The following is a 57,671-nucleotide window of genomic DNA, read 5'->3' as shown; positions in this document are numbered from 1 at the left end:
GGTTTCACCGCCTCATCAAAGCTCAGCTTGATTTCGGGATTCAGCGCCACCCCGGTTGCCGCCGCAGCAGGAATGGTGGCCTGCACAGTGGGTGGCGTGGTATCGGGCAGTGCCAGGGCGATGGAGACATCGTCAACGGCTAGGCCGTGATCGTTGCCCACATCATTGAGCTCGATCCAACGCAGCCACAACGTGGCGCCTGGCGCCCAGCCCAGACCGCGCAGATCGCCGCCCACATCATTCACCCGTCCGGCCACATTGCCATCCACCGGGGCGGCAGTACCGGTAGCGATCGGCGATTTCCAATTGAAATTCGCACCGGCAGGCAGCCATTCAGGCACATCGGCAAAGGTCGCGCCCATGCCGTACTCCAGCTCCATGGGCTGCTCGGAGGTGTTGCCGCCATTGCGCCATTGCTCGCCACTGAATCGCAGGCTGATGCCATCCACCGCGCCGCCCGTGTCATTGCGCATCGCCAGCGCAATCCAGCCAGCCACGGCACCCTGGGAGGGGCTGCCAAAGTAAGCTCCACCCGATGCCACGCCACCCAATGCACGGTCCGCATCCAGCCCCAGGCTGTAGAAGCTGCCGGCATTGGACGCGCCATTGCCTGCCGCATATGCAGTGATGCCCGCCAGGTTCCTGTTGAAGAGAAACCAGCCCGGCAGGGTGCTGTCATTGGCCCAGGCCAGCCCCGTCCCGGACGCGGCCAGGGTGTCGAAATTCTGCGCATAGGTGCCGGTGAAAGGAACCTGCGCCCATACGCCGGCGGAGGCCGAAAGAAGCAGGCCTGCACCATACAGACGCCAACGATGGCGCTGCAGCGGCGGACTCATCGGATTGGCCGGGTTGAATACAAACGGAATCAGCGTGCGGGCAATGGACATGGATGTGCAATAAAAAAATAATGCGCATCCCCCCGTGGTTGCGCAACTTTCGGTTTATCGCGCATGGACATGACCAGCCTGTGACTCGGCGGATGCTCCCGCGTCCTACGCGCAGACTGGCCGCTCACCCATCTACCACTCCCCACACGGCATGCATCATTGCACCCAGTTTCTGAATCGTTTCATTGCCGGCCCTGGGGCATTTCCTCCTCCCTCCCTCTCATTCCCCCAGGAAGCCTTCAAAAAGGCACCGGCTCTTTCTTCCCAGGCCAGCGCAAGCCGCTGGCCTTTTTCTTGGGCGCGCCTCGTCGCCACAACCATCCTCGTCACCCGTCTTGAACGCGCCACGTCGCTGGTGGCTTTTCGTGCGTCCGCACACTCCCACACTCTTTTTCTTACTCATAACTTACAAAAAATTCATTCCCGTGATATACACGCGCATCTCCCACTGAAAATCATCATCGCCATGACATCCGACTACAGGGCCCTGCTGCAACAAAAAGCCGATCTTGAGAAAAAGATCGACGCTCTGATCAAGCACGCAAGAACGGATGCGATCACTGAAGCAAAGGCCATGGTGCAGCAATATGGCCTGACGAAAGAGGATGTCTTCCCCTCCGCCAGGATCAAACCTCGCCAGACCGGACAGCGCAGCGTGGGCGAACCCAAATTCCGCAACCCCGAAACCGGCGCAACCTGGACAGGCCGCGGAAAGCCGCCCAAGTGGATAGAAGGCAAGGACCGCGCAAGCCTCGCCATCTGATCGCCAGCCATATTCAGGCGCGATGCCATACCATGTGCTTCCATCACCAGGAGGAAGCACACATGAGCAAACAGAACTCGGACACGCTGTTGGCTGCAGAACTGGCCGACCACTTCATAGAAGTCATTTTGTCGACCAAGCCCGAACTGCTGGTGTCGGGCATCGGCGGAGTGGCAGACCTGAACCATATACAGCATGGAGCCAAGGCCCTGGCACATTTCCGCCTGACGCTGATCCAGGAACTGTCCCAGCAGCCCATGCCCGACATGAACAGCCACTGAGGAGGGCGCGAGGCAACGAACAGGCAAGAAAAAACCGCCACACACTGAGGTCTTCAGTGTGTGGCGGTGTCTTGGATGGTGGAGCTGGCGGGAATTGAACCCGCGTCCGCAAGCCTTCGCCGGGCAGATCTACATGTTTAGCGTTCTGTTTTGAGTCTCGCCTCCCGAGTCGCGCAGGCGCACGCTACCCGGGATGCCAGCTTCCTTGGATCTTGCCACGTACTAAGAAGCCCAGCACGCAGCCAGCTGATGTGAATTCCCTTGCAGCCGGGAGGTATTGCTACCCCCTTGCCCAGCCCATCAGCGTGCTGTTGCAAGGCTCACCGGATTTAAGCGGCGAGTGCGAAACGTTCGTCGTTTGCAGTTAGTTTTTTGAATGGAGATTTACGAGCGTCAATCAAGCTCGACATGCACCACACCGGTCCCGAACCCACGTCGAAACCAGGACAGCCCCAAGGCTCCTATCTTAGCCTCTTTCCAGCAGTTTCAAGAGCTCCAGCGGAGAATTGATTTGGGCATCCGCCTGCCAGTGCAGCGTATCGCCGGCTGCGCCAAGGTAGCCGTAGCAAGCCGCCACGGTCTTCATGCCTGCGGCCTTGCCTGCAACGATGTCGCGCTCGTCGTCACCGACATAGACAAAACTCTCGGGAGGAAGGCCGATACGCGCGGCAGCCTCCAGCAAGGGTGCAGGATGGGGCTTTGCGTGGGGCGTGGTGTCGCCGCTGACGACGGCTGACGCAGTTGCGAACAGCGGCATCTGTTGCGTCAGCGGATCGGTAAAGCGCATGGACTTGTTCGTGACCACGCCCCAGGGCATGGACACAGCCTGGAGTCGTGCAATCAGTTCCTCGACACCCTCGAACGCATAGGTGCGCTCTGTCATGCATTGCTCGTAGTTGCGGAAGAACTCCTCGCGCATCTGCGCAAACTCGGGCGAGTCGGGCGTGAGCCCGAACCCCACCCCCAGCATGCCCCGCGCCCCCGCGCCCGCCATGGGTCGATATCGCTCATAGGGAATTGAAGGCATACCCCGATCCGTACGCATCCTGTCTGCGGCTGCGCCCAGGTCTGGTGCACTGTCGATCAAGGTGCCGTCCAGATCGAACAGCACGGCTCGGACTTCTTTCCACATGCGGCTTACCCTTCGGCCCGGCGCGTGGCCAGCATGTAGTTCACAGATGTGTCTGCACTGAGCCAGTAGCGCCCTGTGATGGGGTTGTGCTGCAGGCCCTTGCTGGCCTGCAGATCAAGGCCAGCCTGACGGGCGAACATGGCGAGTTCGCTGGGCTGGATCAGTTTCGCGTACTCATGCGTTCCCTTGGGAATCATCTTGAGCAGGTACTCTGCCGCGACGATGGCCAGACCGAAGGCCTTTGCACTGCGGTTGATCGTGGAGAAGAACACCCAGCCGCCAGGCTTGACCAGCTCAGCACAGGCCGACACCACGGAGGCGGGATCGGGCACATGCTCCAGCATCTCCATGCAGGTCACCACATCAAAGGAACCAGGCTGCTCCTGTGCCAGACGCTCCACACTGACTTCGTGGTAGTGGATGTTGGGCGTACCCGTCTCCAGTGCATGCAGCTGGGCCACGCGCAATGCCTTGGTGGCCAGATCGATGCCAACCACTTCGCGCGCACCCTTGCGCGCCATGGAGTCGGCAAGGATGCCGCCGCCACACCCGACATCCAGAATTCTGCGCCCCTTCAAGGGAACTTGCGCATCGATCCAGTCCAGCCGCAGCGGATTGATCTGATGCAGGGGTTTGAACTCACTTTCCGGGTCCCACCAGCGATGGGCCAGGCTGGAGAATTTCTCCAGCTCCGCCGGGTCGGCGTTGAGGTTGATTGCGTTGCTCATGGCGTCGATTGTCGGCGATTGCGGCGACCGTTCAGCCATAAAAAAAGCCCCGTTGCCGGGGCTTTTGCGAGAAGCAATCGAAAGATTACTGGGCGGCGCGGGTGCCGACCACTTCGATTTCCACGCGACGGTTCTTCGCGCGGCCTTCCTTGGTCTTGTTGTCGGCGATAGGCTGCTTTTCGCCCTTGCCTTCGGTGTAGACGCGGTTCTTTTCGATGCCCTTGGACACCAGGTAAGCCTTCACGGCTTCAGCGCGGCGAACCGACAGCTTCTGGTTGTAGGCGTCAGAGCCAACGGAGTCGGTGTGACCCACGGCGATGACCACTTCCAGGTTGATGCCCTTGACCTTGGAGGCCAGGTCGTCCAGCTTGGCCTTGCCTTCGGGCTTCAGAACCGACTTGTCGAAGTCGAAGAAAGCGTCGGCAGAGAAGGTCACCTTGGAGGCCACGGCCGGAGCGGGTGCCGGAGCGGGTGCGGGAGTTGCCGGAGCGGGCGTTGCGGCGGGAGCCACAGCGGCGGCCACAGGCTTCAGAGCGCCGTCGCAGTCAGCAGCTGCAGTGGCGGGCGTCCAGTTGGCATCGCGCCAGCACAGTTCGTTCGTGCCGTTCTTCCACACCAGTTCGCTGGTGCCGTTTTGCCAGTTGTCGATGGTCTTGCCACCGTCAGCAGCCTTCACTTGTGCGCCAGCGGCCGTTGCGAGGGCGGCAGAGGCAAACAACATCGCCACTTTGTTCAGTTTCTTCATGGTTCTCCTCTTGGGGAAAAAGCCGCAGCAGGGCTGCGAATCTGTGGACGTCATCAGTGACCATCACCAAAAACGTTGAATTGATTGTGCCATACGTCACATGCAGACGGACCGCCAAGCGGGGGCCAACAAGTAGGACAGCGGCGGAATTCCAGGGTTATGTTGCTCGGCTGCTACACGTCATTCGACCTAAAATGGGCCTTTTCCCGCCGTCAGAGTATCGCCACACATGACCCAGTTTGCTAAAGAAACCCTGCCCATCAGCCTCGAAGAGGAGATGCGTCGCAGCTATCTCGATTACGCAATGAGCGTGATCGTGGGCCGGGCGCTGCCCGATGCGCGAGATGGTCTCAAGCCTGTGCATCGGCGCGTGCTTTTTGCCATGCACGAGCTCAACAACGACTGGAACCGGCCGTACAAGAAGTCGGCGCGTATCGTCGGCGATGTGATAGGTAAATACCACCCGCACGGCGACAGTGCGGTGTACGACACCATCGTGCGCATGGCGCAGGATTTCTCGCTGCGCCACATGCTGGTGGACGGTCAGGGCAACTTCGGTTCGGTGGACGGGGACAGCGCGGCGGCGATGCGTTACACCGAAATCCGCCTGTCCAAGATTGCCCATGAAATGCTGGGCGATATCGACAAGGAAACGGTCGATTACGGCCCGAACTACGACGGCAGCGAGCGCGAGCCGCTGGTGCTGCCTGCGCGGCTGCCCAATCTGCTGGTCAACGGTTCCTCGGGCATTGCCGTGGGCATGGCCACCAATATTCCACCGCACAACCTCAACGAGGTGGTGGACGCCTGCCTGCACCTGCTGCAGACGCCCCAGGCCACCATCGACGAGCTGATGGAGATCATCCCCGCGCCCGACTTCCCGACGGCCGGCATCATCTATGGCATCAACGGTGTCAAGGAGGGCTATCGCACGGGTCGCGGACGCGTGGTGATGCGTGCCAAGTGCCACTTCGAGGACATCGACCGCGGCCAGCGCCAGGCCATCATCGTCGATGAGCTGCCCTACCAGGTCAACAAGAAGACGCTGCAGGAGCGCATGGCCGAGCTGGTGCACGAAAAGAAGATCGAGGGCATCAGCCACATCCAGGACGAGTCCGACAAGTCGGGCATGCGCCTGGTGATCGAGCTCAAGCGCGGCGAAGTGCCCGAGGTCGTGCTCAACAACCTGTACAAGCTGACCCAGCTGCAAGACACCTTCGGCATGAACATGGTGGCGCTGGTCGATGGCCAGCCCAAGCTGTGCAATCTGAAGGATCTGGTCGAGGTCTTCCTGCAGCACCGCCGCGAAGTGGTCACGCGCCGCACGGTCTATGAACTGCGCAAGGCGCGCGAGCGCGGCCATGTGCTGGAAGGCCTGGCGGTCGCGCTGGCCAACATCGACGACTTCATCGCCATCATCCGCAACGCGCCCACGCCACCTGTGGCCAAGGCCGAGCTGATGACGCGCAACTGGGACAGCAAGCTGGTGCGCGAGATGCTGACGCGCACCCGTACCGATGGCGGCGTGGTCAATGCCGACGACTACCGCCCCGATGGCCTGGAGCGCGAATTCGGCATGCAGGCCGATGGCCTGTACCGCCTGTCCGAGACCCAGGCCCAGGAAATCCTGCAGATGCGCCTGCAGCGCCTGACCGGCCTGGAGCAGGACAAGATCGTCGCCGAGTACAAGGACGTGATGTCCGTCATCGAGGACCTGCTGGACATCCTGTCCAAGCCCGAGCGCGTGTCGGCCATCATTGGCGACGAGCTCAAGCAGATCAAGGCCGAGTTCGGACAGAGCAAGGTCGGCGCCCGCCGCAGCACGGTCGAGTACAGCGCGCAGGACCTGTCCACCGAGGACCTGATCACGCCCACCGACATGGTGGTCACGCTCAGCCACACGGGCTACATCAAGAGCCAGCCGCTGTCCGAGTACCGCTCGCAAAAGCGCGGCGGGCGCGGCAAGCAGGCCACGGCCACCAAGGAAGACGACTGGATCGACCAGCTGTTCATCGCCAACACGCACGACTACCTGCTGTGCTTTTCCAACCGCGGCCGCCTGTACTGGCTCAAGGTCTGGGAAGTGCCGGCGGGCTCGCGCGGTTCGCGTGGCCGCCCCATCGTCAACATGTTCCCTCTGCAGGATGGCGAGAAGATCAACGTGGTGCTGCCGCTGACGGGCGAGTACCGCAGCTTCCCGGCCGACCACTATGTGTTCATGTCCACCAGCATGGGCACCGTGAAGAAGACGGCGCTGGACGAGTTCTCCAACCCGCGCAAGGCCGGCATCATCGCCGTGGGCCTGGACGAGGGCGATTTCCTGATCGGCGCAGCCCTCACCGACGGCAAGCATGACGTGATGCTGTTCAGCGACGGCGGCAAGGCCGTTCGATTCGACGAAAACGACGTGCGCCCCATGGGCCGCAATGCGCGTGGCGTCAAGGGCATGACCCTGGAAGAGGGCCAGAGCGTGATCGCGATGCTGGTGGCCGAGGACGAATCGCAAAGCGTGCTCACGGCCACGGAAAACGGCTACGGCAAGCGCACGTCCATCGTCGAGTACACGCGCCATGGCCGAGGCACCAAGGGCATGATTGCCATCCAGCAGTCCGAGCGCAACGGCAAGGTGGTCGCCGCCACCCTGGTCCACGCCGATGACGAAATCATGCTGATCACCGACACTGGCGTGCTGGTGCGTACCCGGGTCTCGGAAATCCGCGAGCTGGGCCGAGCCACCCAGGGCGTGACGCTGATCTCGCTGGACGAAGGCGCCAAGCTGGGCGGCCTGCAGCGCATCGTCGAAAACGATGCCAACGAAGTCGAGGGCGAGGAAGCCCCGGGCGGCGACGAAGCCGCTGCCGAAGGCACGGGCGAGCCCGCCTGATGACCCGGCCGCCGCTGGGGCTGCCTCCCACACCGGGAGTGCAGCCGTAGCGGCGGCCCAGATTTTTGACAGTTGCAGGCCCCGCCCGAACTGGCGCCTGCGCGTGACTTGACAGTGAACTCCATGAACCGCCCTTACAACTTCTCCGCCGGCCCTGCCGCCATTCCCGCCGAAGTGCTGCAGCAGGCAGCCGCCGAAATGCTCGACTGGCACGGGTCCGGCATGAGCGTGATGGAGATGAGCCACCGCGGCAAGGAGTTCATCTCCATCTACGAACAGGCCGAGGCCGATCTGCGCGAGCTGCTGGCCGTGCCGCCCGAATTCAAGATTCTGTTCATGCAGGGCGGCGGCCTGGCCGAGAACGCCATCGTTCCGCTGAACCTGTCGCGCGCCGGCACGGTGGACTTCGTGCTCAGCGGCAGCTGGAGCCAGAAGTCGGCCAAGGAAGCACGCAAGTACGTAGCCGATGCACACATCGCAGCCAGCGGCGAGGACAGCCAATTCACCACCCTGCCCGCCTCTGAAAGCTGGCAACTGAGCCGTGGCGCCAGCTACGTGCACATCTGCAGCAACGAAACCATCCATGGCGTGGAGTTCCAGGAACTGCCCGACCTGAAGGCGCTGGGCTGCGATGCTCCGCTGGTGGTGGATTTCTCCTCGCACGTGGCCTCGCGCCCCGTCGATTGGAGCCGCGTGGGCCTGGCGTTCGGCGGTGCGCAAAAGAACCTGGGCCCGGCCGGCCTGACCCTGGTCATCGTGCGTGAGGACCTGCTGGGCCACGCCCTGCCCGCCTGCCCTTCGGCCTTCGACTACAAGACCGTGGCCGACAACCAGTCGATGTACAACACGCCGCCCACCTGGGGCATCTACATCGCGGGCCTGACCTTCCAGTGGATCAAGCGCCAGACCGAAGGCGGCCTGACCGGCGTGGCGGCCCTGCAGGCGCGCAATATCGCCAAGGCCGACCTGTTCTACCAGTACGTGGACCAGTCCTCGTTCTACGTGAACAAGGTCGCTGCCAATTGCCGCTCGCGCATGAACATCCCTTTCTTCCTGCGCGACGAGTCGCGCAATGACGCCTTCCTGGCCGGAGCCCGGGAACGCGGCCTGCTGCAGCTCAAGGGCCACAAGTCCGTCGGCGGCATGCGTGCCAGCATCTACAACGCCATGCCCATCGCTGGCGTGCAGGCGCTGGTGGAGTACATGCGCGAATTCGAACAGCGCAACGCCTGACCGACCACACCCCTTCCATGAGCACCCCACCCCAAGCCTCTCCCGATCTGGCGCATCTGCGCGTGCAGATCGACGATATCGACCAGCAACTGCTGGATCTGCTGAACCGACGCGCCCGCGTGGCCGAGCAGGTCGGCGAGGTCAAGAAGCGTGAAGGCACGCCCTTCTTCCGCCCTGACCGCGTGGCCCAGGTCATCCAGAAGATCGAGTCCGCCAACCCCGGCCCGCTCAAGAACGCCCATGTCTCGGCCATCTGGCGCGAGATCATGTCGGCCTGCCTGGCGCTGGAGTCACCCCAGCGCGTGGCCGTGCTGGGCCCGGCGGGCACGTTCTGCGAGGAAGCGGCCATCCAGTATTTCGGCGGCGCGGCCGACCTGATGTACTGCAACAGCTTCGACGAGGTGTTCCACGCCACGGCCGCGGGCAGCGCGCAGTACGGAGTGGTGGGCGTGGAGAACTCCAACGAAGGCGTGGTCACGCGCTCGCTGGACATGTTCCTGCATACGCCCTGCCACGTGGTGGGAGAGGTCAGCCTGCTGGTGCGCCACAACCTGCTGCGCAGCACCAACACGACCGAAGGCATCAAGGTGGTTGCGGCTCACCCCCAGGCCCTGGCCCAATGTCAGGGCTGGCTGTCCAAGCATCTGCCGCATGCCGAACGCCGCCCGGTGTCCAGCAACGCCGAAGGCGCCCGCCTGGCGGCGCTGCACCCCGATATCGCCGGCCTGGCCAGCGAACGCGCGGCCCAGCAATTCGGCCTGCACGTGGTGGCGCATGCCATTCAGGACGATGCCTACAACCGCACGCGCTTCGCCGTCATCTGCCTGCCGCACACGCTGGCGACGCCCGCACCCAGCGGGCAGGATTGCACCAGCATCATCATCTCCGTGCCCAACCGTCCCGGCGCCGTGCATGACCTGCTGGTACCGCTCAAGCGGCACGGCGTCTCCATGACGCGCTTCGAATCGCGCCCCGCACGCACGGGCCAGTGGGAGTACTACTTCTACATCGACCTCGAAGGTCACCCGGCCCAGCCCAACGTGGCCAGCGCGCTGCAGGAGCTGCGTGAGCTGTGCGCCTTCTACAAGGTGCTGGGCACCTATCCGGTCTCCAAGTGATGCAGCCGTTCGAACAACTGGGGTTGATCGGCTGCGGCCTCATGGGCGGCTCGTTCGCGCTGGCGCTCAAGCAGGCCGGGCTGGTCAAGCGTGTCGTGGGCTACAGCAAATCCCCGTCCACCACCGAGCGCGCACGCCAGATGGGCGTCATCGATGTGGAGGCACCCTCGGCCCTGCTGGCCGCCGCCGGCGCAGACCTGGTGCTGCTGGCGGTGCCCGTGGCGGCTACCGAGGCCACGCTCAAGTCCATCAAGCACCTGGTCACGCCCGGGATGATGATCATGGACGTGGGCTCCACCAAGGTCGATGTGGTGCATGCCGCCCGCTCGGCATTGCGCGACCAGCTCGGCTCCTTCGTGCCGGCCCATCCCATTGCGGGCAAGGAAGTCTCGGGCGTCGAGCATTCCGACCCCCAGCTGTACAAGGGCGCACAGGTCATCCTGACGCCCACGGAACGCACACTGACCGAGCACCTGCAAAAGGCCCAGTCCCTGTGGGAGCTGCTGGGCTGCCGCGTGCGCGCCATGTCGCCAGAAGCCCACGACAGCGCCTTTGCCACGGTCAGCCACCTGCCGCATCTGCTGGCCTTCGCCATGATGCAAAGCGTGATCACCCAGCCCGATTCCGATGAGGTGCTGTCCCTGGCCGGCCCCGGCTTCCGTGACTTCACGCGCATTGCAGCAGGCGACCCCAAGATGTGGCGCGATGTGCTGCTGGCCAACAGCGAACAGGTGCTGGCGCAGTCGCGCCAGTTCCAGCAGGCGCTGCAGCAACTCGAATGCCTGATCCAGGCCGGCGACGGCCAAGGCCTGGAAGACCACCTGACCCTGGCCAGCGCGGCGCGTGCCCACTGGCGCATGGGCGTACCGCGCCGCTGACGCGCAACGCCGGCCGCGCTCCAAGCGCCCCCAAGCGCATCTGTGGATTGCGGCCAGCGCGGCCGCAATGCCTTCCGACAGCCTGTTTGCCTCCGAATTGCCATGTTCAGTACCGCCTTCCTCGATATCCCCCCTCTTTCCCGCGCTCAGGGCACGGTGAGCCTGCCAGGCTCCAAGAGCATCTCGAACCGCGTGCTGCTGCTGGCAGCGCTGAGCCAGGGCACGACCGTGGTCCACGACCTGCTTGACTCGGACGACACGCGCGTCATGCTCCGGGCCCTGCAGCAACTGGGCTGCACGGTGGAGCCCGCGACCATCACCCTCGGCCAGCCTGTGCGCATCACCGGCCTGGGCGGCGTCCTGCCCTCCGGCGCCAGTGCCGAGCTGTTCATGGGCAACGCCGGCACGGCCATGCGGCCGCTGACGGCAGCCCTGTCCGTGCTGGGCGGCGACTTCCAACTCAGCGGCGTGCCGCGCATGCATGAGCGCCCCATCGGCGATCTGGTCGATGCACTGCGACAGCTCGGCTGCCGCATCGACTACCTGGGCAACGAGGGCTTTCCTCCGCTGCACATCCGCCAGCCCGATTTCTCGCAGCTGCCGCACAGCCCCATCCAGGTGCGTGGCGATGTCTCCAGCCAGTTCCTGACCTCGCTGCTGATGGCGCTGCCGCTGCTGGCAACCACGCGCGACATCACCATCGAAGTCGTGGGCGAGCTGATCTCCAAGCCCTACATCCATATCACGCTGGAGTTGCTGGCCCGCTTCGGCATCGCCGTGCACAACGAGAACTGGCAGCGCTTCACCATCCCGGCCGGCAGTCGCTACCGCTCGCCGGGCGAGATCCATGTCGAGGCAGACGCCTCGTCGGCCAGCTACTTCATCGCACTGGGCGCCATCGCCTCGGACAGCGCCGAAGGCATCCGCATCCTCGGCGTGGGACTGGACTCCATCCAGGGCGATATCCGCTTTGTCGAAGCCGCGCGCGCCATGGGCGCCGAGGTGGAGGGAGGCCCGAACTGGCTGCGCATACGCCGTGGCGCCTGGCCGCTCAAGGCCATCGACCTGGACTGCAACCACATCCCCGATGCCGCCATGACGCTGGCCGTCATGGCCCTGTATGCCGATGGCACGACCACGCTGCGCAACATCGCAAGCTGGCGCGTCAAGGAGACCGACCGCATCGCGGCCATGACCAAGGAGCTGCGCAAGCTGGGCGCCGAAGTCGAGGAAGGCGCGGACTTCATCCGCGTCACACCGCCCGCGTCCACCGCCGCATGGCGCGCGGCCAGCATCCACACCTACGACGATCACCGCGTGGCCATGTGCTTCTCGCTGGCGGCCTTCAACCCGGCCGCCCTGCCGGTGCGCATCGAAGACCCCAAGTGCGTCGCCAAGACCTTCCCCGACTACTTCGAGGCCCTGTTCTCGGTCTGCGAGACGGCCCGTGCGTGCATCCCCGTGATCTGCATCGATGGCCCCACCGCCTCCGGCAAAGGAACCATCGCCGCCGAGGTGGCCGAGGCCCTGGGATACCACCTGCTGGACTCGGGCGCGCTGTACCGCCTCACAGGACTGGCCGCGTCGCGGGCCGGCATGGTGCTGGACGAATCCCACGCCCCGCAGATTGCCGCGCTGGCGCGCGCGCTGCCCGTGCGCTTTGATGCCGAGCAGCGCATCTGGCTGGGCGACGAGGATGTCACCCTGATCCTGCGCAGCGAGGAGTCGGGCATGAACGCCTCGCGCGTCTCGGCCCTGCCGGCCGTGCGCGATGCACTGGTGGACCTGCAGCTGTCCTTCCAGCAGCTGCCGGGGCTGGTCGCCGACGGCCGCGACATGGGCACGGTGATCTTTCCCCATGCTCCCCTCAAGGTCTATTTGTCGGCCTCCGCCGCCTGTCGCGCCGAGCGCCGGCATAAGCAGTTGATTTCCAAAGGAATTGCCGCTAACATAAGCGCCCTTCGGGCAGACCTTGAAGCACGCGATGCGCGGGACATGAACCGCAGCGTTGCACCCCTCAAGCCCGCCCAGGATTCCATGCTGCTTGACAGCTCCGAGCTTTCCATCGAAGAGGTGGCAGAGCAGGTGCTTTCATGGTGGCAGGAACGCCAGCCGTTCGGCCGCGACTGATTGCCAGTTGCGCCGCACGGTCGGCAACCCGCCCTCAGGGCCCAGACATGGCGGCACCGCCCCGTGTACGGCCCGAGGTTCATAGACTCCAACCCCGTGGTTGAACCCACAACACCTCCGCAAACAGTCCTAGAAACGCTTGGCAATGGTGCCAACGGAAACCTGTTTGCGGGCAAGGAAATACATGTCTGAATCTTTTGCCTCCCTGTTTGAAGAATCGCTGCAACGCACGGAAATGCGTCCTGGCGAGGTCATCACCGCTGAAGTGGTGCGCGTCGAGCACAACTTCGTCGTCGTGAACGCTGGCCTGAAGTCGGAAGCCTATGTGCCGATCGACGAATTCAAGAACGACCAGGGAGAAATCGAAGTCCAGGTGGGCGACTTTGTGTCGGTCGCCATCGGCTCGATCGAAAACGGCTACGGCGACACCATCCTGTCGCGCGACACCGCCAAGCGCCTGGCCTCGTGGCTGGCTCTGGAAAAGGCCCTGGAATCGGGCGAATTCGTGACCGGCACGACCTCCGGCAAGGTCAAGGGCGGCCTGACGGTGCTGGTCAACGGCATCCGCGCCTTCCTGCCCGGTTCGCTGATCGACACCCGTCCGATCAAGGACCTGACTCCGTACGAAAACAAGACGATGGAGTTCAAGGTCATCAAGCTGGACCGCAAGCGCAACAACGTGGTGCTGAGCCGCCGCGCCGTGGTCGAAGCCTCGATGGGCGAAGAGCGCGCCAAGCTGATGGAAACGCTGAAGGAAGGCGCCATCGTTCAAGGCGTGGTCAAGAACATCACCGAATACGGTGCGTTCGTGGACCTGGGCGGCATCGACGGCCTGCTGCACATCACCGACATGGCATGGCGCCGCGTGCGTCATCCTTCGGAAGTCGTGCAGGCTGGCCAGGAAATCACCGCCAAGATCCTCAAGTTCGACACCGAGAAGAACCGTGTCTCGCTGGGTCTGAAGCAAATGGGCGACGACCCGTGGATGGGCGTTTCGCGCCGCTACCCCTCGAGCACCCGCCTGTTCGGCAAGGTCACGAACATTGCCGACTACGGCGCGTTCGTCGAGCTGGAACCCGGCATCGAAGGCCTGGTGCACGTCTCCGAAATGGACTGGACCAACAAGAACATTGCTCCGACCAAGCTCGTGACCCTGGGTGACGAAGTCGAAGTCATGGTGCTGGAGATCGACGAAGACAAGCGTCGCATCTCGCTGGGCATGAAGCAGTGCAAGGCCAACCCCTGGCAAGAGTTCGCACAGAACACCAAGCGCGGCGACCGCGTCAAGGGCCCGATCAAGTCGATCACCGACTTCGGCGTGTTCGTGGGTCTGGCTGCCGGCATTGACGGCCTGGTGCACCTGTCCGACCTGTCCTGGAACGAGCCCGGCGAAGCTGCCGTGCGCAACTACAAGAAGGGCCAGGAAGTCGAAGCCATCGTGCTGGCCGTGGACGTCGAGCGCGAGCGCATCTCCCTGGGCATCAAGCAGCTGGACAGCGATCCCTTCACGACCTTCGTGACCGTGAACGACAAGGGCCAGATCGTGTCGGGCAAGGTCAAGACGGTGGACGCACGCGGTGCTGAAATCGACCTGGGCGAAGACATCGTCGGCTACCTGCGCGCTTCGGAAATCGCCGTTGACCGCGTGGAAGATGCCCGCTCGGTGCTGAAGGAAGGCGACGAGATCACCGCCGTGGTGGTCAATGTGGATCGCAAGACCCGCAACATCCAGCTGTCGATCAAGGCCAAGGACCAGGTTGACCAGCAAGAAGCCATGGCTTCCCTGTCCGCCCAGTCGGCCAAGGAAAACGCCGGCACGACCAGCCTGGGCGCCCTGCTGCGCGCCAAGCTGGACAACTCCGACAAGTAATCAGCAGCCAGTCTGCTGACCGCTGAAGGTCGGATGCGACGGGCGCCTCCGGGCGCCCGTCGCCATTTCAACCCCTGATTCCTATCCTTGATGACCCGATCCGATCTCGTCGAAGAACTCGCAGCACGCTTTGGCCAACTGAGCCAACGCGACGCCGAGCAGGCCGTCAAGACGATTCTTGACGCCGTCAGCGATGCCCTGGTGCGCGGCCATCGCATCGAAATCCGCGGCTTTGGAAGTTTCTCGGTCAACCACCGCCCGCCCCGCATGGGCCGCAATCCCCGCAGCGGTGAGGCCGTCCACATTCCGTCCAAGCGCGTGCCGCACTTCAAGCCCGGCAAGGCCCTGCGCGAAGCCGTGGACCTGCGCCCCGGCGCGGCGCCCGACACGGTTGCCGCCAGCTCCGCAGGCACCGGCCCTGCCGCCTGAAAGCCGGCTTGCCGGCTGCGCGCACTGCAGCCGTCGTCACCGCCAGGCTCTAGAATCGTTCCCGTCACACAAGGGAACACATGAAGTACTTCCTGTGGCTGCTCAAGGCGGCCATTTTTTTTACGCTGTTCGCCTTCGCACTGAACAATCAGCAGGACGCGACCGTGCACTTCTTCTTCGGCACCTCCTGGACTGCGCCGCTGGTACTGGTGGTGCTGGCGGCCTTCGCCCTGGGCCTGATCGTGGGCGTGCTGGGCATGGTGCCGCGCTGGCTCAAGCACCGCAATGCCGCGCGCTTGACCCAGGTCACCGCGCCTGCAGCCGAAGGAGCGGCGCCAGTCACGGCGCCCAAGGCGCCCCCCTCCCCCATCCTGCCGGGCGACGTGCATGGAATTTGATCTGAGCTGGATACTGCTGGGCCTGCCCGTGGCCTTCGTGCTGGGCTGGCTGGCCTCGCGCTGGGACTTGCGGCAGATCCGCGCCGAAAACCGCCAGGCACCCAAGGCCTACTTCAAGGGATTGAACTTCCTGCTCAACGAGCAGCAGGACAAGGCCATCGACGCCTTCATCGAAGCCGTGCAGAACGACCCCGACACCTCGGAGTTGCACTTCGCCCTGGGCAATCTCTTTCGCCGCCGCGGCGAATACAACCGCGCCGTGCGCGTGCATGAGCACCTGCTGTCGCGCGGCGACCTCAGCCGCGTGGACCGCGACCGCGCCCAGCACGCGCTGGCCCAGGACTTTCTGAAGGCAGGCCTGCTCGATCGCGCCGAGGACGCGCTGCGCCGCCTGGAAGGCACGGCCTTCGAGGCCGAGGCCCGCCTGGCCCTGCTGGCCATCTACGAGCGCTCGCGCGACTGGACACAGGCCGCCGCCATTGCTCGCCGCATGCAGGATGCCAACCAGGGGGACTTCAGTGGCCGGCTGGCGCACTACCTGTGCGAAGACGCCCAGTCCTTGCTCACGCAGGGCCAGCAGGCCGAGGCGCTGCAGCGGCTGCAGCAAGCCATCACCACAGCACCCCAGGCTGCGCGACCGCGCCTGGAGCATGCCCAGTTGCAGCATCGCATGGGGCAATCGGCCCAGGCCTTGCAATCGCTGGAAAGCCTGGCCGAGCAGTCCCCCGCCGCGCTGCCGCTGGCAGCCCAGTTGCTGGTGGACATCGCAGCCGCCACAGGCCAACGCCAGCATGTCCACCAGCTGCTCAGCCAGCAATACGCCCAGGCACCTTCGCTGGACCTGCTGCAGGCGTTGGTTGCGCTGGACGCTCAAATTGAAGAACAGAGCACCGATGGCGAAACCAAGGCACCGGGACGCGCCCGCCTGGTCCAGCATCTGGACCGGGAACCTTCCCTGGTGGCTGCTGCGCAGTGGCTGGCTGGCGAGAAACTGTCCGAGGAGCAATACCACCCAGCCGTGCAACGCGCGCTGGACCACGCCGCCAAACCGCTGACCCGCTACCGCTGCGCGGCCTGCGGCTTCGAGGCGCGCCAGCATTTCTGGCACTGCCCCGGCTGCCAGAGCTGGGACAGCTACCCGGCCCGGCGCGTCGAGGAGCTGTGATGGGCCGGGGTGGCGAAAGGCGGCCCTATCCCCGGCATCGCGTCACCCCCATTGGCAAACCCGGCATGGCCAGTGTATTTTCAGAGTATTCCTAGAAACCGCCCTGGAGGGCGCGTGGCCATTGGCTTTGGGTGCGTGCGGCCGTGCCTGCGCCGGCCTCCTGGAGCCCGCGACTGCCTGGCGGCACGCCAGAGGCCTGCATAAGATGCTTCTGGGTCGCAATGTTGCGGCCCTCAACATTGAGGGATCAGGAGGTTTGTATGTTCAGAAAATTGATGGCTGGCTTCATTGCGCTGCTGTGGTCCGTGATGGCTTTGGCCGCTGTGGAAGCCAACAAGGCGAATGAAGCCGAACTGACATCCATCAAGGGCATAGGCCCGGCCATGTCGGCACGCATTCTCGAGGAACGCAAATCCGCCCCCTTCAAGGACTGGCCCGACTTCATCGCACGGGTCAAGGGTGTGGCCGAACCGACCGCCACCAAGTTTTCGGGCGAAGGCCTGACTGTCAACGGCAGCAGCTACAAAGGCCACAGCGCCAAGCCTGATGCCAAGGACACTGCGGCCAAGGGGGGCAAGGACACGGCGGCCCAGGGCACCAAGCCGACCAAGGAGCAGGCGGCAAAGCCGGCCACTCCAGCCAAGGCCGGCTCGGCCTCCTGAAGACGCGAACTGTCTCTATCCAACCCGCTTCGGCGGGTTTTTCATGCGTACGACCCTCGGGGTATGCGCGGCCATAGCCTGAAACATGCTCAGGTTTTCATAGCGAAGCAAAAAACCTTGCCCGTAAAATGGACCGCCCATGCCCCTGATCACCCTCATACTCCTACCCTTCATCGGCAGCCTGATTGCCGCAATGCTGCCCGCCAATGCGCGCAATACGGAGTCGACTCTGGCCGGCGTGATCGCATTGGGCTGTGCCATACAGACCGCATTGCTGTTTCCACAGATCGCCGATGGGGAAGTGCTGCGCCAGGAGATCGAGTGGCTGCCGGCACTGGGACTGAACCTGGTGATCCGCATGGACGGCTTTGCCTGGATGTTCTGCATGCTGGTGCTGGGCATAGGCTCGCTGGTCGTGCTGTATGCGCGCTACTACATGTCGCCGGCCGATCCAGTGCCGCGCTTTTTCTCGTTCTTTCTGGCCTTCATGGGCGCGATGGCTGGCGTGGTGCTGTCGGGCAACATCATCCAGATTGCCTTCTTCTGGGAGCTGACCAGCCTCTTCTCCTTTCTTCTGATCGGATACTGGCACCATCGCAAGGATGCACGCCGCGGCGCGCGCATGGCGCTGACGGTGACGGGCACAGGCGGCCTGGCCATGCTGGCCGGCATGCTGGTGCTGGGCCACATCGTGGGCAGCTATGACCTGGACAACGTGCTCATCGCCGGCCAGCAGGTGCGTGACCACCAGCTGTACCTGGTCGCCCTGGTGCTGATCCTGCTGGGCGCGCTGACCAAGAGTGCGCAGTTCCCCTTCCACTTCTGGCTGCCGCACGCCATGGCCGCGCCCACGCCGGTGTCGGCCTATCTGCACTCCGCCACCATGGTCAAGGCCGGCGTGTTCCTGCTGGCGCGCATGTGGCCCGTGCTGGGTGACACCGATGCCTGGTTCTGGCTGGTGGGCGGAGCGGGCGCGGCAACCCTGCTCATCGGCGGCTATCTGGCCATGTTCCAGCACGATCTCAAGGGATTGCTGGCCTATTCGACGATTTCCCACCTGGGCCTGATCACGCTACTGCTGGGCCTGAACAGCAAGCTGGCCGCCGTGGCTGCGGTGTTCCACATCATGAACCACGCGACCTTCAAGGCCTCGCTGTTCATGGCCGCGGGCATCGTCGACCATGAAAGCGGCACGCGTGACATCCGCCGGCTTTCGGGCCTGCGGCACATGATGCCCATCACGGCCACGCTGGCCTGCGTGGCCAGTGCGGCCATGGCGGGCGTGCCGCTGCTCAACGGCTTCCTGTCCAAGGAAATGTTCTTCGCCGAGACCGTCTACCTGGATGCCGCTCCCTGGGTGCGCACGGCCTTGCCGGTGGCAGCCACGGTGGCGGGCATGTTCAGCGTGGCCTATTCGCTGCGCTTCACCATCGACGTCTTCTTCGGCCCCAAGGCCACCGACCTGCCGCACGACCCGCACGAGCCTCCGCACTGGATGCGCGTGCCCGTCGAGCTGCTGGTGCTGGCCTGCCTGGTGGTGGGCATGCTGCCGGCGTGGGCGGTGGGCAGCTTTCTCGCAGCGGCCGCCACGCCCGTAGTCGGCGGCGACCTGCCCGAGTACAGCCTGGCCATCTGGCACGGCTGGAACATGCCCTTGATCATGAGCCTTGTGGCGTTGATTGGCGGCATCCTGCTGTACATGCTGCTGCGCTGGCAGCGCCAGGCCGGCCATATGGATACCGCGCCGCTGGTAGGCACGCTCAGCGGCCAGCGTGTTTTCGAGAATCTGCTGGCCCGCCTGTCCCTGCTGGGCCGCTGGTCGCGCCGGCGCCTGTCCACCATGCGCCTGCAGTGGCAGATGCTGTGGCTGGTCTGCACCGCCGTGCTGGCTGGCGTTCTGCCCCTGTGGCTGCAAGGCATCAAGCTGGGCGACCGGAGCATGCTGCCGCTGTCGCCCGCCTTCGTGATGCTGTGGGCCGTGGGCATTCTCTGCGCCCTGGGTACGGCCTGGAAGGCCAAGTACCACCGGCTGACGGCGCTGATCATGCTGGGCGGCGCCGGCCTGTGCACCTGCCTGACCTTCCTGTGGTTCTCGGCGCCTGACCTGGCGCTGACGCAGCTGGTCGTCGAGGTCGCCACCACGGTGCTGATGCTGCTGGGCCTGCGCTGGATGCCCAAGCGCGACAAAAGCCTGCACATTCCCGTGCTGTCCGCCGAGCTGCGCGCCCGCTCGCGCCGCATGCGTGACCTGCTGCTGTCGCTGGTTGCAGGTGGCGGCATGGCCTGGCTGGCCTTCGCCATGATGAGCCGCCCCTTCTATGACGGGGCCTCCACCTTCTTCCTGGAACATGCGCTCAGCGATGGCGGCGGCACCAATGTGGTCAACGTCATGCTGGTGGACTTCCGGGGCTTCGACACCTTCGGCGAGATCGTGGTGCTGGGCATCGTGGCCCTGGTCGTCTATGCGCTGCTCAGGCGCTTTCGCCCGGCCCGCGAGACGCTGGACCTGCCCGAGCAGCAGCGCTACATGCCTGGCGACCTGCAGACCGATCTGTTCAATCCGCGCAACGCAGGCGATACGGCCGTGGGCTACCTGATGGTGCCCGCCGTGCTGGTGCGGCTGCTGCTGCCGTTTGCCGCCCTGGTTTCCGTCTACATCTTCATGCGCGGCCACAACGAGCCCGGCGGCGGCTTCGTGGCCGGCCTGGTGTTCTCGGTCGCCTTGCTAATGCAGTACATCATCTCCGGCACGCAGTGGGTCGAGGCCCACCTGCCGATCTTCCCGCGCCGATGGATCGGTGTCGGCCTGCTGTTCGCACTGGGTACCGGCATGGGCTCCATCGTGGCCGGCTATCCCTTTCTCACCAGCCACACCTTCCATATGACCCTGCCAGTCGTCGGCGACGTGCATCTCGCCAGCGCCCTGTTCTTCGACATCGGTGTGTTCTCGCTGGTGGTCGGCGCGACCATGCTCATTCTGACGGCCATCGCCCACCAATCGGTGCGCAGCCACCGCTACCACGCCCGCCTGCTGGAGGAGCAGCAGCAACAGGCCGAAGAGGCCGAAGCCGCCGTGCAGCAGGCCACCGCTGCAGCGCTTGCACGAGGAGGTTTCTGATGGAAGTCGTGCTTGCCATTGCCATCGGCGTACTGACGGGCTCGGGCGTGTGGCTGCTGCTGCGCCCACGCACCTACCAGGTCATCATGGGCCTGGCCCTGCTGTCTTACGCAGTCAACCTGTTCATCTTCAGCATGGGCCGCCAGGGCCTGGCCATCGACAAGGAGCCCGTGCTGCGCGCCGGCGTGCCGCAGGATCTTGCGCACTATGCGGATCCCATGCCGCAGGCTCTGGTGCTCACGGCCATCGTGATCGGCTTTGCCATGACGGCACTGTTCCTGGTGGTGCTGCTGGCCTCGCGCGGCACCACGGGCACCGACCATGTGGACGGAGCCCATTCCCGCACCGAGCAGGAGATGCCATGAACGAGCTGACCGCCCGTCTCATGCCGCACCTGATGCTGGCGCCCATCGTGCTGCCCATGCTTTCGGCAGCGCTGATGCTGTTGCTGCGCGAAGAGCGCCAGCGCCTCAAATTCGCTCTTGGACTGGTATCCACCCTGATGGGGCTGGGCGTGGCCGTGATGCTGATGCTGTGGACCGACCAGGCCGGCGCGCCCGTCAACCTGGGCGTCTACATGCCGGGCAACTGGCCCATGCCCTTCGGCATCTCGCTGGCACTGGACCGCCTGACCGGCATGATGCTGGTGCTGACCTATACGGTGGCCCTGGCCTCGCTGGTCTTCTCCAGCGCCCGCTGGCACCGCGCGGGGATGCACTTTCACTCGCTGTTCCAGTTTCAGCTGATGGGCCTGAGCGGCGCCTTCCTCACGGCGGACCTGTTCAACCTGTTCGTGTTCTTCGAGATCATGCTCGCGGCCTCCTATGGACTGGTCCTGCATGGTTCCGGGCGGACGCGCATCCAGGCGGGCCTGCACTACATCGCCATCAATCTTGCAGCCTCGTCGCTGTTCCTGATCGGCGTGTCCATGCTCTACGGCCTGACCGGCACGCTGAACATGGCCGACCTGGCACGTGCCATCCCCCAGGTCAGCAGCGACGACCGCGGGCTGCTGCATTCGGCCGCTGCCATCCTGGGCATTGCCTTCCTGACCAAGGCAGCCATGTGGCCGCTGAACTTCTGGCTGGTGCCGGCCTACAGCGCAGCCACCGCTCCCGTGGGCGCCGTGTTCGCGCTCATGACCAAGGTGGGCGTCTACGTGGTGCTGCGGCTGTGGACGCTGCTGTTCAGCTCCGAGGCCGGCGCCTCCGCCCTGTTCGGCAGCACCTGGCTGATCGTCGGCGGCATGCTGACCATGGCCTTCGGCGGCCTGGGCATGCTGGGCTCGCAGCGGCTGACGCATATCGCGGGCTTTGCGGCCGTTCTCTCTTCGGGCACCTTGCTGGCCGCCACGGGCTTTGGCCAGAACGCCTTGACGGCCGGGCTGCTGTACTACCTGCCCAGCTCCACCCTGGCCGTGAGCGCCCTGTTTCTGATCGCCGACGTGGTGGACCGCTGGCGCGTGGATGACGATGCGGGCGAGCCCTATGAGGATGACGAGGCTCCCTTCCTCAACGCCGAACTGCTGCCCACGGAGGGCTTCAACCTCGACGAATCCGAAGAGGTGCTGATCGGCCGCGCCATTCCCGCAGCGGCCGCCTTCATCGGCCTGAGCTTCATGCTGGCCACCCTGGTGGTCACCGGCCTGCCCCCGCTGTCGGGCTTTGTGGGCAAGTTCGCCATGCTGTCTGCCCTGCTCAACCCGCTGGGCCTGGGCAACTCCAGCGGCTTCCAGGCCGGCTGGGCCGGCTGGGTGCTGGTGGCGCTGATGATCGCCACGGGACTGCTCGCCCTGCTGTCGCTGGTGCGCGCCGGCATACGCCATTTCTGGGCGACCGAGGAGCAGAACTCGCCCTCGTTGCGTGTGGCCGAAGGCCTGCCCATCGCCGTGCTGCTGGCCTGCTGCGTGGCGCTCACCGTGCAGGGTGGCCAGCTGATGGGCTACACGCAGCGTGCGGCCGATGCGCTGCTGGCGCCCGATGTCTATGTGCGCTCCGTCATGGGCACGCAGCCGGAGCCGAGCCCGGCAGAAAAGAAGGCGCGGCTGGAAGCCGGCCCCGAAGGCGCCGCGCGCGCCGCTGCCCAGGCCAGCGGCGCCCCCATGCCCGCAGGCATAGGCGATGCAGGCCCAACGGCCGGCAAGGAGGATTCCCGATGATGAAAACCCTGCTGCCCGCGCCGCTGCTGTCGGTGGCGCTGTTCCTGCTGTGGCTGCTGCTCAACCGCTCGTTCAGCAGCGGCCAGATCCTGCTGGGCGCCTTGCTGGGCCTGTTGCTGCCGCTGCTGCTGCGCGGCCTGCGCCCCTTGCCCGTGCGCGTGCGCCATCCGCTGACCATCGTGCGCCTGGGGCTGCGCGTGGTCTGGGACACCTCGGTGTCCAACTTCAACGTCGTGCGGTTCATGCTGTTTCCGGGCATGCGCAAGCACCCGGCCAACTTCGTGCGCATCCCGCTGGAACTGCGCGACCCCAACGGCCTGGCCGTGCTCGCCATGATCGTGTGCATCACGCCCGGCACGGCCTGGGCCGAGATCTCGCGCGACCGCTCCCAGCTCATGCTGCATGTGCTGGAGGTCGATGATCCCGAAGAGATCGTCCAGCACGTCAAGCGCTCCTACGAGCGCCCCCTGATGGAGATTTTCGAATGATGCCCTGGTTCCACTGGACTTTGATGTTCGCGCTGGGCCTGCTGGTCGCCGCCATGGGCTGCGCCGTGCTGCGCCTGCTCAAGGGCCCGCACGCCCAGGATCGCGTGCTGGCGCTGGACTGCATGTACCTCAACGGCATGCTGGCCATGCTGCTGATGGGCATCATCTATGACAGCACCAGCTATTTCGAGGCCGCCCTGCTGGTTGCGCTGTTCGGCTGCGTGGGCTCCACGGCCATGGCCAAGTTCCTGCTGCGCGGCGAGGTGATCGAATGATGCCGGAAACCACCACGCTGCCGCTGTGGTGCCAGATCCTGGTGGCTGCGCTGGCGCTGGGCGGCGCCATCATCGCCTTTCTGGGCTCCATGGGCCTGTGGCGCCTGGACAGCTATTTCGAGCGCGTGCATGCGCCTTCCATCATCGCCACCATGGGCTGCTGGCTGATCATGCATGCCACCTGGATCTACTTTTCCGTCAGCGGCCAGAGCCTGGCCGTGCATGCGCTGCTGATTGCGGTGTTCATCTCGGTGACCGTTCCCATCACGACCATCTTCCTGATGCGTGCAGCCCTGTTCCGCGCACGCCGTGCAGGCCAGGACGTGCCGCCGCCGCTGAGCAGCGTCGTGCGCAACGAGCCGGCCGAACACCCGGACGTCTGAAGCGCAATCGGGCCTGAAAATACCCGCCGATGCGGCAGGCAGCGGCAGGCAAAAGCCCTACTGCCAACTGTCCAGCATACGAATTCGCCCACGGCTGCGTCAATGCGCCAAAGCACCCGGTGCGCGAGCCCCGCGGCTATGAGTTTGTGAGCGTATAGTGCAGTCATCATCTGCGCTGGCAACGTATTTGATGGAACGGCCACAGGCGTGGCCGCCCTGGTTTTTCCTGTGTACGAGGGTTCATGCAAATCTCTTCCCCCCTGACCGATACCGATCTGGCCAACGGCTGGTCGGCCCTTCACAACCAGGCACACAACGGCATGGCATTGCAGCAGAACTCCAATCGCCTCGCCTTCGCGGACCCGGAATTCATGTTCCGCCGCGAAACCCGCGGCATCCGCATGCAGCTGGAGCTGCTCAAGCCGGACCTGGCCCAGATCGAGCGCGGCATCGAGCACACCGTCGTGGTCTATGGCAGCGCCCGCTTCGTGGACCTGGAGCAGGCCGAGCAGCAATTGGCCGACGCACAGGCCAGCGGCGATCCCCAGCGCGTTGCCTTGGCCGAGCGCGCCGTGCGCAATGCGCACCGCTATGAACAGGCCCGCGCCTTCACGCGCATCGTGGCCGCCGACAGCCTGAACCAGCCGCCCGAGGAGCGCCTCTACATCTGCACCGGCGGCGGCCCCGGCATCATGGAGGCGGCCAACCGGGGCGCCCATGACGTGGGCGCGCCCAGCATCGGCCTGAACATCGAGCTGCCGCACGAGCAAAACGGCAACCGCTTCATCTCGCCGGACCTGAGCTTCAAGTTCCACTACTTCGCCCTGCGCAAGATGCATTTCATGATGCGCGCCAAGGCCCTGGTGGCCTTCCCCGGCGGCTTCGGCACGCTGGACGAGCTGTTCGAGGTGCTGACCCTCATGCAGACCGGCAAGACGCATTCCGTGCCCGTGATCCTTTTTGGCACCGAGTTCTGGAAGCGCCTGCTCAACATCGACCTGATGATCGAGGAAGGCACGATCTCGCCCAAGGACCTGCAGCTGTTCCGCTATACCGATGATCCGGTCGAGGCCTGGGCGCTGATCAAGCAGTTCCACGCTGGCGGCTGGTAAGCCGCAGCGGCCGGCAGGCCGCCACCGCATCGCAAGGCGATCTGCGCACCAAGGCGCAGGTCGCTTTTTTTCATTCCGGCTTGCGCGGCGTCAGCCCCATGAACCAGGCCGTGCGGATGCCCGAGGCCACGGCCGCGCCCACCACCCAGAACAGCGCAGACACACCGATCAATGCCCCCGCCGAGCCGAACAGCACGGGCATGGCCACGCTGGAGGCATTGATGGCCATGAGCCGCAGGCCCAGTGCCTCGCCATGGCGGTGCTCGGGCGTGATCTGGTGCAGCATGCTCATGACCATGGGCTGCACAGACCCCAGCGAAAAACCCAGCATCACCGAACACATGCCCATGGTCAGCGCCGAGTCCATGAAGGGGTACAGCGCAAAGACGAAGGCGGTGATGGCCATGGCACCGGAGATCACGGCGCCTTCGCGCAAGCGCTCGGCCACCAGCGGCATGGCCAGGCGGATGGCGGCGGCCGCCACGGCAAAAATGCCCAGCAGCGTGCCGATGACCGAGGCGCTCAGGCCCTTCTCATGGCCCAGCAGCGGCAGCACGAAGGTGTGCACGTCCCAGCATGCGGACTGCAGCCAGTTGACCAGCAGCAGGTTGCGGAAATTGCGGTCGCGCAGCAGGTCCCAGGCATGCTGCTTTGGACCGCCTATGGGCGCGCGCACGGGCGGCAGCTCCTGCGTGTGGCGCACCCAGCTCCAGGCCAGCACGGGCACCAGGGCCAGCAGGCCGAAGGCGACGCGATAGCCCATGGTGCTGCCCTCGCCGCCAAAATTCGCGTGATCGATCAGCAGCCCGGTGCTGAAGGGCCCGATGAAGTTGGAGATGGCCGGGCCTATGGCCAACCAGCTGAACACCTTCTTGAGCGCCACCGCATCGTGGGTGACACGGCCCGCATGGCGCTGCACGGCAATCACCACGGCGCCGCTGGCTCCGCCCGTCAACAACGCCGCAAGGCATAGCACCGGATACAGGGGCAATGCCAGCGCCAGCGCGCAGCCCCCGCTGGCCGCCAGCATGGACAGGAAAAACGGCTTGCGAAAACCATGCTTGTCAGCGAAGCGCCCGGCCGGCAGCGCCAGGAACACCTGGGTCAGCGCGAACAGCGCCAGCAAGATGCCCACGGCCGCCGCGCTATAGCCCTGCTGCAGCGCCAGCAAGGGCGCTGCCAGCCGCATGCCGGCCATGGTGGCATGCACGCTGACCTGCGCCATGATGACCTTGAACAGGGCCAGGTTCATCTCAATCCTGATCCGATCCCGGCTCCATTCCGGCCGCAGCGTCCTTGTCATCCGGCACGCCGGGCCGCGCTGCACTAGAGGTCGGCGCGGGCAGCTCCTGCACGTCGCGCAGCTGGCGCTGGATGGCGCGCGTGCGCACGCCCACCTGCTCGAAGCGCTTGGCCGCCGCGTCTATGGACTTGCGCGTGGCATCCACCACTTCGCCGAACTTGGCGAACTCGGTCTTGACCTGGCCGAGCACCGCCCAGACCTCGGACGAGCGCTTTTCGATGGCCAGCGTCTTGAAGCCCATCTGCAGGCTGCTGAGCATGGCGGCCAGGTTGGCCGGGCCGGTGACCATCACGCGGCAGCCGTTCTGCACGGCCTCGACCAGGCCGGGGCGGCGCATGACCTCGGCAAACAGGCCTTCGGTAGGCAGGTAGAGCACGGCAAAGTCCGTGGTGTGCGGCGGGCTCACGTACTTGCCGTGGATCTTGCGCGCCTCGAACTTGATCGATGCCTCGAAGGCATTGCCTGCCGAGACAATGGCCGCCTTGTCCGCCGCATCCTGGGCGTCGAGCAGGCGCTGGTACTGCTCCACCGGGTACTTGGCGTCGATGGGCAGCCAGACCGGCGTCTCGTCGCTGCGTCCGGGCAGGCGGATGGCGAACTCCACCATGTCGTCGCTGCCGGGCACGGTCTTGACGTTGCGCGCGTACTGCTCGGGCGTGAGCACGTTCTCGATGATGGCGCCCAGCTGCAGCTCGCCCCAGGTGCCGCGCGTCTTCACATTGGTCATCACGCGCTTGAGATCGCCCACGCTGCCGGCCAGCGTCTGCATCTCGCCCAGGCCCTTGTGCACCTGCTCCAGCCGGTCGCTGACCAGCTTGAACGATTCGCCCAGGCGCTGCTCCAGCGTGGCATGCAGCTTCTCGTCCACCGTGCGCCGCATCTCTTCCAGGCGCGCCGCATTGTCCGACTGGATGGTGGCCAGCCGCTCGTTGAGCGTGCCGCGCAGCTGCTCGGCATGGACCTGGCTGGATTGCGCCAGCCCGCCCAGCTGCTGCTGGATGTCGTTCTTGAGGGAGTCCAGCGTGCTGCGCGTGGTCTGCGCCAGCGCCTCGAAGCGCTCCTGCACATGGGCGTTGAAGCGCTGCGTGCTTTCGCCCTGGGCCTCGCGGGCCTGGGCGCTGTCGGCGGCCAGCCGCACGGTGAGCCGGCCCAGTTCCATGCGAAAGGCTGCCAGCGCCTCGCCCTGCTCGCGCCGCGCCGCCTGGGCATCGAGCTGGGCCTGGGCCAGATGGGCCTGCAGCTGCTGCGAGACGCGGTCCAGCCCGCCATCGCTCTTGGCCACGGCCATCTGCGTGGCCTGGGCACCGCGCTCGAGCTGCTGCAGCCGCACGTCCAGCATCTGCAGCGCCTGCAGCACCTGCTGGGGCGCCACCCCGTCCTCGCGCTGCGCCGAGCGCCTCCACAGCAGCCAGATCACGGCCGCCTGCCCCAACAGCAGCACGGCACAGGCCGCCCACCATACTCCGGATATCTGGGTCAAGATTTTGCTTGCGCTCCATGCAGCGGGAAGCGGCCACGGCCAGCCTTCCCGCGATTGTCACAACACCGTGTTCAGGCCTTGGCGCGCGCGCCGGCGGCCGCCGCTTCGGGCTGGTTCACGGGCGTGCGCGGGCCCTTGCCGGACAGGAAGTCGATCAGGTTGTCGGCCGCCAGCTCGGCCATGGCGCTGCGCGTGCCCATGGTGGCGCTGGCGATGTGCGGGGTCAGCACCACGTTGGGCACGGTCAGCAGGCCGGGATGGACCGAGGGCTCGCCCTCGAACACGTCCAGGCCTGCTGCAGCAATGGTCCTGTCGCGCAGTGCCCTGGCCAGCGCCGCGTCATCGACGATGCCGCCGCGCGCGATGTTGATCAGCGTGGCCGTGGGCTTCATCCGGGCGATCTCGGCCGCGCCTATGGTGTGGTGGTTTTCCTTGGTGTAGGGCAGCACCAGCACCACATGGTCGGCCATGGCCAGCAGTTCATCCTTGCCCACGTAGCCGGCCTTGCATTCGGCTTCCAGCTCGGGCGACAGGCGCGAGCGGTTGTGATAGACCACCTTCATGCCGAAGCCATGTGCCCCGCGTTTGGCGATGCCCTGGCCGATGCGGCCCATGCCGATGATGCCCAGCGTGCTGCCGTGCACTTCCGAGCCGGCAAACAGGTCGTAGCGCCAGGAGTTCCACTTTCCGGCGCGCAGGTAGTGCTCGCTCTCTGTCACGCGGCGGGCCGTGGCCATCAGCAGGGCAAAGCCGAAATCGGCCGTGGTCTCGGTCAGCACGTCGGGGGCATTCGTGCCCTGCACACCTGCAGCCGTCATCGCAGGCACGTCGAAGTTGTTGTAGCCCACGGCCATGTTGGCCACCACCTTCAGGCGCGGGCAGGCGGCCAGCAGCGCCGCATCGATGGTCTGCGAGCCCGTGGTCAGCACGCCATCCTTGTCCTGCAGATGCCGGGCCAGTTCCTGCGGGCTCCAGACCACGTCATCCTGGTTGGACTCGACCTCGAAGTGCTGCTCCAGCTTGCGCACCACTTCGGGCGGGATGGCACGGGCGATCAGGATGCGGGGTTTGCTTGCCATGTCTGTCTCTTTCCTTGTCTTGGCGTTAGGCGGTTCTTCAGCGGAACCAGATGAAGCTCATCAATACGAACAGCGGCACCAGAATGCACAGCGACCAGGCCATGTAGCCGAAGAAGCTGGGCATCTTCACGCCGCGCTCCTCGGCAATGGCCTTGACCATCAGGTTGGGCGCATTGCCGATATAGGTGTTGGCGCCCATGAACACCGCGCCCGCCGAGATGGCGGCCAGCGTCGAGGCCATGGCCGTCATCATCTGAGCGGCGTCTCCGCCCGCCGTATTGAAGAACACCAGGTAGGTCGGCGCGTTGTCCAGGAACGAGGACAGCAGGCCCGTGGCCCAGAAATACATCAGCGGATCGGGCGTGCCGTCGGCGCGCGTCACGGCCCCCACAATGGCGCCGAAGGGTCCGGCCGTTCCCGCCTTGAGCATGGCGATCACGGGAATGATGGTCAGGAAGATGCCCGCGAACAGCTTGGCCACTTCCTGCATCGGCCCCCAGCCGAATTCATTGGCCTGGTGCACGCTGCGCGGCGTGAGCCTGAGGGACAGCACAGTCACGGCGACGAGGCCCGCATCGCGCACCAGACCCGGCAGGCCCACATGCGTGCCGGCCAGCACCAGACCGGCATCGGTACGCCACAGGCCGCTCATCAGCACCAGTGCCACCACGGCCAGCAGCAGCACGAAGTTCACGCCGCCATCAAAGCCCAGGCGGCTGGCGCGGCCCAAGGCATCGACGCTGGGCGTGGGATCGGGCAGATCCGCTTCGCCGGCCTTGCGCAGCAGCCAGGCATCGATCGCGTAGAACAACGCCAGCAGCGCACCCACCAGGAACAGCGTCTCGGTGAAGATGTGACGTACCGTCCAGAAGAAATCCACCCCCTTGAGAAAGCCCAGGAACAGCGGTGGATCGCCCAGCGGCGTCAGCGAGCCGCCGGCATTGGAGACGATGAAGATGAAGAACACCACCACATGCACCTGGTGCCTGCGGTTGTCGTTGGCGCGCAGCAGCGGCCGGATCAGCAGCATCGAGGCGCCCGTGGTCCCCATGAAGCTGGCCAGCACGGCGCCGATCGCCAGAATGGCCGTGTTCAGCCCCGGCGATCCCTTGAGATTGCCGCGCACATAGATGCCGCCCGACACCGTGTACAGCGCCGTCAGCAGGATCACGAACGGCAGGTATTCGGCCAGCAGGGCATGCACCAGGTTGGCCATGGCCGCGCCCACGCCGAACACCGCCGCGAAGGGCAGCAGAAAGAGCAGCGCCCAGGCGGCCGTCACCTTGCCGAAATGCCGGTGCCAGAAATGGGGCGCCGCCAGCGGCACCAGGGCGATGGACAACAGCATGCCCGCAAACGGCACGCCCCAAAGTACCGAAAGCTGGCCGCCGTCGATATCGGCGGCCAGGGCCCAGGATGGCGCGCAGGTGGCCAGCAGCGCCAGCAATCCGCGCAATGCCTTCATGGTCCCGTCTCCTCTTTGTTCTCTATTCACTGTCCCCTCCTGGCGGCAGGTGGTGCCGCAATCAAGCCTGCGCCGCAGGCGGCGCAATCTCGAACACCTGGCGCAGGTAGGCCAGGTACTTCTCGTCATCGCACATGCTCTTGCCCGGCGTGTCCGAGAGCTTGGCCACGGGCTGGCCGTTGCAGCGGGTCATCTTGATGACGATCTGCAGCGGCACATGGTCGGGCGCGTCGCCCAGGTCGTTGGTCAGGTTGGTGCCTATGCCGAAGGCCAGCTGGCAGCGGCCATGGAAGCGCTGGAACAGCTCGATGGTGCGCGGCACCGTCAGGCCGTCGCTGAAGATCAGCGTCTTGGTCAGCGGATCGATGCGGTTGGCACGGTAGTGGGCCAGCAGCCGCTCGCCCCATTCGAACGGGTCGCCGCTGTCGTGGCGCGCACCGTCGAAGAGCTTGCAGAAGTACAGGTCGAAATCGCGCAGGAAGGCCGACATGCCGTAGACGTCCGACAGCGCAATGCCCAGGTCGCCCCGGTATTCGCGCGCCCAGGATTCGAAGCCGAAGATCTGGCTGTCGCGCAGGCGCGGGCCCAGGGACTGGCAGGCCTGCAGGTATTCATGCGCCAGCGTGCCCAGGGGCCGCACGCCCAGCTTCATGGCGTACAGCACATTGCTGGTGCCGGCGAACTGGCCTTCGGACTCCGCGGATGCGCCGGGCCGGCCCAGGCGTGCGCACAGCACGCGCAGCACCTCTTCATGCCAGGCCCGCGAAAAGCGACGGCGCGTGCCGTAGTCGGCAATCTTGAGCTGCTCCAGGCCGGGCTGCTGCAGCAGCGCAATCTTGGCGTCGAGACGGCGCCGGCCTTCCGGAAAATCGGGCACCGGCTGGGTGTTGCGGAAGTACACCTCGTTGACGATGGCCAGCACGGGAATCTCGAACAGGATGGTGTGCAGCCAGGGCCCGCGGATGGTGATGTCGATCTCGCCATTGGGCAGCGCCTGCACCGTGATGCATTTCTCGTTGAGGTGGAACAGGCCCAGGAAATCGACGAAGTCGCTCTTGATGAAGCGCAGCGAGCTCAGATAGGCCAGCTCCGCGTCCTGGAAACGCAGGCTGCACAGCGAGCGGATCTCGGAGCGGATCTCGTTCACATAGGGTGCGAGCTGCACGCCGGGGTTGCGGCACTTGAAGCGGTACTCGACCTGTGCTCCGGGAAACTGGTGCAGCACCACCTGCATCATCGTGAATTTGTACAGGTCGGTATCGAGCAGGCTGGTGATGATCATGGACAGAGCCGGGCGGTAAGCGCCCCAGCGGTCAGATGGCAGACAGCTTTCGAGTGTAGGCCATACACACGCTGCCGCGCTGCGAGCGCACGCCTTGCATGCGCCCCGGACGCCATCAGCCGCGCAGCAGCGGCTCCAGCACCTGTCGCAGCGCCTGCGGAATCTGGGCAGGCCGGCGCGTATGCCGGTCCACATAGACATGCACGAAATGCCCGGCCGCCGCCGTCAATGGCTCGCCCTGCGCGAACAGCCCCACCTCGTAGCGCACGCTGGAGCCACCGATGCGGGCCACCCGGATACCGGCCTCCACCTCCTGCGGGAAGGCCAGCGGCGCAAAGTAATTGCATTGCGTCTCTATGACCAGGCCTATCGTCTCGCCCGCATGAATGTCCAGCGCGCCCTGCTCGATCAGATGGGCATTCACCGCCGTATCGAACCAGCTGTAATAGACGACGTTGTTGACGTGCCCGTAGACGTCGTTGTCCGACCAGCGCGTGCTGATGCGTCGGAATGCCGCATAGGCCGAACGGGGCTGCGGCGCGGGGCGGCTCGGGGGCGATTCATTCATGGCGGCCATTGTGCCGCCGGCCGAATGCGCCCTGTCCCCAGCCACTGTCGCCATCACGACGCGCACTGCGGCCAATCACTCGCCAAGCGAGTAAGCATGCAAACCGAAAAATGTCGTCAAACCGACATAAAACCAATTCAAAATCAAAGACTTACAAAAAACCCACAGCTTTGCCGATTTTTTTGCTGCACCGCAGCATCAGGTACTTGATTCCTTTTTTGCAATCCCTACAATAAGACCCATGCTGCACTGCAACATGACACTCAGTCAGGTCAGCGCAGGCAATTCCCCGTAACCCGAGACCCCTGTGGTCCGTTTTTCTGGAGACTGACATGAGCTTGACCCCTGACCAAATCCTGAGCGCACAAAAGGCCAACCTGGAAACCCTGTTCGGCCTGACGAGCAAGGCCTTCGAAGGCGTTGAAAAGCTGGTGGAACTGAATGTGACCGCCTCGCGCGCCGCACTGAACGAAGCCGCCCAGCACACCCAGGCCGTCCTGAGCGTGAAGGATGCGCAGGAGCTGCTGTCGCTGCAGGCCAACCTGTTCCAGCCCCTGGCTGAAAAGACCGCCGCCTACAGCCGCCACCTGTACGACATCGCCAGCGGCACCGGTGCCGAGCTGGCCAAGGCCTTCGAAAGCCAGGCGTCCGATCTGCAGAAGAACTTCAGCGCCCTGGTGGACACCACCGCCAAGAACGCACCCGCAGGTTCCGAAACCGCCGTGGCCGTGATGAAGAGCGCCGTGTCGGCTGCCAACAATGCCTTCGAGTCGGTGCAAAAGGCCGTCAAGCAGGCTTCGGACCTGGCGGAAGCCAACTTCACGGCCGTGACCAACACCGCCAGCGAAGCCGTCCAGTCGGCCCAGACCCGCAAGCGTTGATCACGCCGTCTTACAACAGGACTGCGTGCAAGAATCAGTGATTACCCTCATAATTGCATGCATCCCGGGTCGCAAGACCTGACCAGTTGTCTCCTTGGATCCTCTCGAAACCCCCGTTTCTGGATCCTTTCAAAACCCAGTCCTTGGACTGGGTTTTTTTTATTCCCGTCCTCGATACCCCGGGCTGCCATAGCCCTCCAGAACCACCCCCTTTATTAAGAACGATTCGCGTTTGACCTATCATCGCGCTTTGCCAACAAAGAGAGGCCTGTCTTCATGTCGAAATCCCTGAAAGCCCTGTTTGCCGCTTGCGCCCTGGTGGCTGCCGGCACAGCCATTGCCGACTCCCAGGTCGTCAACCTCTACTCCGCGCGCCACTACTCCACGGACGAGGAGCTGTACAACGGCTTCACCAAGGCCACCGGCATCAAGATCAACCGCGTGGACGGCGACGACGCCGGCATCATTGCGCGCCTGAAGGCCGAGGGCCAGGCCTCGCCGGCCGACGTGATCCTGCTGGTCGATGCCGCGCGCCTGTACCGCGGCGAGGTGGATGGCCTGTTCCAGCCCATCCACTCCAAGCTGTTGGAAGACGCCATTCCCTCCAACCTGCGCGCCCAGCCCACGGCCGAGGGCATCAGCTGGTTCGGCCTGTCCACACGCGCCCGCGTCATCGTCTACAACAAGGCCAAGGTCCAGCCTGCCGACGTGCAGAACTACGAATCGCTGGCCGACCCCAAGTTCAAGGGCCAGCTGTGCATCCGCTCGGGCTCGCACCCCTACAACCTGAGCCTGTTCGGCACCGTGGTCGAACACATGGGCGAGCAAAAGGCAGAGGGCTGGATCCAGGGCATGAAGGCCAACCTGGCCCGCCCGCCCAAGGGTGGCGACACCGACCAGATCAAGGCCGTGGCCTCGGGCGAATGCACCATCGGCGTGACCAACAGCTACTACCTGGCGCGCATGATGCGTTCGGGCAAGCCCGAGGACCAGGCCGTGGTCGGCAAGATCGGCGTGGTCTTCCCCAACCAGTCCAGCTGGGGCACGCACCTGAACATCGCGGGCGGCGCCGTGGCACGCCATGCCAAGAACAAGGACAACGCCGTCAAGTTCCTGGAGTACCTGGCCAGCCCCGCCGCCCAGAACTACTTTGCCAACGGCAACAACGAGTGGCCAGCAGCCAAGGGCGTGGAACTGGACAACCCTGCCCTCAAGGAAATGACCGGCGGCAAGCCCTTCAAGAGCGAGACCATCCCGATCACGGCCGTGGGCAAGAACATGACCAAGGTCCAGCAAATGCTGGACCGTGCCGGGTTCCAGTAACCCCCATCGCGCCCATCACCAGCCCGGCACTGCCGGGCTTTTTCTTGGACGCGACATGGCTGCGGCCGGGGCTGCATGCATAATTTGAGAGTTACGTTTACGTCAACGTCAGATAACCAAGGAGACATTCCATGCAGATCAAGGACCGGGTATTCATCGTCACGGGCGGCGCCTCCGGGCTGGGCGAAGGCACGGCGCGCATGCTGGCGGCCGAGGGCGGCAAGGTGGTGATAGCCGACATGCAGGCGGACAAGGGCGAGGCCGTGGCGCACGAGATCGGCGGCGTCTTCGTCAAATGCGACGTGAGCCAGGAGGCCGATGGCCAGGCTGTGGTGGACAAGGCCGTGAGCCTGGGCAAGCTGGCAGGCCTGGTCAACTGCGCAGGCATTGCGCCCGCCGAGAAGACCGTGGGCAAGAACGGCGCGCACAACCTGGCGCTGTTCTCCAAGACCATCACGGTCAACCTGATCGGCAGCTTCAACATGATCCGCCTGGCCGCCGCCGCCATGTCGGCCAACGAGCCCGAGAGCACGGGCGAGCGCGGCGTGCTGATCTCCACGGCCAGCGTGGCCGCCTACGACGGCCAGATCGGCCAGGCGGCCTATGCGGCGTCCAAGGGCGGCGTGGTCGGCATGACGCTGCCCATTGCGCGCGACCTGGCGCGCAACGGCATCCGCAACATGACGATTGCCCCCGGCATCTTCGGCACGCCCATGCTGTTCGGCATGCCGCAGGAAGTGCAGGACGCGCTGGCCGCCGGCGTGCCCTTCCCCAGCCGCCTGGGCACGCCCCAGGACTATGCCAAGCTGGTGCGCCACATCCTGGACAACGACATGCTCAATGGCGAGGTGATCCGGCTGGATGGGGCCATTCGTCTGGCGCCGAAGTAAGCCCCCCCTGAGCGGCTGCGCCGCTTCCCCCTCTCTTTCTCGCTTCGCGAGGGAGGGGGACGACACCCTCGCGGCGGGGCGGCGCGGCCGGCATAGGCCCTTGCTCGGTGTCCATCGCTTTGGGCCGTGCCGGTTTTTGAGATACGCGCGTTGTCACACCGTGGTGTCTGCAGGCGGGTCTGCAGGCGCTCTGGCCATCATCTCCAGCCCCTTGCGCAATGCAGGGAACAGGCTGTGCTGGAAGTTGTTCCAGCGCAGCTCAAGAATCGTGTCTTGGGGATCGATGTCGGTGCCCAGCACGTCGGCGATGACTTCGCCGGAGTCGATGCCGTTGTCCACGTAGTGAAAGGATGCGCCGGTCTTGAACAGGGGCGGGACCGGGCGCTGTTCCATGGTCTTCCAGTCCACGATCTTGTAGCCTTGTGCGCCATGCAGCGCGTCCAGCGTGGCGCAGGCGCCCCGGCGTTCATAGGGTGACTCCAGGCGCGTGATGCCGGGGTGGATGTTGGCGATCCTGCGGTGGAACAGGGCACCGGGCCGCACGAGCCGGTCCAGGATGACGAGCAGGCCGTCCAGCACCACCCGCTCGGCACCCAGCTGTACCAGCCTGTCCTGCAACTGCGCCTCGAACATCTGCTTGCCCACGGCGCGCTGCGGATCGTTCAGCGGCAGGCGCCGGTAGGAAGACGGCACGGCCATGAGCAGGTCATTGACCCTGCGCCCCTGGATGCGCAGGTCCGGCGGATAGAACCAGCGGCCGCCCGGCCGGTAGCTGAAGCCGTAGTCGCCGATCTTTTCGCGGTCGCGCGGCGAGGCCTCGTCGTCGTCGTGGATCACGGCCTCCAGGCTGTAGATATCGCCCAGCGGGCTGGTGTCCAGCAACTCGCCCAGGTATTCGAGCGGCGACTTCATGTAGCGCGTTGCGCCCTTGTAGGCGATGTGCTGGCCGGCCTGGTCGGCGGCGGCGTTTCTCAGGGACCAGATGTAGACGAGTTTTGTCTTTGCCATGTTCGTGGATTCAGCAGGAATTCAGATGTCGGCCAGCACGCCTTGACTGGCGGGACTGGCCGATGCAGCCGCCACCGGCTGCGCCCCGTCTTGCGGCAGGACCATGCGGCCGGCCTCCATGCGCACGATGCGGTCGGCCAGGTGGAAGTAGCGATCGTCATGGGAGATGACCACCAGCAGGTGGCCCCTGGCGCGCAGCTCGGGCAGCAGCTCGGTGTAGAACAGGTGGCGGAAGCTCGGATCCTGGTCGGCCGCCCATTCGTCGAAGACCAGCACGGGCCGGCCCTCCAGATAGGCGTGGACCAGGGCCAGGCGCTTGCGCTGGCCGGTGGACAGGTCGATGGTGCTGAAGCTGCCGTTGCGCACGCTGACCTTGTGGGCGATCTCCAGCCGCTGCAGGTAGGGCAGCGCGGCCTCGGGCAGCGCGGCGGCCTGGCCTTCCTCGCCACCGGCCACCAGGTCCTCGAACAGGTAGAAGTCCGAGAACACCGTGGTGAACAGCTGGCGGTAGTCATCGCGCGTCTGTGCCGTGACGGGCTGGCCGTCATGCAGGATCTCGCCCTGCTGGGGCGCATACAGGCCCAGCAGCAGCTTGATCAGCGTGGTCTTGCCCGAGCCGTTGTCACCCACCACAAAGACCAGTTCGCCCTTGCCCAGCTTCAGGTCGATGGGGCCGATCTCGAAGGCCTTGCCGCCTTCGGGCGCATCGAAGGCATAGCGCACGCCCCGCAGCTCCAGGCCGTGGTCCAGGCGGACCTCGCCGGGCAGGCTGTCCAGGTGCAGGTGCGGCTCGGGGCTGGCAAAGCGCGCCGACAGGTCGGCAATGCGCTGCAGCGCCACCTTGGCACGGCCCAGGTTGGGCAGCGCGCCTGCGATCTGGTCCATGGGGCCCTTGAGGAACAGCAGCACCAGCACGAAGCCGCTGAGCACCACGGGCTCGGTGGTGCACAGCGCGGCCCAGCCCAGGATGAGGGCGATCAACAGAAAGAACAGCGCCGAACCGAAGGCCGTGGCCAATGCATAGGTGTTGATGGCGCGGCTGTTGATGCGGCGGATGGCATCCACGGTGGAGCCGATCTGCCCGTCGAAGATGCGGCCCCGGCGCGCGCGGTGCATGCGCAGCTCCTTGGCGCCTTCGCTGATGGCGCGGTAGGCCTTGTGCAGCACTTCCTCGTGATCGCGCGCCTTCCAGAACCCCGCCACGCCGCGTGACTGCGCCAGCGCCTGCAGGCTCACGCCCAGCACCAGCGCCACCACCAGCATGGCAAACAGCGGCGGCGACAGCAGGGCCAGATAGGCCAGGCAGCCCAGCGCAATGGCCAGGGCGATCACGTTGGAGGCCAGCACGAAGGCCACGTCGCTGATCATGTCCACGTCCTGCGTGAGCACGGGCATGAGGCGGTGCGTGCGGTAGCGCTCCAGCGCGTCGATGGGCGCGGCCAGGATCTTGCTGGCCAGCTCCTTGCGCAGCCGGGCCACCAGGCGCTGCCCCACGAAATTGCCCGACATGTCGGACGCGGCCCGGCACACCAGCACGGTGGCGCACAGGGCGATGAAGGTCAGCAGCAGCCCGCCGGCCAATCCGCCTGGGCGGTTGAGCACCTGGTTGATGGTCGCCAGCAGCGCCACCGTGGCCCCACCCGCGCAAATGCCCGTGACCACGGACAGGGCCATCCACGGCAGGAAGGGCCTGAGCAGGCGCAGTACCTCGGAGGGCGGTCGGCTGGCGTTTTCCATAAGGGATTCCTCTGGCGCCCGTGGGCGCATGGCCTTGCAATGCCGGCGCGGCCCGGCGTTTCCTGGAGCGCGGCGCACGGCGAGCGCTCCCTACTCCCTGCAAGACGTGCGTGCGCCAAAAATGTTCACCGCCCAGGCGATGAACAAATTCCGCCGCCCAGCGTCATCACGGGGAAGGGGCAGCGCGGGCGCCATGCCCTGCATCGGCCCGCCCTGCCTTGTCTGCCGCACACCCGAAGGACGCCATGGCTCTCCACCCCGACCTGCAAGCATTTCTCGAACTCGCCAACGCCCAGGCATCCAGCCGCCCGCGCATGAGCCAGATGACGGCAGCGCAGGCGCGCGCCGCCTACGACAACGCCACGCTGGCGCTGGACCTGCCGGGCGACGATCTGCCCACCGAGGACCTGGATCTGCCCACGCGCGACGGCGCGCGCATCCGTGCCCGGCTCTACCGCGCAGCCCCTGGACACACAGCCGCGCCCTGCCTGCTGTTCCTTCACGGCGGCGGCTACGTGCTGGGCGGGCTCGACTCGCATGACAGCCTGTGCCGCAGCCTGGCGCTGGGCACGCCCTGCAATGTGCTGGCCATCGACTACCGGCTGGCGCCAGAGCACCGCTTTCCCACAGCCTTCCTCGACGCAGAGGACGCCCTGGCCTGGCTGCTGGAGCACGGCGGCCGCCATGGCCTGGACGCGCAGCGCCTGGCCATTGGCGGCGACAGCGTCGGGGGCACGCTGGCCACGGCCCTGTGCATCGCCGCGCGCGACGCGGGCATGCCCCAGCCCTTGCTGCAGTTGCTGCTCTACCCCTGCACGGCAGCGCAGCAGGACAGTGACTCGCATGCGCGCCTGGCCACCGGCCATCTGCTGGAAGGTGACACCCTGGCCTGGATGTTCCGCCAATACCTGCGCAGCGATGCGGACCGGCAGGACTGGCGCTTTGCCCCCCTGCAGGCATCCGACCTGGGCCGGCTGGCCCCCACGCTGATGGTGCTGGCCGAGTACGACCCGCTGATCGACGAAGGAAAGCGCTATGCCGAGCGGCTGCAGGCCGCCGGCGTGGCCGTGGACCTGCAGATCTACGCCGGCATGGTCCATGACTTTGCGCGGCTGGGCGCCCTCACCGAAGAGACCGAGGTGCTGCGCGGCCAGCTCTGCAAGGCACTGGCCCATTCCTTCCAGGCGGCCCGGATCCCGGCCCTGGCATGAACGGCCCTGGCATGAACATTTGCCGCGCCTGCACGTCATCCCGGTCATGAGGCTGCCCTGCGTCCCCTGCGTCCCCTGCGTCCCTTGTGCCCTTGCCCCCATCCGTGTCCCGCACGCGGGGCACTCCACCTGAAAGAGTCCACGTGCGTCCAGTCGAAGCCACCGCTACACCGTCACCGGACGCCTCCGGCGCCAGCTACCTTGCGCATGCAGGCGCCGAGACGATCAGCGTCTTCGGCGATGGACAGCGGCTGCGCCTGGAGCGTTCGGGGTCCGTGGATGCCGGCAGGCCCGGCAAGCACAGTCTCTGGAACCTGTCGCCCACGGCCGCGCCAGGCCTGATGCAGCTGCAATGGCTGGGCCCCTGCTCGGGCATGCCCGAAGCGGATGAACTGCTGGCCGCACTGCAGGCAGGCTTTGGCCTGCATCCCGATGCGCAAGCCATCGAACTGTCCCTGCCCCGCCTGCCACCGGGCCTGCGCGACAGCATCGCCACGGTGCAGCCGGGCCAGGCTGCGCGCGTGGCAAGAAGCGTGCTGTGGCAGCAGCCCCTGTGGCTGCCCCGCCCGCGCCCACCCTATGCGCTGCACTACACGATCAGCGAAGGCCGGCGTCACCCCGTGCGCCTGCACAAGCCGCGCGGCGAGGTCTACCGCCGCTTCATCCCCTGGCTGGGCCGCACGCTGAGCTTTCGCACCGTGGAGCCCGAGGCCGACCTGCCCCTCATCCACCGCTGGATGAACGACCCGGTCGTCGCGCATTTCTGGGAGGAAAGCGGCGACCTCGCCCACCACCGCGCCTACCTGCAGCGCATGGCCGGCGACCCGCATGCGTTGGGCCTCATCGGCTGCTTCGATGGCGAGCCCTTCGGCTACTTCGAGGCCTACTGGGCCAAGGAAGACCGCATCGCCCCCTTCTATGACGCGGGCGACCATGACCGGGGCTGGCATGCGCTGGTGGGGGAGGCGCGGTTCCGCGGCCAGCCCTACCTGACGGCCTGGCTGCCCTCGCTGTCGCACTACCTCTTTCTGGACGACTGCCGCACGCAGCGCATCGTCGTGGAGCCGCGCGCCGACAACCGCAAGATGCGCAAAAGCCTGCCGCGCTGCGGCTATGCGCTGGTCAAGGAATTCGACTTCCCGCACAAGCGCGCCGTGCTGGGAGTGCTGCTCAGGGAACGCTTTTTCGCAGACGCCTTGTGGATACCGCAGACCGACGCAGCCGCGCCGGACGCACTGGACGCATCGACCCAATGAAAGGACCTTCCATGCAAACCCACCCGCTGATCGGCATCGGCTTCGGCCCCTCCAACATTGCCCTGGCCATCGCCCTCAAGGAGCGCGAAGCCACCGCGCGGGCCATGCACCCCGTCTTCATCGAAAAGCAGCCGCGCTTCGCCTGGCACAAGGACATGCTGCTGGAGCAGGCCCACATGCAGGTGTCCTTCCTCAAGGACCTGGCCACGCTGCGCAATCCCACCAGCCGCTTCACCTTCATCAACTACCTGCACGAGAAGGGCCGGCTGCAGGACTTCATCAACCTCAAGACCTTCTTTCCCAGCCGCCACGAGTTCAACGACTACCTGGCCTGGGCCGCCTCCAAGTTCGAGGACCGCTGCGTCTACGGGCAGGAAGTCATCGAGGTGCTGCCTGAAAAACGCGACGGCAAGGTGGAGCTGCTGCGCGTGCGCTCGCGCGATGCGGCCGGCAACGTGCATGAGCGCCTGGGCCAGAACCTGGTCATGAGCATCGGCGGCACGCCCAGCATTCCCGAGCAGTTCAAGCCCCTGCGCGGCGATGCGCGCGTCTTCCACTCCAGCGCCTACCTGCGCAGCATTGCCGAGCATGCCAGGCCGCTGCGCATCGCCGTCGTGGGCGCGGGCCAGAGCGCCGCGGAAATCTTCATGGACCTGCACGGCCGCTACGCCAAGGCCGAGATCGACCTGGTCATGCGCGCCCGCTCCATCCGCCCCTCGGACGACAGCCCCTTCGTCAACGAAATCTTCAACGCCGACTTCGTGGACCATGTCTACAGCCGCCCGCACGACGAGCGCGGCGCTCTGCTGCGCGAGTTCTGGCACACCAACTACGCCTGTCCCGACCTGGAGCTGATCGAGAGCATCTTCAAGGTGTTCTATGAACAGAAGGTCGTCGGCGACACGCGCCACCGCTTCCTGCGCCGCCACGAGGTGCAGGATGCGCGCGCTGCCAGCGACGGCATCCACCTGGGCCTGCGCGACCTCAACAGCGGCATCGACCATGCATCGCGCTACGACGTGGTGGTGCTGGCCACCGGCTATGCGCGCGAGCACCACAAGACCCTGCTGGACCCGCTGGCCCCCTACCTGGGCGACTTCTCCGTGAGCCGCGACTACCAGGTGCACACCACGGCGGACTTTCGCCCCGCCATCTTCCTGCAGGGCGCCTGCGAGGGCTCCCACGGCCTCAGCGACACCCTGCTGTCGGTCACCTCGGTGCGCACCGGCGAAATCGGCGACGCCCTGCTGGCAGCGCAAGCCCAAAAACCCGATGTTGCGCGCACAGAACAGCTGGCGCTGCAGGACTGAAAGATCGCACCGGGCATGATGGCGCACGAATCTCCCATGCCATAATTTGAATGCAAACCATTTGCATTTGAATTCGAATCACCTGCGCCGCTGAATCCCATACCCGCTGCTGCACCGCCCCGGCCCTGGCCGGGGTTGCAGCATCCGGTAGGCCCTTCTCTGTACGGACCCAGGGATTCCAACCCATCGCCCTTGCGGAAAGGCAGGTATCCGGATGCGTGACCTGATCCAGGAACTCGTGGCTCACTATGGCGATCTGCGCCGCCAGCTCACGCGCGATCTCCGGGATCCGCACTATGCGGCCGACATCGCGCAATCGAGCTTCGAGCGGGTCTATGTGCACGCCCTGGGCCTGCGCAGCGGCAAGAAGGCCGAGGCGCTGCCCGATGCCGACATCGAATCCCCGCGCGCCCTGCTGTTTCGCGTGGCACGCAACCTGTGCATAGACGATGCGCGCAAGCGCAAGACCTCCCAGGACTGGACGCGCCAGCAAATGGCGGTGCAGCACAGCGCGCCATCCAGCGAAACCCTGGCCGCCCAGCGCCAGATCCTGGACCGCGTCGTCCAGGCGCTGGAAGGCCTGCCGCCGCGCCGGCGCGAAGTCTTCATCCTCTTTCGCGCCCATGGCTACACGCGCGCGGAAATCGCCGATCAGCTCAACATCACCGAAATGGCCGTCGCCAAGCACATGGTGCGCGCCACGCTGGACTGCTCGCGCGTGCTGGCCCAGCTGCGCTCCGAGCTGATCGAGGACCATGCGCTGGGCAGCGCCATGGATTTCGACAACAGTACACTGACCGACGACGCATCCTGACCCCCCTTTCCATGGCAAGTGCACCTAGCGAGCGCATGGTCGAGCATGCGCTGACGCTGATCGTTCAAAGCGAAATCGCTCCCGACCCGGTGGCCCACCAGGCACGCCTGACCCTGGGCGCATGGCGCGGGAAATCAGCCCGGCACGATGCCGCCGCACGCGAGGCGCACCTGCGCTGGAACATGCTCGGCGGCCTGTCCGGCGGACTGCGCGAGCAATTCCAGGAAACCGCCCTGCTGGCGGACAGCGCCTCGCGCTCCACCCAGACCGTCCGGCGCCGCAAGCTGCTGCTGTCGTTTGCAGGGCTGCTGGGCACCGGCGCGCTGGCGGGCCGGGGCGCCTACTGGTACTGGCAGCAGCCCCTGCACACCTCGGCCTATGCCACGCGCAACTCGCAGATGCTCAAGGTCACGCTGGCCGACGGCAAGGCGCCGCTGCAGGCCAGCCGCATCGAGCTGGCGCCCCAGAGCGCCATTGCCGTGACGCTCTACCGCCAGCGCCGCAGCGTATCCATGTCGCGCGGGGAAGCGCGATTCGAAGTGGCATCGGACCCCGACCGCCCCTTCGAGGTCATCACGCGCGAGGCGCGCATCGAGGTCGTGGGTACGGTGTTCACCGTGCGCGACCGTGGCGGCACGGTCACGGTGGGCGTGGAGCATGGCCATGTCAGGGTCCGCGTGCTGGGCAGGGATGCGCAGGATCCGACGACCGAGGCGGCGGCCACGCTGGACCTGCTGCCAGGCCAGGTGGTGGACATCCGCAATGGCCAGCCCGAGGCCGTGCGCCAGGCCGATGCCGCCACGCTGTCCGCCTGGCGCGAAGGCTGGCTGGTCTTCGAGAACACCCCGCTGGCCGAGGCCCTGGCCACCGTCAACGCCTACCGCACCCAGCCCATCGAAGCCGCCGATGCGCGCGTGGCCGCGCTGCGCCTGACGGGGCGCTTTCGCGCCAATGACTCGGCCGGCCTGCTGGCCGTGCTGCCCTCCATCCTGCCGCTGAGGGTGCGCGCGCAGGCCGATGGCAGCGTGCAGCTGCAGGCGCTCTGAACGGCGCCTTCGGTTCCCCGACAAAGAAAAGGCCACGGCCGGATCGCTCCAGCCGTGGCCCATGGCCCATGCCCGCTTACCAGCGATAGGTGGCCGTGCCGATCACCTTGCGGGGCTCGCCGTAGAAGCAGCCGTAGGAGCAGCTGGCGATATAGGTCTTGTCGGTCAGGTTGGTGAGGTTCAGGGCGAAGCGCCAGGGTCCGGTGGTGTAGCTGACCATGGCATCCACCAGGGTGAACGCCGGCAGCGAGACGGGAACGCCATAGGCCAGGCCGCGTGTCTGGCCCAGATACCTGGCGCCCATGCCCACCTTGAGGCCGGCAAGCCCGAAGTCTCCAAAGCTGTAGTCGCCCCACAGCGATATCTGGTTGTAGGGCACGCCGATGGAGCGCTTGCCCAGTTCGTCCGGCTGCAGGGGGCTTGCCTGCGTGGTGCGCGCATCCGTGTAGGCATAGGCGGCAATGATGTTCACATTGCGGCCGATGGAGCTTCGCGCCTCCAGCTCGAAGCCGCGGGAACGGACTTCCCCGGCCTGGATGTTGAACGCCCTGCTGGCGTCCTGGGGATCGGGCACGAGCAGGTTCTGGCGGGTGAGCTGGAAGACCGCTGCCGAAACCATGGCCCGGGAGCCGCTGGGCTGGTAGCGGACCCCGGCCTCGTACTGCTGCCCCGTCGTGGGCTTGAACCGCGATCCAAGGCGGTCCTGGCCCTGGGTGGGCTCGAAGGACTCGCTGTAGCTGAAGAAGGGGGCAAGGCCATTGGCGGCGAGATAGACCACGCCCAGCCGGCCTGTGAAGGCCGAGCTTTTCTCATTGGCCGCGCTCACGTCCCCGGTGAAGAAGTTCGTCTCGTTGAAGCGGACCTTGTCATAGCGGCCGCCCAGCAGGACCACCCACTTGTCATCGATCTTGATCTGGTCCTGCGCATAGATGCCGAGGCGCTTGTAGTCGTTCTTCCAGGACGAGCGGTAGTAGGGGGAGACAGGCCCCACCGGCTTGCCGTAGACCGGGTTGAAGACATCGAGGTCGGCGGCCTGCTGTTCATAGCGCTCGGTCTCGTGCTTTGGCAGGGCGTAGTCGAAGCCCACCAGCATGGTGTGCTTGATGCGGCCCTGGTCCAGCTGGTACTGCAGCGAGGTATCGGTCACGAAGGCCGACGAGCGGTCCCAGCGCGGCTGGTAGTAGCGCTCCACCACCGAGCGCTGGTCGGCGGACAGGCCCCAGCCGTCCGTGCTGAAGTAGCTGCTCTTTGCGTTGTAGTAGCGCATGCTGTTCCTGAGCTTGAGCTTCTCGGAAAAGGCATGTTCGAAGAGATAGCCGATGGAGTAGCGGTCCAGATCGAATTTGTCCCGTCCCGCCTCTCCGATGAAGCGGTTGCGGGGAATCTGTCCATTGATGTTGGGCAGCAGGGTGCCGTAGGCGGGCAGCCCGTAGACGTAGGTGGTGCGGTCCTTCTGGACCTCGGCCAACAGTGTCAGCGAGGTGTTCGCATCGGGCTGCCACTTGAGCGATGGGGCGACATAGGTTCTGTCATCGGGGACACGGTCGATGAAGCTGTCGCTGTCGCGCTTGAGCGCCACCAGCCGGTAGGACCATTTGCCCTCGTCGTCCAGGGCGCCCGCAAAATCACCCGAGACCTGCCTGCGCCCGAAGCTTCCGGCGTCGATGTTCAGCTCCCGGATTTTTTCCGTGGTGGGCCGCTTGCTCACGGTGTTGACCACGCCGCCCGGGGAGACCGAGCCGAAAATCACCGAAGAGGCGCCCTTGAGCAGCTCGATGCGCTCCAGGCCGTAGGGCTCCTGCCGTCCGTCGTAGATGTTGGCCGTGAACAGGCTGCCGTCCCGGTACATGCCCGTGGTGCGGAATCCGCGCAGGTACAGGCTGTCCGAGGTCCGGTCCAGGCCCTCGGCGCGGGTAACGCCGGCCGCGTAGCCCAGCGCATCCTGCAGGCTTTGCGACTTCAGCGTCTCGATCTCCTGGGCGCCGATGACCGTGATGGACTGCGGTGTCTCCAGGATGGGCGTATCGGTCTTGGTGCCCGTTGAACTGCGCCGGGCGACATAGCCCTGCACGGGGCCGGCTGCGGTTTCGCTGTCCGTGACGTTGATGGTCGGCAAGGTCGCGCCGGAGACCGCGGGACGGCGGATGGCGAAGCCTCCGTTGTTCATCCTGATGGCTTCCAGGGACGTGCCGGCCAGCAGCTCCCGCAAGGCCTGCTCCGATGTCAGGCGGCCGTTGACGGCGCGGGAACTGAGCCCGGCCACCAGGTCGCCTGCGGCAAACATCTGGGTTCCCGTCTGGCGGGACAGCTCGTTGATGGCCGAAGCCAGGGCCTGGGCCGGCACATGGATATCGAACACTTGGGCAGCCTCCTGCCCTGTGGCCTGGGCCACCGCCTCGGTGCTCCAGAACGAGACGGAACCAAAGGCCGTGGCAAGGGCCAGGCTCAGCAGATGTTGACGGGGCAAGGAAGGCATGGTCGAAGAATTTCCAAAGGCATTGAATGAGACTGGTTACCAACCGGGCACGGACCTCCGCCCGGGTTGTTGTGCATTCCAAAGACGTTCTGCGCGCAAAAATGGAGACAAGGTGTAACCCGGTTTTCACGAAAAAGACCCGGGACGGGGCGGGCCGGGGGAGGCACCCCGGCCGCCGTTGCCCCTCAGTCCAGCGCGTACTCCAGCGCCAAGGCGTCGAGGATTTCGGCCGTCAGCCCCTCGTTCCTCATGATGGCGTAGTGGTCGGCGCGGATCACCGCGCCCTCTGCCCTTTCGGCCCTTTCGACCCCCTCGGCCCCCTCCTGGCGCAGCTGCTGCGCGAGCCGCAGCCGGTGCCCGGCCGCGGTTTCATCGCTCCACCAAAGGCTTGCCGCCGCTTGCACGGGCGCCAGGGCCTGCGCCTGCAGCGCCAGGTGCTTCAGGTGCAGGGTGGTCAGAAAGGCCTGGGCCAGGTCGGCGCCGTCCATGCAGGCATGGCCGCTGGGCCCCCCCGGTCCCTGCCTTGCAGCTTCGCGGCCCAGCGCGGCAGCCAGCAGATCGGCGCGGGGCGGCACCGATGCATCGATGTCCGCAAGGTCCTCGATGCGCGCCAAGGGCAGCATCTGCGAGACGAAGAGCCGGAAGTCATCCCACCACGACGGGGACCCGGCCGCATCGCCAGCAGGCACGAACGGGTCCACCAGCCCCAGGAAACCCACCGTCTGCCCCTGGCCTTCGAGCCGGGCCGCGATCAAGGCCGCCAGGCTGCCGCCCAGGGACCAGCCGAGCAGGTGGTAGGGGCCGGCGGGCTGTACCTGCCTCACCATCGCGCAGTAGTCGTCGGCCATCTGCTCCAGCGAGCGGTCGCGGTAGCCGGGATCGCCCAGGCTGCGGCAGGGTATGGCGTGGACGGTGCGCCGGTCCTGCAGTGCCCGCGCCAGCGGCTGGTAGTCAAACACCGTGCCGAACCCGGCATGCACGCAAAACAGCGGTGGCGCAGCCTCACACACGGCGTTGAGCGCCACGACGCCCCCAGCTCCACCGGCGCCGGCTGAGCGAAGCTCCAGCAGGCCGGCAATGGTGGGCCGCTGCAGAAGGTCGCGCAGCTTGAAGTCCAACTGCGGATCGCCCAGCTTGCGCACCTTGGCGTGCATCCTGAGACTGAGCAGGGAGTCCCCGCCCAGCTCGAAGAAGTTGTCGGTCTCGCCCACGCGTTCCACGCCAAGCACCTCCTGCCAGATGCGGGCCAGCGCCATGGCCGACGCTGTGGACGGTGGCACGTGCACCCGCCCGGCATCTGCCTGCGGCAGCGGCAGCGCACCACGGTCGAGCTTGCCGCTGACCAGTCTTGGCAGGGCGGGCAGGACCAGCGTATGGGCCGGCAGCATGTAGTCGGGCAGGTGCTCGCCTGTCTGCTGGCGGATGCGCTGGACCAGGGACTGCGCGGCGGTGCCCTCCTCCCCCACCACATAGGCCACCAGCTGCTTGCCTGTACCGGCATCCTGGACCAGCACGGCGGCATCGACCACGCCGGGCACGGCCCGGACGGCCTTCTCGACCTCGCCCAGCTCGATGCGGAAGCCCCGGATCTTGACCTGGTGGTCGGCCCGGCCGATGTACTCGATGTTGCCGTCCGGCATCTCGCGCACCAGGTCCCCCGTGCGGTACAGGCGGCCGCCACCGCCGTCGAAGGGGTCGGCGACGAAGCGCTCGGCCGTCAGGCCGTGGCGCGACAGATAGCCGCGCGCCAGGCCGTAGCCGCCGATGTACAGCTCGCCCACGACGCCGTGCGGCACCCGGTGCAGGTCGGCATCCAGGATGTGCACCGTGCGCTCGCCCACGGGCCGGCCGATGGGGGCGTAGGCGCAGTCGAAGGTCTCGCTGGCCTCGGCCTTCCAGATCAGCGGCGTCACCACCGTCTCGGTGGGGCCGTAGCCGTTGATGAGCAGGCGCGGGCGCAGGCTCAGGCGCACCTTGTCGTAGGCGGCCTTGGGCATGGCCTCGCCACCGAAGACGTACAACTCCACCGGCGGCGGCTCCTGCGACTGTTCTGCGGCCCAGTCCGCGATCTGCGCCAGATAGGCCGGCGGGAACGCGGCATTGGAGATGCCGTGGTGGCGCAGGGCCTCGCAGGCCTGCTCCGCCGTCCACATCTGCGGCTCGCGCAGCACCAGGCCGGCGCCGATGCTCAGGGCAGTCAGCCAGCGCTCATGCGCGCCGTCGAACGAGAAGGACATGAAATGCAGCTCGCGCGAGTTCGCCCGCATGCCGTAGATCCCTGCCGTAGCCGCGCAGTGCATGGCCAGCGGCCCGTGCTCGACCACCACGCCCTTGGGCTGCCCGGTCGAGCCCGAGGTGTAGATCACATAGGCCAGGTCGCGCTCGTGCACGGCATGGGCCGGCGCCGCGTTGCAGGCCTGGGTGAAGTCCACCTCCTCGGCCACCACCAGATGGGCCACGGCCGGCGTGCCCAGCTTGTGCAGCGCCGCCCTGTGGGCGATCAGGTGGGAGGCACCGCTGTCTGCCAGCATGAACCTCTGGCGTTCGGCCGGCGACGCAGGGTCCAGGGGCAGGTAGGCCGCTCCGGCCTTGAGCACGGACAGCAGGCAGATCACCATTTCCAGCGAACGCTCCATGGCGATGCCGACGATGGCGCCGCGCCCCACGCCGGCCTGCACCAGGCGGTTGGCGAAATGGTTGCTGCGCGCCTGCAGCTCGCCATGGCTGATGGTCTGCTCGCCCATGAGCAGCGCCACCGCGCCCGGGTCCCGGCGCGCCTGCAGCGCCATGCCGGCATGCACGGGCAGGAACGGCGGGCGGCAGGCATCCGTGCCCGTGCCCGTGCCCGTGCCTGTGCCCCCCGGCCCATCGCGGCCGGGCTCGGGCAGCAAGGCAATGTCCCGCAGGCAGTGCATGCCCTCGCCCGCCATGGACGCCAGCACCTGCACCAGTTGCCGCAGCAGTGCCTGCACGGCGTCATCGCCGAAGCTGCTCCGCTGGTAGATCATCTTGAGCGACAGCACATCGCCCAGCCGCACCTCCAGGTCCATGGGATAGGAGGTCACGTCGATGGCATGCGTCACCGCAAACCGCAGATGCGGGTCGTCATGCGCGGACAGCACCGCATCCATGGGGTAGCTCTCGAACACCAGGATGCTGTCGAACAGGCCGCGCTGGCCCTTGCCCGCCCAGCGCTGGATGTCCGAAAGCGACGTCTGCTCATGCTCGCGCGAGGCCAGGTTCTGTGCCTGCAGCGTGCGCAGCCAGGGGCCCAGCTCCAGCGCGCCGTCGCAGGCCACGACCACCGGCAAGGTGTTGATGAACAGCCCCTGCATTCTTTCCACGCCGGCCAGCTCGGGCGGGCGGCCAGCCACCGTGGCCCCGAAGGCCACCGTGGCCTGGCCCGTGTACCGCGCCAGCACCAGCGACCATGCGGCCTGCACCAGGGTGTTGGCCGTCACGCGCTCGCGCTGGGCAAACTCCACCAGCTGCTGCGTGGCACCGGCATCCAGCGCGGCGCCGGCCTCGTGGTGCCCCTGACGGGCTGCAGGCAAGGCACCAGGCCGGACAGCAGGCCGGGCAAGCGCATCCACCAGCAAGGTGGGCTCGTGCAGCGGCTGCACCAGGCGCCTCCAGTAGGCCTCGCTGGCCCCGTGGTCCAGGCCTTGCAGCCATGCGATGTAGTCGCGGTAGCTGGTGTCCACGGGCTCCACGGCAATGCCCTTGTAGTCGCGCAGCACCTCGCCCAGCAGGCTCGATGAACTCCATCCGTCCGTGAGCAGGTGGTGGGCGGTCCAGATGCAGTGGTGGCTGCCATCGGACACCCGGACCAGGGCCAGCCGCATCAGCGGCGGCTTGCTGAGGTCGAAGGCCGCGAACTGCCCGGCGGCCAGGGCATCCAGGGCCCCCGCCACATCCTCGCTGTGCCGGCAGTCATGCTCGGTGATGTCCAGCAGGACCTGCCGGGCCACCCATTGCAGCGGCAGGGACGCATCGGCCAGGAAGCCGCTGCGCAGCACGGCATGGCGGTCCAGCACCGCCTGCCAGGCCTTTCGGAAGCGCGCGGCATCCAGGCCATGCGCGTCGATTCGCAGCTGGGTGACATAGGACAGCCCCGAGGGATCGGACAGGCTGTGGAACAGCATGCCCGACTGCATGGGAGACAGCGGATAGAGGTCCGCCAGATTGCCCGCAGGCAGGTCCAGGCCGTCCAGCTGCGCCTGCGTGACCCGGGCCAGCGGGAAGTCCGAGGGCGTCACCCCCTGCGCGCCGCTCAGGCAGTGGTCGATCAGCCCTTCCAGCTCCTGCCGGTAGCGCCCCATCCAGGCCTGCACATCGGCGGTGTCGTGGCGGGCCGTGCTGAAGGCGGCCGTCATCACCAGCTCGCCGTCGTAGACGCGGCCATTGATGGTGAACTCGTGCGACAGCGGCGCCGAGGCGTCGGCCGGCATGCCGCTGCCCTCGGCAGCCGGCAGCCATTGGGCCGCGCTGTCAAAGCTTGCATCGAACTGCCCCAGGTAGTTGAAGACCAGGCTGGCCCGGGGCAAGGCCTGCATGGCCTGCCTTTGCTGCGCCGTGCCCAGGTACTTGAGCACGCCATGGCCCAGGCCGTGCAGCGGCACTTCGCGCAGGCTTTGCTTGACGCGCTTGATCGCGTCGCCCGGGCCTGTGCCTGCATCGAGCGCCACCGGGAAGACGCTGGTGAACCAGCCCACGGTGCGCGAGACGTCCACGCCGGCCGACAGCTCCTCGCGGCCATGCCCCTCCAGGTCCACGAGGATGCGCTGCTGCCCGCTCCACGCGCACAGGGCGCGCCCCAGGGCGGCCAGCAGGATGTCGTTGATCTGCGTCCTGTAGGCCGCCGGCACGCGGCTGATCAGGGCCTCGGTGCGCTCGCGGTCCAGCCGCAGCTCGACGCTGGACTGCCATGCCAGGGTGTTGGCCCCCCCGGGGCGGGCACAGGGAAGGACGGCAGGCACCTGGGCCAGCGCCTGCCAGAAGGCCAGCTCGCCGCCGCATTGCGCGGCATGGGCCTGCAGCGCCTGCGACCAGCGCTGGTAGCTGGCGGTCTTGTGGACCCTGGCGGGCTCCAGGCCCTGCAGCCGGCTGGCATAGGCCGAACGCAGGTCTTCGAGCAGGATGCGCCAGGAGACCCCATCGACGACCAGATGGTGGGCCACCAGCAGCAGGCGCCAGCTGCCGTCGCCCACCTCGATGCACAGCCCGCGCAGCAGCGGCCCGTGGACGATGTCCAGGCTGCGCTGCGCCTGTTCGCACAAGGCCTCGATCGCGCCGGCATCCCGTGCCTGGCGCACCCACAGCAGTGCCTGCAGGTCGGCCTCGGACGGGCTTGCGTAGGCCTGCTCCCAGGCGCCCTGCGCCGTGAGGCGAAAGCGCAGGCGCAGGCTGTCGTGCCGGGCCAGCAGATCGGCCAGGGCCTGGCGCAGCGGCGCAGGCTGCAGCGGCTGCGTGCTGCGCAGCAGCAGGGCCTGGTTCCAGTGGGATCGCTGCGGCACGTCCGTTTCGAAGAACTCCGCCTGAATGGGCAGCAGGGGAACGCTTCCCTGGACCGGTGTGTCCTGCTGCACGGCCTCGTCCTGCACGGGCTCGGCCACACGCGCCAGCTCGGCAATGCTTTGCCGTTCGAACAGCTGCCGTGGCGACAGCTTCCAGCCGAAGCGGCGCAGGCGCGAGACGATCTGCAGGCTGAGGATGGAATCACCGCCCAGCGCGAAGAAGTTGTCGCTGCGCCCCACCCGCTCCAGGCCCAGCACCTCGGCCCAGATACGGGCCAGCAGCGCCTCCAGTTCGCCCTCGGGCGCCTGGCTGGCGGCTGGCATGCCGAACGCGGGCAGGGCCTGCCGGTCCAGCTTGCCGTTGGCGTTCTGCGGCAACTGGTCCAGCACCATGATGGCGCCCGGCACCATGTAGTCGGGCAGTACCGTGGCCAGGCGCTCGCGCATCTCCTGCCCGTCCAGGGTCCGCCCGCTGCGGGCAGACACATAGGCCAGCAGCCGCGTGCCCGCCGGTCCCTCGCCGGCCACGACCACGGCCTCGCGCACATCGTCCAGCGCCAGCAGTTGCGCCTGCACCTCGCCCAGCTCGATGCGCAGGCCGCGGATCTTGACCTGGTGGTCCACCCGCCCCAGGTACTCCAGCTGGCCCTGCGCATTCCAGCGCACCAGGTCGCCCGTGCGATAGAGTCTTGCGCCATCGCGGCCGAAGGGGTCGGCGACAAAGCGCTCCGCGCTGAGCCCTGCCCGGTTCAGATAGCCGCGCGACAGCAGGGGGCCGCCTATGCACAGCTCACCGGCCACGCCCAGGGGCACGGGGCGCATCCGGTCGTCCACCACCCACATGTGCCGGCCCGCCAGAGGCCGGCCTATGGGAAGGTCCTGGGGCGCCGCGCCGGCGCCTTCCACCAGGCCGGTGCAGTCGAAGAGGGAGGCCGTGACGGTGGCCTCGGTCGGGCCATAGGCATTGAGCAGCCTCACATGGCCCAGCCCGGCATCGCGCCAGGCCTTCAGGCCGGCGCCCGGCATGGCCTCGCCGCCCACATGCACCTGCCTGAGCCGCCCGTACCCGCGCAGGCCCTGGCGCGCGAAATCCTGAACCAGCAGCAGCCAGTAGGCGGTGGTCAGATCGGCCACGCTGATCTGCCTGGCCATGAGTTCCCTGTGGAAGGTGGCGCTGTCCCAGAGTTCGGGCCCGCGCAGCACCATGGCCGCGCCGGCCACCAGGGGCGCGAACAGCTGCTCGATGCAGCCATCGAAATTCAGCGTGGCGAACTGCAGCACGCGGTCCTGCGGCGACAGCGCGGCAAAGCCGACGGCCAGCTGCGCCTGCTCGGCCAGGCAGCGGTGGGAGATGCCCACGCCCTTGGGCCGGCCGGTGGAGCCCGAGGTGTAGATCACATAGGCCAGGCATTCGCCATGCACGGCGGCGCCGGGGTTGTGGTCGGGCCCCGGCATCGCGCCGATGGCATCCAGGTCCAGCGCCTTCACGCGACCGGCCACCTCCAGCCCCAGGCGGGACTGCGTGAGCAGGCAGGCCATGCCGCTGTCCTCGACCATGTGGGCCAGGCGCTCGGCCGGATAGCCGGGGTCCAGGGGCACATAGGCCGCGCCCGACTTGAGCACGGCCAGCACGGCCACCACCATCTCCACCGAGCGTTCCACCGCAATGCCCACGCGCACCTCCGCGCCCACGCCCTCGGCGATCAGGCGGTGCGCAAGGCGGTTGGCACGCCGGTTGAGCTGCGCATAGCTGATGCATTCGTCGCCAAAGACCAGGGCCGTGGCCTGGGGCTGCTCGTCCGCCTGCTGCTCGAACAGCCTGTGCACCAGGGGCTGGGCGTCGCGGCGCGGCGGGTTGCATCCGGACTGCCCCGAATGCGCCCATTGCGTCAGCTGCGCCCATTCGTCCCGGTCCAGCAGCTCGATATCGCAGGCCGGCAACGCGGGCGTTTCGGCCAGGGCCGCAACAATGCCATCCACGGCGGCCAGCATGTAGGCGCACAGGCGCTGCGCGCCCACGGTCTTGCTGGCCTGCCCGACCAGGCGAAAGCCCTGGCCCAGGTCATCGATGGACATGTCCACCGGGTAGTTGGTGCGCTCCTGTCCGCCCAGGGCCGTCATGCCCTCCCACGCGCCCGAGGCTGCGCCCGCTGCCTCCGTCTCCTGCGGCGCTGCGGTGTAGCGGTAGTTGAGCAGGGCCGAGAACAGCGGCGTTCCCCCCGCCAGAGCGCTGCAGCGCTGCGCCAGCGACAGCGTGGCGTGCTCGTGGTGCATCAGCCCCGTCAGCAGCTCATGCGTCTGGCGCAGGCATTCCTGCACGCTGCGCCCGCCCAGCCGACCGCCCAACCGTATGCGCAGCGGCAGCGTGTTGATGAACATGCCCAGCGCGCTGTGCGCTCCCTCCCCGCCCTGCATGCGGCCAAAGAGCACGGTGCCGAACACCACGTCATCCTTGCCCGTGGTCCTGCCCAGCACCAGCGCCCAGGCCAGGTGGAACAGACTGGCTGCACTCACCCCATGGCGCTGCGCCTGCCGGCGCAGCTCGCGCGACAGCGGTGCATCCAGCGCAAGCCTGGCCTCCTCCACCGCGCTGCCGTCTCCCTGCACATCCAGCAGGCCAAACGGCGCCGTGGGCTCGTCCACACCGCCGAGCATGGCGCGGAAGAAGTCCTCATGCTCGCTGGTGCTCACGCCCAGGCGGGCCTGGGCCACGAAGCGCCTGAACGGCAGGGGCCTGGGCAACTCCGCCTCGCGGCCCTGGGCCATCAGCGCGATCTCCTCGACGATGCGTTCCAGCGTCGTGTGGTCCAGCACCAGATGGTGGGTCAGCAGCTGCAGCAGCCAGCGCCCGTTGGGCGCATCCTGCGCCGCCACGGCGCGGATCATGGGCGCGCGGCGCACATCGATGCGCTGCACGCGCGGGTCCAGCACGGCCTGCAGCCGGCTGGCCACATCCGTTCCTTCCCCTTCACCTTCGCTCTCCTCCAGCCAGTCGAGCAGCACCTGTGCCTGCCGCCAGACCACCTGCACGGGCTCGGCCAGCCCTTCCCACAGCACGGCCGTGCGCAAGATGTCGTGGCGTGCGATGACCCGGTTGAGCCGTTGCACAAAGCCCAGCAGCCGCTCGCGCGTGTCGAAGCCCAGCAGTGTGGGCGTGGCATAGGCGTCGCCCTGCGGGTGCAGCGTGTGGTGGAACAGAATGCCTTCCTGCAGCGGCGCCAGCGGATAGATGTCCTGGATGTTGGCCGCGCCACCGGGCACGGCGGCCTCGACCCGTGCGATCTCCTGCACGTCCAGCGCCACCAGCGTCAGCATGTCGGGCGTGATGGCCGTGCAGCCTTCGGGAATGCCATTGGGCGGCACCTGCACCTGGGCGGCGCCGTCCGCCTGCATCAGCTGCGCCGCAAAATCCGCCAGCTGCGGATGCTGGAACAGGCTGCGTACCGAGGCCGACAGGCCATGCGCGCGCATGCGTTCCAGCATGCCCATGGCCAGCAGCGAGTGTCCGCCCAGCTCGAAGAAGTTGTCGCGCCGCCCCACGCGGTCCTGCCCCAGAAGCTCGGCCCATATCGCCGACAGCTGCTGCTCGACCCCGTTGTGCGGCGGCTCGTATCCACGCTGCGCCCATTCGGGCTGCGGCAGGGCCTTGCGGTCCACCTTGCCGTTGGCATTGAGCGCAAGCGCAGGCAGCACGACGATGGCCGAAGGCTGCATGTAGTCCGGCAGCCGCCGGGCCAGCGCCTGGCGCAAGGTTTCGGCCAGCCCCGCATCGGCGTCCGGGCCGGCCACATAGGCGACAAGGCGTGCGCCCGCCGCGCCCGACGTGGCTTGTGCCGCGACCACCACGGCCTCGCGCACGCCGGGCTGAGCCAGCAGATGGGCCTCGATCTCGCCCAGCTCGATGCGCAGGCCGCGGATCTTCACCTGGTGGTCCAGGCGCCCCAGGTACTCGATCTGGCCCTCGCTGTTCCAGCGCACCAGGTCGCCCGTGCGGTACAGCAGGCCGCCCTGCGTGTCCAGCGGGTCGGCCACAAAGCGCTCGGCCGTCAGTGCGGGGCGGTTCAGATAGCCGCGCGCCAGGCCCGTGCCGCCCAGGTACAGCTCGCCGGCCACGCCCTGTGGCGCCGGCCGCATGGCGCAGTCCAGCACATAGGTGCGGATGCCGCTGATGGGCTGGCCGATGGGAACCTGGCGCCGCCCGTCGTCGCGGCAGCGCCAGTGGGTGACGTCGATGGCCGCCTCGGTAGGGCCATAGAGGTTGTAGAGACCGGCTCCGGGCAGGAGCCTGAAGACGGCGTTCTGCGCCTCGGCCGGCAGGGCCTCGCCGCTGCACAGGATGCGCCTGAGGCCCGTGCATGCTGCAACGCCCGCGTGCGCCACAAAGGCCTGCAGCATGGAAGGCACGAAGTGCACGGTGGTGACGCCATGGCCCGTGATCAGCGCCACCAGCCTTGCGGGGTCACGGTGATCGCCAGGCGCGGCCATCACCAGCCGGGCGCCGGCCATCAGGGGCCAGAAGAACTCCCAGACCGACACATCGAAGCTGAACGGTGTCTTTTGCAGCACGGCGTCCGAGGCATCGAGCGCATGGGCCTGCTGCATCCAGGCCAGCCGGTTGTGCAGGGCCGCATGCCGGTTGGCCGCGCCCTTGGGACGGCCCGTGGAGCCCGAGGTGAAGATCACATAGGCCAGATGCTCCCCATGCACGGCAACCACCGGGTTGCGCTGAGATTCACCGGCCACATCGATGCGGTCGATGTCCAGCCACTGCAGATCCTCGCCTGCGGGCAGGCGCTCGCGCAGCGCGCTGTGGGTGAGCAGGCGCCGCACGGCGCCGTCTTCGATCATCTGCGCCAGCCGTTCGGGCGGGTGATCGGGGTCCAGGGGCACATAGGCGCCACCGGCCTTCATGATGGCCAGCAGGCCCACCACCATCTCGATGGACCGCTCCATGGCGATGCCCACCCGGGTCTCCGGCCTCACGCCCAGGGCCATCAGCCGGTGTGCCAGCTGGTTGGCGCGGCGGTTGAGCTGGTCGTAGCTCAGAACCTGATCGCCAAAGACCAGCGCCACGGCATCCGGCCGTGCCTGGGCCTGGCGCTCGATCAACCGGTGCACGGGCTGCATCCCCGGTTCGGTTCGGGCGCCCAGGCTCCAGGCCTGCAGCTGCGCCCATTCCTTGCCGTCCAGCATGTCCAGCGCCGCAGCCTCCAGGCCGGGCTCGCTTTCCAGCGCGTGGACCAGGGAGGCCACGGCCGCCGCCATGTATCCACACAGCCGTTCAGCCCCCAGAGCAGCATCGGCCTGGGCCACGATGCCAAAGCCTTCGCCCAGGTCATCGATGGACACGGTCACGGGGTAGTTGGTGCGCTCCTGTCCGCCCAGCGCCGTCATGCCTTCCCACGCGCCCGCTGCGCCCCCCTCTTGCGGGGCCACGCTGTAGCGGTAGTTGAGCAGTGCCGAGAACAGCGGCGTCCCCCCCGCCAGAGCGCTGCAGCGCTGCGCCAGCGACAGCGTGGCGTGCTCGTGGTGCATCAGCCCCGTCAGCAGCTCATGCGTCTGGCGCAGGCATTCCTGCACGCTGCGCCCGCCCAGCCGACCGCCCAACCGTATGCGCAGCGGCAGCGTGTTGATGAACATGCCCAGCGCGCTGTGCGCTCCCTCCCCGCCCTGCATGCGGCCAAAGAGCACGGTGCCGAACACCACGTCATCCTTGCCCGTGGTCCTGCCCAGCACCAGCGCCCAGGCCAGGTGGAACAGACTGGCTGCACTCACCCCATGGCGCTGCGCCTGCCGGCGCAGCTCGCGCGACAGCGGTGCATCCAGCGCAAGCCTGGCCTCCTCCACCGCGCTGCCGTCTCCCTGCACATCCAGCAGGCCAAACGGCGCCGTGGGCTCGTCCACACCGCCGAGCATGGCGCGGAAGAAGTCCTCATGCTCGCTGGTGCTCACGCCCAGGCGGGCCTGGGCCACGAAGCGCCTGAACGGCAGGGGCCTGGGCAACTCCGCCTCGCGGCCCTGGGCCATCAGCGCGATCTCCTCGACGATGCGTTCCAGCGTCGTGTGGTCCAGCACCAGATGGTGGGTCAGCAGCTGCAGCAGCCAGCGCCCGTTGGGCGCATCCTGCGCCGCCACGGCGCGGATCATGGGCGCGCGGCGCACATCGATGCGCTGCACGCGCGGGTCCAG

At 66.6% G+C, this 57,671-nt stretch carries 41 protein-coding genes and 1 other RNA gene (1 of these 42 running past the window's edge); 27 read left to right on the top strand and 15 right to left on the bottom strand.

Translation table 11 applies throughout. From position 1 onward, the window contains the following. Window positions 1-887 carry the start of an ExeM/NucH family extracellular endonuclease gene (locus AC5I49_RS01185; RefSeq protein WP_209802855.1) on the bottom strand. It extends 2,935 nt beyond the left edge of the window, so only the first 887 of its 3,822 coding nucleotides appear in the window; it begins with the start codon at window positions 885-887; the stop codon falls past the left edge of the window. A gap of 466 nt (window positions 888-1,353) precedes the next feature. Between AC5I49_RS01185 and AC5I49_RS01180 the strand changes: the two genes are divergently transcribed. Then, complete coding sequence (locus tag AC5I49_RS01180; protein WP_034364579.1) at window positions 1,354-1,650, top strand: H-NS histone family protein; 297 nt, start codon at window positions 1,354-1,356, stop codon at window positions 1,648-1,650. Window positions 1,651-1,712: 62 nt separating this feature from the next. Then, window positions 1,713-1,931 carry a hypothetical protein gene (locus AC5I49_RS01175; RefSeq protein ID WP_016453327.1) on the top strand — a complete coding sequence of 73 codons (219 nt, stop codon included), beginning with the start codon at window positions 1,713-1,715 and terminating at the stop codon, window positions 1,929-1,931. Between the two features lie 76 nt (window positions 1,932-2,007). Here the strand turns inward: AC5I49_RS01175 and ssrA are convergent. The 4 genes from ssrA to ompA all read right to left on the bottom strand — a co-directional run bounded on the left by ssrA (window position 2,008) and on the right by ompA (window position 4,536). Then, window positions 2,008-2,385, bottom strand: a transfer-messenger RNA (tmRNA) gene (ssrA, locus tag AC5I49_RS01170). A gap of 12 nt (window positions 2,386-2,397) precedes the next feature. Next, entirely contained in the window at window positions 2,398-3,063 is a 666-nt protein-coding gene (locus tag AC5I49_RS01165) for an HAD-IA family hydrolase (RefSeq protein ID WP_016449508.1), read from the bottom strand. A 5-nt stretch (window positions 3,064-3,068) separates the two neighbouring features. Beyond that, on the bottom strand, window positions 3,069-3,791 hold the full coding sequence (gene ubiG / locus AC5I49_RS01160) for a bifunctional 2-polyprenyl-6-hydroxyphenol methylase/3-demethylubiquinol 3-O-methyltransferase UbiG (protein WP_017406940.1): 723 nt from the start codon (window positions 3,789-3,791) through the stop codon (window positions 3,069-3,071). Window positions 3,792-3,876: 85 nt separating this feature from the next. After that, window positions 3,877-4,536, bottom strand: a complete 660-nt coding sequence (gene ompA / locus AC5I49_RS01155; protein ID WP_016449510.1) for an outer membrane protein OmpA — start codon at window positions 4,534-4,536, stop codon at window positions 3,877-3,879. A gap of 229 nt (window positions 4,537-4,765) precedes the next feature. Here ompA and gyrA point away from each other — a divergent pair, with 229 nt between their 5' ends. The 17 genes from gyrA to AC5I49_RS01070 all read left to right on the top strand — a co-directional run bounded on the left by gyrA (window position 4,766) and on the right by AC5I49_RS01070 (window position 24,837). Then, a complete protein-coding gene (gene gyrA / locus AC5I49_RS01150) occupies window positions 4,766-7,420 on the top strand; it encodes a DNA gyrase subunit A (RefSeq protein ID WP_495788718.1) in 2,655 nt (884 codons plus the stop codon). A gap of 123 nt (window positions 7,421-7,543) precedes the next feature. Further along, the gene (gene serC, locus AC5I49_RS01145; protein ID WP_495788717.1) at window positions 7,544-8,653 is read left to right on the top strand and encodes a 3-phosphoserine/phosphohydroxythreonine transaminase; all 1,110 of its coding nucleotides are present in this window, start codon (window positions 7,544-7,546) and stop codon (window positions 8,651-8,653) included. A 17-nt stretch (window positions 8,654-8,670) separates the two neighbouring features. After that, window positions 8,671-9,771, top strand: coding sequence for a prephenate dehydratase (gene pheA, locus AC5I49_RS01140; protein WP_016454364.1), 1,101 nt, complete (start codon window positions 8,671-8,673; stop codon window positions 9,769-9,771). Then, window positions 9,771-10,649: a prephenate dehydrogenase gene (locus AC5I49_RS01135; RefSeq protein ID WP_016449514.1), complete on the top strand. Its 879-nt coding sequence runs from the start codon at window positions 9,771-9,773 to the stop codon at window positions 10,647-10,649. Before pheA ends, AC5I49_RS01135 begins: the two co-directional genes overlap by 1 nt. Window positions 10,650-10,751: 102 nt before the next feature. Then, complete coding sequence (locus tag AC5I49_RS01130) at window positions 10,752-12,779, top strand: bifunctional 3-phosphoshikimate 1-carboxyvinyltransferase/cytidylate kinase (protein ID WP_495788716.1); 2,028 nt, start codon at window positions 10,752-10,754, stop codon at window positions 12,777-12,779. A gap of 145 nt (window positions 12,780-12,924) precedes the next feature. Continuing rightward, a complete protein-coding gene (gene rpsA / locus AC5I49_RS01125) occupies window positions 12,925-14,649 on the top strand; it encodes a 30S ribosomal protein S1 (protein ID WP_255247313.1) in 1,725 nt (574 codons plus the stop codon). A gap of 90 nt (window positions 14,650-14,739) precedes the next feature. After that, on the top strand, window positions 14,740-15,078 hold the full coding sequence (locus AC5I49_RS01120) for an integration host factor subunit beta (protein ID WP_017404723.1): 339 nt from the start codon (window positions 14,740-14,742) through the stop codon (window positions 15,076-15,078). A gap of 80 nt (window positions 15,079-15,158) precedes the next feature. Next, the gene (locus AC5I49_RS01115; protein ID WP_495788715.1) at window positions 15,159-15,476 is read left to right on the top strand and encodes a LapA family protein; all 318 of its coding nucleotides are present in this window, start codon (window positions 15,159-15,161) and stop codon (window positions 15,474-15,476) included. Further along, window positions 15,466-16,641: a lipopolysaccharide assembly protein LapB gene (lapB, locus tag AC5I49_RS01110; protein ID WP_151019169.1), complete on the top strand. Its 1,176-nt coding sequence runs from the start codon at window positions 15,466-15,468 to the stop codon at window positions 16,639-16,641. The genes AC5I49_RS01115 and lapB overlap by 11 nt, the downstream gene beginning before the upstream one ends. 260 nt (window positions 16,642-16,901) lie before the next feature. Beyond that, a complete protein-coding gene (locus AC5I49_RS01105; protein ID WP_034363686.1) occupies window positions 16,902-17,303 on the top strand; it encodes a ComEA family DNA-binding protein in 402 nt (133 codons plus the stop codon). A 139-nt stretch (window positions 17,304-17,442) separates the two neighbouring features. Beyond that, on the top strand, window positions 17,443-20,421 hold the full coding sequence (locus AC5I49_RS01100) for a monovalent cation/H+ antiporter subunit A (RefSeq protein ID WP_151019170.1): 2,979 nt from the start codon (window positions 17,443-17,445) through the stop codon (window positions 20,419-20,421). Beyond that, the gene (locus AC5I49_RS01095) at window positions 20,421-20,786 is read left to right on the top strand and encodes a Na+/H+ antiporter subunit C (protein WP_016450499.1); all 366 of its coding nucleotides are present in this window, start codon (window positions 20,421-20,423) and stop codon (window positions 20,784-20,786) included. Before AC5I49_RS01100 ends, AC5I49_RS01095 begins: the two co-directional genes overlap by 1 nt. After that, window positions 20,783-22,579 (top strand): monovalent cation/H+ antiporter subunit D, encoded by a 1,797-nt coding sequence (locus tag AC5I49_RS01090; RefSeq protein WP_017404727.1) that lies wholly within the window; start codon window positions 20,783-20,785, stop codon window positions 22,577-22,579. Before AC5I49_RS01095 ends, AC5I49_RS01090 begins: the two co-directional genes overlap by 4 nt. Next, window positions 22,576-23,067: a Na+/H+ antiporter subunit E gene (locus AC5I49_RS01085; protein WP_016450497.1), complete on the top strand. Its 492-nt coding sequence runs from the start codon at window positions 22,576-22,578 to the stop codon at window positions 23,065-23,067. The genes AC5I49_RS01090 and AC5I49_RS01085 overlap by 4 nt, the downstream gene beginning before the upstream one ends. Beyond that, window positions 23,064-23,342 carry a K+/H+ antiporter subunit F gene (locus AC5I49_RS01080; protein WP_012206532.1) on the top strand — a complete coding sequence of 93 codons (279 nt, stop codon included), beginning with the start codon at window positions 23,064-23,066 and terminating at the stop codon, window positions 23,340-23,342. The genes AC5I49_RS01085 and AC5I49_RS01080 overlap by 4 nt, the downstream gene beginning before the upstream one ends. Then, the gene (locus AC5I49_RS01075; RefSeq protein WP_017404730.1) at window positions 23,339-23,725 is read left to right on the top strand and encodes a monovalent cation/H(+) antiporter subunit G; all 387 of its coding nucleotides are present in this window, start codon (window positions 23,339-23,341) and stop codon (window positions 23,723-23,725) included. The genes AC5I49_RS01080 and AC5I49_RS01075 overlap by 4 nt, the downstream gene beginning before the upstream one ends. Window positions 23,726-23,967: 242 nt before the next feature. Beyond that, entirely contained in the window at window positions 23,968-24,837 is an 870-nt protein-coding gene (locus AC5I49_RS01070; protein ID WP_016450495.1) for an LOG family protein, read from the top strand. A 70-nt stretch (window positions 24,838-24,907) separates the two neighbouring features. On the opposite strand, the gene AC5I49_RS01065 is transcribed toward AC5I49_RS01070, so the two are convergent. The 6 genes from AC5I49_RS01065 to AC5I49_RS01040 form a co-directional block, all read right to left on the bottom strand. Then, on the bottom strand, window positions 24,908-26,089 hold the full coding sequence (locus tag AC5I49_RS01065; RefSeq protein WP_016450494.1) for an MFS transporter: 1,182 nt from the start codon (window positions 26,087-26,089) through the stop codon (window positions 24,908-24,910). Window position 26,090: 1 nt separating this feature from the next. Further along, entirely contained in the window at window positions 26,091-27,581 is a 1,491-nt protein-coding gene (locus AC5I49_RS01060) for a DNA recombination protein RmuC (protein WP_495788750.1), read from the bottom strand. Between the two features lie 110 nt (window positions 27,582-27,691). Next, the gene (locus tag AC5I49_RS01055; protein WP_495788714.1) at window positions 27,692-28,699 is read right to left on the bottom strand and encodes a 2-hydroxyacid dehydrogenase; all 1,008 of its coding nucleotides are present in this window, start codon (window positions 28,697-28,699) and stop codon (window positions 27,692-27,694) included. A 37-nt stretch (window positions 28,700-28,736) separates the two neighbouring features. Further along, a complete protein-coding gene (locus tag AC5I49_RS01050; protein ID WP_495788713.1) occupies window positions 28,737-30,164 on the bottom strand; it encodes a sodium:proton antiporter in 1,428 nt (475 codons plus the stop codon). A gap of 61 nt (window positions 30,165-30,225) precedes the next feature. Beyond that, on the bottom strand, window positions 30,226-31,446 hold the full coding sequence (gene pncB / locus AC5I49_RS01045) for a nicotinate phosphoribosyltransferase (RefSeq protein WP_016454370.1): 1,221 nt from the start codon (window positions 31,444-31,446) through the stop codon (window positions 30,226-30,228). A gap of 115 nt (window positions 31,447-31,561) precedes the next feature. Continuing rightward, the gene (locus AC5I49_RS01040; protein ID WP_017404735.1) at window positions 31,562-32,023 is read right to left on the bottom strand and encodes an acyl-CoA thioesterase; all 462 of its coding nucleotides are present in this window, start codon (window positions 32,021-32,023) and stop codon (window positions 31,562-31,564) included. 323 nt (window positions 32,024-32,346) lie between these two features. On the opposite strand from AC5I49_RS01040, the gene AC5I49_RS01035 reads away from it, so the two are divergent. The 3 genes from AC5I49_RS01035 (at window position 32,347) to AC5I49_RS01025 (ending at window position 35,108) form a co-directional block, all read left to right on the top strand. Then, window positions 32,347-32,895, top strand: coding sequence for a phasin family protein (locus AC5I49_RS01035; RefSeq protein ID WP_016450488.1), 549 nt, complete (start codon window positions 32,347-32,349; stop codon window positions 32,893-32,895). Window positions 32,896-33,171: 276 nt separating this feature from the next. After that, a complete protein-coding gene (locus AC5I49_RS01030) occupies window positions 33,172-34,218 on the top strand; it encodes an extracellular solute-binding protein (protein ID WP_495788712.1) in 1,047 nt (348 codons plus the stop codon). Window positions 34,219-34,349: 131 nt separating this feature from the next. Then, complete coding sequence (locus AC5I49_RS01025) at window positions 34,350-35,108, top strand: 3-hydroxyacyl-CoA dehydrogenase (protein WP_016450486.1); 759 nt, start codon at window positions 34,350-34,352, stop codon at window positions 35,106-35,108. A 153-nt stretch (window positions 35,109-35,261) separates the two neighbouring features. On the opposite strand, the gene AC5I49_RS01020 is transcribed toward AC5I49_RS01025, so the two are convergent. Both AC5I49_RS01020 and AC5I49_RS01015 read right to left on the bottom strand, forming a co-directional pair. Beyond that, window positions 35,262-36,116 carry a formyl transferase gene (locus AC5I49_RS01020; RefSeq protein WP_495788711.1) on the bottom strand — a complete coding sequence of 285 codons (855 nt, stop codon included), beginning with the start codon at window positions 36,114-36,116 and terminating at the stop codon, window positions 35,262-35,264. A 21-nt stretch (window positions 36,117-36,137) separates the two neighbouring features. Continuing rightward, the gene (locus AC5I49_RS01015) at window positions 36,138-37,853 is read right to left on the bottom strand and encodes a cyclic peptide export ABC transporter (RefSeq protein ID WP_495788710.1); all 1,716 of its coding nucleotides are present in this window, start codon (window positions 37,851-37,853) and stop codon (window positions 36,138-36,140) included. A 245-nt stretch (window positions 37,854-38,098) separates the two neighbouring features. Here AC5I49_RS01015 and AC5I49_RS01010 point away from each other — a divergent pair, with 245 nt between their 5' ends. From AC5I49_RS01010 to AC5I49_RS00990, 5 genes are all read left to right on the top strand, one after another. Next, window positions 38,099-39,064: an alpha/beta hydrolase gene (locus AC5I49_RS01010; RefSeq protein WP_495788709.1), complete on the top strand. Its 966-nt coding sequence runs from the start codon at window positions 38,099-38,101 to the stop codon at window positions 39,062-39,064. 143 nt (window positions 39,065-39,207) lie between these two features. Then, window positions 39,208-40,320 carry a GNAT family N-acetyltransferase gene (locus AC5I49_RS01005; protein WP_495788708.1) on the top strand — a complete coding sequence of 371 codons (1,113 nt, stop codon included), beginning with the start codon at window positions 39,208-39,210 and terminating at the stop codon, window positions 40,318-40,320. 11 nt (window positions 40,321-40,331) lie between these two features. After that, window positions 40,332-41,630, top strand: coding sequence for a lysine N(6)-hydroxylase/L-ornithine N(5)-oxygenase family protein (locus tag AC5I49_RS01000; RefSeq protein WP_495788707.1), 1,299 nt, complete (start codon window positions 40,332-40,334; stop codon window positions 41,628-41,630). A 214-nt stretch (window positions 41,631-41,844) separates the two neighbouring features. Continuing rightward, window positions 41,845-42,444, top strand: coding sequence for an RNA polymerase sigma factor (locus AC5I49_RS00995; RefSeq protein WP_016450480.1), 600 nt, complete (start codon window positions 41,845-41,847; stop codon window positions 42,442-42,444). 11 nt (window positions 42,445-42,455) lie between these two features. After that, window positions 42,456-43,490, top strand: a complete 1,035-nt coding sequence (locus tag AC5I49_RS00990) for a FecR family protein (protein WP_495788706.1) — start codon at window positions 42,456-42,458, stop codon at window positions 43,488-43,490. A 76-nt stretch (window positions 43,491-43,566) separates the two neighbouring features. Here AC5I49_RS00990 and AC5I49_RS00985 read toward each other — a convergent pair whose 3' ends face one another. Both AC5I49_RS00985 and AC5I49_RS00980 read right to left on the bottom strand, forming a co-directional pair. Beyond that, window positions 43,567-45,966 carry a TonB-dependent siderophore receptor gene (locus AC5I49_RS00985; protein ID WP_043790281.1) on the bottom strand — a complete coding sequence of 800 codons (2,400 nt, stop codon included), beginning with the start codon at window positions 45,964-45,966 and terminating at the stop codon, window positions 43,567-43,569. 185 nt (window positions 45,967-46,151) lie between these two features. After that, window positions 46,152-57,671: amino acid adenylation domain-containing protein (locus tag AC5I49_RS00980; protein WP_495788705.1), on the bottom strand; the 11,520-nt coding region annotated here is incomplete at its 5' end.

It is taken from the genome of Delftia sp., assembly GCF_059499305.1.
The sequence above is the reverse complement of the archived record's forward strand: the minus strand, read 5'-3'. Positions and strand labels throughout refer to the sequence as shown.

Bases quoted from the DNA above. Each gene is read 5' to 3' on its own strand.
- AC5I49_RS01180 (WP_034364579.1), top strand. From the start codon at position 1,354: ATGACATCCGACTACAGGGCCCTGCTGCAACAAAAAGCCGATCTTGAG.
- AC5I49_RS01175 (WP_016453327.1), top strand. From the start codon at position 1,713: ATGAGCAAACAGAACTCGGACACGCTGTTGGCTGCAGAACTGGCCGAC.
- AC5I49_RS01165 (WP_016449508.1), bottom strand. From the start codon at position 3,063: ATGTGGAAAGAAGTCCGAGCCGTGCTGTTCGATCTGGACGGCACCTTG.
- ubiG (WP_017406940.1), bottom strand. From the start codon at position 3,791: ATGAGCAACGCAATCAACCTCAACGCCGACCCGGCGGAGCTGGAGAAA.
- ompA (WP_016449510.1), bottom strand. From the start codon at position 4,536: ATGAAGAAACTGAACAAAGTGGCGATGTTGTTTGCCTCTGCCGCCCTC.
- gyrA (WP_495788718.1), top strand. From the start codon at position 4,766: ATGACCCAGTTTGCTAAAGAAACCCTGCCCATCAGCCTCGAAGAGGAG.
- serC (WP_495788717.1), top strand. From the start codon at position 7,544: ATGAACCGCCCTTACAACTTCTCCGCCGGCCCTGCCGCCATTCCCGCC.
- pheA (WP_016454364.1), top strand. From the start codon at position 8,671: ATGAGCACCCCACCCCAAGCCTCTCCCGATCTGGCGCATCTGCGCGTG.
- AC5I49_RS01135 (WP_016449514.1), top strand. From the start codon at position 9,771: ATGCAGCCGTTCGAACAACTGGGGTTGATCGGCTGCGGCCTCATGGGC.
- AC5I49_RS01130 (WP_495788716.1), top strand. From the start codon at position 10,752: ATGTTCAGTACCGCCTTCCTCGATATCCCCCCTCTTTCCCGCGCTCAG.
- rpsA (WP_255247313.1), top strand. From the start codon at position 12,925: ATGGTGCCAACGGAAACCTGTTTGCGGGCAAGGAAATACATGTCTGAA.
- AC5I49_RS01120 (WP_017404723.1), top strand. From the start codon at position 14,740: ATGACCCGATCCGATCTCGTCGAAGAACTCGCAGCACGCTTTGGCCAA.
- AC5I49_RS01115 (WP_495788715.1), top strand. From the start codon at position 15,159: ATGAAGTACTTCCTGTGGCTGCTCAAGGCGGCCATTTTTTTTACGCTG.
- lapB (WP_151019169.1), top strand. From the start codon at position 15,466: ATGGAATTTGATCTGAGCTGGATACTGCTGGGCCTGCCCGTGGCCTTC.
- AC5I49_RS01105 (WP_034363686.1), top strand. From the start codon at position 16,902: ATGTTCAGAAAATTGATGGCTGGCTTCATTGCGCTGCTGTGGTCCGTG.
- AC5I49_RS01100 (WP_151019170.1), top strand. From the start codon at position 17,443: ATGCCCCTGATCACCCTCATACTCCTACCCTTCATCGGCAGCCTGATT.
- AC5I49_RS01095 (WP_016450499.1), top strand. From the start codon at position 20,421: ATGGAAGTCGTGCTTGCCATTGCCATCGGCGTACTGACGGGCTCGGGC.
- AC5I49_RS01090 (WP_017404727.1), top strand. From the start codon at position 20,783: ATGAACGAGCTGACCGCCCGTCTCATGCCGCACCTGATGCTGGCGCCC.
- AC5I49_RS01085 (WP_016450497.1), top strand. From the start codon at position 22,576: ATGATGAAAACCCTGCTGCCCGCGCCGCTGCTGTCGGTGGCGCTGTTC.
- AC5I49_RS01080 (WP_012206532.1), top strand. From the start codon at position 23,064: ATGATGCCCTGGTTCCACTGGACTTTGATGTTCGCGCTGGGCCTGCTG.
- AC5I49_RS01075 (WP_017404730.1), top strand. From the start codon at position 23,339: ATGATGCCGGAAACCACCACGCTGCCGCTGTGGTGCCAGATCCTGGTG.
- AC5I49_RS01070 (WP_016450495.1), top strand. From the start codon at position 23,968: ATGCAAATCTCTTCCCCCCTGACCGATACCGATCTGGCCAACGGCTGG.
- AC5I49_RS01065 (WP_016450494.1), bottom strand. From the start codon at position 26,089: ATGAACCTGGCCCTGTTCAAGGTCATCATGGCGCAGGTCAGCGTGCAT.
- AC5I49_RS01055 (WP_495788714.1), bottom strand. From the start codon at position 28,699: ATGGCAAGCAAACCCCGCATCCTGATCGCCCGTGCCATCCCGCCCGAA.
- AC5I49_RS01050 (WP_495788713.1), bottom strand. From the start codon at position 30,164: ATGAAGGCATTGCGCGGATTGCTGGCGCTGCTGGCCACCTGCGCGCCA.
- pncB (WP_016454370.1), bottom strand. From the start codon at position 31,446: ATGATCATCACCAGCCTGCTCGATACCGACCTGTACAAATTCACGATG.
- AC5I49_RS01040 (WP_017404735.1), bottom strand. From the start codon at position 32,023: ATGGCCGCCATGAATGAATCGCCCCCGAGCCGCCCCGCGCCGCAGCCC.
- AC5I49_RS01035 (WP_016450488.1), top strand. From the start codon at position 32,347: ATGAGCTTGACCCCTGACCAAATCCTGAGCGCACAAAAGGCCAACCTG.
- AC5I49_RS01030 (WP_495788712.1), top strand. From the start codon at position 33,172: ATGTCGAAATCCCTGAAAGCCCTGTTTGCCGCTTGCGCCCTGGTGGCT.
- AC5I49_RS01025 (WP_016450486.1), top strand. From the start codon at position 34,350: ATGCAGATCAAGGACCGGGTATTCATCGTCACGGGCGGCGCCTCCGGG.
- AC5I49_RS01020 (WP_495788711.1), bottom strand. From the start codon at position 36,116: ATGGCAAAGACAAAACTCGTCTACATCTGGTCCCTGAGAAACGCCGCC.
- AC5I49_RS01015 (WP_495788710.1), bottom strand. From the start codon at position 37,853: ATGGAAAACGCCAGCCGACCGCCCTCCGAGGTACTGCGCCTGCTCAGG.
- AC5I49_RS01010 (WP_495788709.1), top strand. From the start codon at position 38,099: ATGGCTCTCCACCCCGACCTGCAAGCATTTCTCGAACTCGCCAACGCC.
- AC5I49_RS01000 (WP_495788707.1), top strand. From the start codon at position 40,332: ATGCAAACCCACCCGCTGATCGGCATCGGCTTCGGCCCCTCCAACATT.
- AC5I49_RS00995 (WP_016450480.1), top strand. From the start codon at position 41,845: ATGCGTGACCTGATCCAGGAACTCGTGGCTCACTATGGCGATCTGCGC.
- AC5I49_RS00990 (WP_495788706.1), top strand. From the start codon at position 42,456: ATGGCAAGTGCACCTAGCGAGCGCATGGTCGAGCATGCGCTGACGCTG.
- AC5I49_RS00985 (WP_043790281.1), bottom strand. From the start codon at position 45,966: ATGCCTTCCTTGCCCCGTCAACATCTGCTGAGCCTGGCCCTTGCCACG.